Annotated in this window: 50 protein-coding genes and 3 pseudogenes (1 of these 53 only partly in view); 28 read left to right on the forward strand and 25 right to left on the reverse strand. The window is 57.5% G+C overall.

Translation table 11 applies throughout. The features are described 5' to 3' along the window. From ACP7E4_RS17000 to betT, 7 genes and pseudogenes are all read left to right on the forward strand, one after another. Positions 1-437 (forward strand): annotated as a pseudogene (locus tag ACP7E4_RS17000) (type VI secretion system tip protein VgrG); the annotation flags it as partial. Then, on the forward strand, positions 434-1,309 hold the full coding sequence (locus ACP7E4_RS17005; RefSeq protein ID WP_426119973.1) for a DUF4123 domain-containing protein: 876 nt from the start codon (positions 434-436) through the stop codon (positions 1,307-1,309). The pseudogene ACP7E4_RS17000 and the gene ACP7E4_RS17005, both read left to right, overlap by 4 nt. After that, the gene (locus tag ACP7E4_RS17010) at positions 1,302-4,667 is read left to right on the forward strand and encodes a toxin VasX (protein ID WP_426224896.1); all 3,366 of its coding nucleotides are present in this window, start codon (positions 1,302-1,304) and stop codon (positions 4,665-4,667) included. Before ACP7E4_RS17005 ends, ACP7E4_RS17010 begins: the two co-directional genes overlap by 8 nt. 2 nt (positions 4,668-4,669) lie before the next feature. Beyond that, positions 4,670-5,410 carry a hypothetical protein gene (locus tag ACP7E4_RS17015; RefSeq protein ID WP_426116750.1) on the forward strand — a complete coding sequence of 247 codons (741 nt, stop codon included), beginning with the start codon at positions 4,670-4,672 and terminating at the stop codon, positions 5,408-5,410. Further along, positions 5,403-5,849, forward strand: a complete 447-nt coding sequence (locus tag ACP7E4_RS17020) for a hypothetical protein (protein ID WP_426116748.1) — start codon at positions 5,403-5,405, stop codon at positions 5,847-5,849. The genes ACP7E4_RS17015 and ACP7E4_RS17020 overlap by 8 nt, the downstream gene beginning before the upstream one ends. Next, on the forward strand, positions 5,850-6,119 hold the full coding sequence (locus ACP7E4_RS17025) for a hypothetical protein (protein ID WP_426116746.1): 270 nt from the start codon (positions 5,850-5,852) through the stop codon (positions 6,117-6,119). A 280-nt stretch (positions 6,120-6,399) separates the two neighbouring features. Continuing rightward, positions 6,400-8,355, forward strand: a complete 1,956-nt coding sequence (gene betT / locus ACP7E4_RS17030) for a choline transporter BetT (RefSeq protein ID WP_426116768.1) — start codon at positions 6,400-6,402, stop codon at positions 8,353-8,355. Positions 8,356-8,377: 22 nt separating this feature from the next. Here betT and ACP7E4_RS17035 read toward each other — a convergent pair whose 3' ends face one another. After that, positions 8,378-8,596: a hypothetical protein gene (locus ACP7E4_RS17035; protein ID WP_426116744.1), complete on the reverse strand. Its 219-nt coding sequence runs from the start codon at positions 8,594-8,596 to the stop codon at positions 8,378-8,380. Continuing rightward, a complete protein-coding gene (locus tag ACP7E4_RS17040; RefSeq protein WP_426116742.1) occupies positions 8,593-10,392 on the reverse strand; it encodes an amidase in 1,800 nt (599 codons plus the stop codon). Before ACP7E4_RS17040 ends, ACP7E4_RS17035 begins: the two co-directional genes overlap by 4 nt. Positions 10,393-10,515: 123 nt before the next feature. On the opposite strand from ACP7E4_RS17040, the pseudogene ACP7E4_RS17045 reads away from it, so the two are divergent. Beyond that, positions 10,516-10,620 (forward strand): annotated as a pseudogene (locus tag ACP7E4_RS17045) (hypothetical protein); the annotation flags it as partial. A gap of 166 nt (positions 10,621-10,786) precedes the next feature. On the opposite strand, the gene ntrC reads toward ACP7E4_RS17045, so the two are convergent. The 7 genes from ntrC to glnA all read right to left on the reverse strand — a co-directional run bounded on the left by ntrC (position 10,787) and on the right by glnA (position 17,654). Further along, the gene (ntrC, locus tag ACP7E4_RS17050; RefSeq protein ID WP_032630131.1) at positions 10,787-12,223 is read right to left on the reverse strand and encodes a nitrogen regulation protein NR(I); all 1,437 of its coding nucleotides are present in this window, start codon (positions 12,221-12,223) and stop codon (positions 10,787-10,789) included. Continuing rightward, positions 12,220-13,305, reverse strand: coding sequence for a nitrogen regulation protein NR(II) (gene glnL, locus ACP7E4_RS17055; RefSeq protein ID WP_065832851.1), 1,086 nt, complete (start codon positions 13,303-13,305; stop codon positions 12,220-12,222). Before glnL ends, ntrC begins: the two co-directional genes overlap by 4 nt. Positions 13,306-13,627: 322 nt before the next feature. Next, the gene (locus ACP7E4_RS17060; protein WP_426116766.1) at positions 13,628-14,245 is read right to left on the reverse strand and encodes a DUF4124 domain-containing protein; all 618 of its coding nucleotides are present in this window, start codon (positions 14,243-14,245) and stop codon (positions 13,628-13,630) included. A 10-nt stretch (positions 14,246-14,255) separates the two neighbouring features. Beyond that, positions 14,256-14,786, reverse strand: a complete 531-nt coding sequence (locus ACP7E4_RS17065; protein WP_426116737.1) for a DUF4124 domain-containing protein — start codon at positions 14,784-14,786, stop codon at positions 14,256-14,258. Between the two features lie 52 nt (positions 14,787-14,838). Continuing rightward, entirely contained in the window at positions 14,839-15,246 is a 408-nt protein-coding gene (locus ACP7E4_RS17070; protein ID WP_426116735.1) for a cupin domain-containing protein, read from the reverse strand. A gap of 248 nt (positions 15,247-15,494) precedes the next feature. Next, positions 15,495-16,073, reverse strand: coding sequence for a chorismate mutase (locus ACP7E4_RS17075; protein WP_426116733.1), 579 nt, complete (start codon positions 16,071-16,073; stop codon positions 15,495-15,497). 174 nt (positions 16,074-16,247) lie between these two features. Then, a complete protein-coding gene (gene glnA, locus ACP7E4_RS17080) occupies positions 16,248-17,654 on the reverse strand; it encodes a glutamate--ammonia ligase (protein WP_020291936.1) in 1,407 nt (468 codons plus the stop codon). A gap of 333 nt (positions 17,655-17,987) precedes the next feature. Between glnA and thiI the strand changes: the two genes are divergently transcribed. Together thiI and typA are read left to right on the forward strand one after the other, a co-directional pair. Beyond that, the gene (thiI, locus tag ACP7E4_RS17085) at positions 17,988-19,442 is read left to right on the forward strand and encodes a tRNA uracil 4-sulfurtransferase ThiI (protein ID WP_426116730.1); all 1,455 of its coding nucleotides are present in this window, start codon (positions 17,988-17,990) and stop codon (positions 19,440-19,442) included. A 145-nt stretch (positions 19,443-19,587) separates the two neighbouring features. Then, positions 19,588-21,408, forward strand: a complete 1,821-nt coding sequence (gene typA / locus ACP7E4_RS17090; RefSeq protein ID WP_426116728.1) for a translational GTPase TypA — start codon at positions 19,588-19,590, stop codon at positions 21,406-21,408. Between the two features lie 171 nt (positions 21,409-21,579). Here the strand turns inward: typA and ACP7E4_RS17095 are convergent, their stop codons facing one another. The 3 genes from ACP7E4_RS17095 to ACP7E4_RS17105 all read right to left on the reverse strand — a co-directional run bounded on the left by ACP7E4_RS17095 (position 21,580) and on the right by ACP7E4_RS17105 (position 25,015). Further along, on the reverse strand, positions 21,580-22,035 hold the full coding sequence (locus ACP7E4_RS17095; RefSeq protein ID WP_065832845.1) for a YkgJ family cysteine cluster protein: 456 nt from the start codon (positions 22,033-22,035) through the stop codon (positions 21,580-21,582). A gap of 219 nt (positions 22,036-22,254) precedes the next feature. Further along, a complete protein-coding gene (locus ACP7E4_RS17100; RefSeq protein ID WP_426116726.1) occupies positions 22,255-23,643 on the reverse strand; it encodes a GTPase/DUF3482 domain-containing protein in 1,389 nt (462 codons plus the stop codon). Continuing rightward, positions 23,636-25,015 (reverse strand): DUF2868 domain-containing protein, encoded by a 1,380-nt coding sequence (locus ACP7E4_RS17105; protein WP_426116724.1) that lies wholly within the window; start codon positions 25,013-25,015, stop codon positions 23,636-23,638. Before ACP7E4_RS17105 ends, ACP7E4_RS17100 begins: the two co-directional genes overlap by 8 nt. Before the next feature lie 106 nt (positions 25,016-25,121). Here ACP7E4_RS17105 and ACP7E4_RS17110 point away from each other — a divergent pair, with 106 nt between their 5' ends. The 4 genes and pseudogenes from ACP7E4_RS17110 (at position 25,122) to ACP7E4_RS17125 (ending at position 27,506) form a co-directional block, all read left to right on the forward strand. After that, positions 25,122-25,634 carry a dihydrofolate reductase gene (locus tag ACP7E4_RS17110; protein ID WP_426116722.1) on the forward strand — a complete coding sequence of 171 codons (513 nt, stop codon included), beginning with the start codon at positions 25,122-25,124 and terminating at the stop codon, positions 25,632-25,634. Between the two features lie 258 nt (positions 25,635-25,892). Further along, on the forward strand, positions 25,893-26,948 hold the full coding sequence (locus tag ACP7E4_RS17115) for a haloacid dehalogenase-like hydrolase (protein ID WP_426116720.1): 1,056 nt from the start codon (positions 25,893-25,895) through the stop codon (positions 26,946-26,948). 34 nt (positions 26,949-26,982) lie between these two features. After that, positions 26,983-27,225, forward strand: a pseudogene (locus ACP7E4_RS17120) (hypothetical protein); the annotation flags it as partial. A gap of 14 nt (positions 27,226-27,239) precedes the next feature. After that, on the forward strand, positions 27,240-27,506 hold the full coding sequence (locus ACP7E4_RS17125) for a DUF3613 domain-containing protein (RefSeq protein WP_331149839.1): 267 nt from the start codon (positions 27,240-27,242) through the stop codon (positions 27,504-27,506). Between the two features lie 100 nt (positions 27,507-27,606). Here the strand turns inward: ACP7E4_RS17125 and ACP7E4_RS17130 are convergent, their stop codons facing one another. From ACP7E4_RS17130 to ACP7E4_RS17170, 9 genes are all read right to left on the reverse strand, one after another. Then, positions 27,607-28,515, reverse strand: a complete 909-nt coding sequence (locus ACP7E4_RS17130; RefSeq protein WP_426116718.1) for a hypothetical protein — start codon at positions 28,513-28,515, stop codon at positions 27,607-27,609. Between the two features lie 84 nt (positions 28,516-28,599). Next, positions 28,600-28,875 (reverse strand): bacteriocin immunity protein, encoded by a 276-nt coding sequence (locus ACP7E4_RS17135; protein WP_426116764.1) that lies wholly within the window; start codon positions 28,873-28,875, stop codon positions 28,600-28,602. Between the two features lie 2 nt (positions 28,876-28,877). Beyond that, positions 28,878-30,818 carry an S-type pyocin domain-containing protein gene (locus ACP7E4_RS17140; protein ID WP_426116716.1) on the reverse strand — a complete coding sequence of 647 codons (1,941 nt, stop codon included), beginning with the start codon at positions 30,816-30,818 and terminating at the stop codon, positions 28,878-28,880. A gap of 557 nt (positions 30,819-31,375) precedes the next feature. Continuing rightward, positions 31,376-33,223 carry a dihydroxy-acid dehydratase gene (gene ilvD / locus ACP7E4_RS17145; RefSeq protein ID WP_020291944.1) on the reverse strand — a complete coding sequence of 616 codons (1,848 nt, stop codon included), beginning with the start codon at positions 33,221-33,223 and terminating at the stop codon, positions 31,376-31,378. A gap of 367 nt (positions 33,224-33,590) precedes the next feature. After that, entirely contained in the window at positions 33,591-34,874 is a 1,284-nt protein-coding gene (locus ACP7E4_RS17150) for a hypothetical protein (protein ID WP_426116713.1), read from the reverse strand. 561 nt (positions 34,875-35,435) lie between these two features. After that, the gene (locus tag ACP7E4_RS17155) at positions 35,436-35,582 is read right to left on the reverse strand and encodes a hypothetical protein (protein ID WP_426116712.1); all 147 of its coding nucleotides are present in this window, start codon (positions 35,580-35,582) and stop codon (positions 35,436-35,438) included. Positions 35,583-35,922: 340 nt separating this feature from the next. Next, positions 35,923-38,769: a class I adenylate cyclase gene (locus ACP7E4_RS17160; RefSeq protein ID WP_426116710.1), complete on the reverse strand. Its 2,847-nt coding sequence runs from the start codon at positions 38,767-38,769 to the stop codon at positions 35,923-35,925. A 188-nt stretch (positions 38,770-38,957) separates the two neighbouring features. Beyond that, complete coding sequence (locus tag ACP7E4_RS17165) at positions 38,958-39,206, reverse strand: TIGR02647 family protein (RefSeq protein WP_020291946.1); 249 nt, start codon at positions 39,204-39,206, stop codon at positions 38,958-38,960. A 212-nt stretch (positions 39,207-39,418) separates the two neighbouring features. Next, positions 39,419-39,694 carry a hypothetical protein gene (locus ACP7E4_RS17170; RefSeq protein WP_065832838.1) on the reverse strand — a complete coding sequence of 92 codons (276 nt, stop codon included), beginning with the start codon at positions 39,692-39,694 and terminating at the stop codon, positions 39,419-39,421. Positions 39,695-39,896: 202 nt separating this feature from the next. On the opposite strand from ACP7E4_RS17170, the gene ACP7E4_RS17175 reads away from it, so the two are divergent. Further along, positions 39,897-40,559 carry a glutathione S-transferase family protein gene (locus ACP7E4_RS17175; protein WP_426116708.1) on the forward strand — a complete coding sequence of 221 codons (663 nt, stop codon included), beginning with the start codon at positions 39,897-39,899 and terminating at the stop codon, positions 40,557-40,559. 117 nt (positions 40,560-40,676) lie between these two features. Here ACP7E4_RS17175 and argH read toward each other — a convergent pair whose 3' ends face one another. Beyond that, the gene (gene argH, locus ACP7E4_RS17180; protein WP_426116706.1) at positions 40,677-42,071 is read right to left on the reverse strand and encodes an argininosuccinate lyase; all 1,395 of its coding nucleotides are present in this window, start codon (positions 42,069-42,071) and stop codon (positions 40,677-40,679) included. 111 nt (positions 42,072-42,182) lie between these two features. Between argH and ACP7E4_RS17185 the strand changes: the two genes are divergently transcribed. From ACP7E4_RS17185 to rsd, 8 genes are all read left to right on the forward strand, one after another. After that, positions 42,183-43,265 (forward strand): sensor histidine kinase, encoded by a 1,083-nt coding sequence (locus ACP7E4_RS17185; protein ID WP_426116704.1) that lies wholly within the window; start codon positions 42,183-42,185, stop codon positions 43,263-43,265. After that, a complete protein-coding gene (locus ACP7E4_RS17190) occupies positions 43,262-44,008 on the forward strand; it encodes a LytR/AlgR family response regulator transcription factor (RefSeq protein ID WP_020291951.1) in 747 nt (248 codons plus the stop codon). Before ACP7E4_RS17185 ends, ACP7E4_RS17190 begins: the two co-directional genes overlap by 4 nt. Before the next feature lie 221 nt (positions 44,009-44,229). Further along, positions 44,230-45,171, forward strand: a complete 942-nt coding sequence (gene hemC, locus ACP7E4_RS17195; protein WP_426116701.1) for a hydroxymethylbilane synthase — start codon at positions 44,230-44,232, stop codon at positions 45,169-45,171. Further along, positions 45,168-45,941 (forward strand): uroporphyrinogen-III synthase, encoded by a 774-nt coding sequence (locus ACP7E4_RS17200; protein ID WP_426116699.1) that lies wholly within the window; start codon positions 45,168-45,170, stop codon positions 45,939-45,941. The genes hemC and ACP7E4_RS17200 overlap by 4 nt, the downstream gene beginning before the upstream one ends. A 67-nt stretch (positions 45,942-46,008) precedes the next feature. Next, positions 46,009-47,157: a uroporphyrinogen-III C-methyltransferase gene (locus tag ACP7E4_RS17205; protein ID WP_426116697.1), complete on the forward strand. Its 1,149-nt coding sequence runs from the start codon at positions 46,009-46,011 to the stop codon at positions 47,155-47,157. After that, positions 47,154-48,398, forward strand: coding sequence for a heme biosynthesis protein HemY (locus ACP7E4_RS17210; protein ID WP_426116695.1), 1,245 nt, complete (start codon positions 47,154-47,156; stop codon positions 48,396-48,398). Before ACP7E4_RS17205 ends, ACP7E4_RS17210 begins: the two co-directional genes overlap by 4 nt. Positions 48,399-48,628: 230 nt before the next feature. Continuing rightward, entirely contained in the window at positions 48,629-49,156 is a 528-nt protein-coding gene (locus ACP7E4_RS17215) for a disulfide bond formation protein B (protein ID WP_426116693.1), read from the forward strand. A gap of 176 nt (positions 49,157-49,332) precedes the next feature. Then, positions 49,333-49,806 carry a sigma D regulator gene (rsd, locus tag ACP7E4_RS17220; protein ID WP_426116691.1) on the forward strand — a complete coding sequence of 158 codons (474 nt, stop codon included), beginning with the start codon at positions 49,333-49,335 and terminating at the stop codon, positions 49,804-49,806. Between the two features lie 91 nt (positions 49,807-49,897). Here the strand turns inward: rsd and ACP7E4_RS17225 are convergent, their stop codons facing one another. Then, complete coding sequence (locus ACP7E4_RS17225; RefSeq protein WP_426116689.1) at positions 49,898-50,575, reverse strand: FKBP-type peptidyl-prolyl cis-trans isomerase; 678 nt, start codon at positions 50,573-50,575, stop codon at positions 49,898-49,900. A 217-nt stretch (positions 50,576-50,792) separates the two neighbouring features. On the opposite strand from ACP7E4_RS17225, the gene ACP7E4_RS17230 reads away from it, so the two are divergent. After that, positions 50,793-51,731 carry an AlgP family protein gene (locus tag ACP7E4_RS17230; protein WP_426116687.1) on the forward strand — a complete coding sequence of 313 codons (939 nt, stop codon included), beginning with the start codon at positions 50,793-50,795 and terminating at the stop codon, positions 51,729-51,731. Here ACP7E4_RS17230 and ACP7E4_RS17235 read toward each other — a convergent pair. Continuing rightward, entirely contained in the window at positions 51,728-52,192 is a 465-nt protein-coding gene (locus tag ACP7E4_RS17235; RefSeq protein WP_426116685.1) for a TIGR02444 family protein, read from the reverse strand. The two genes, ACP7E4_RS17230 and ACP7E4_RS17235, sit on opposite strands and share 4 nt — an antisense overlap. Before the next feature lie 46 nt (positions 52,193-52,238). Here ACP7E4_RS17235 and ACP7E4_RS17240 point away from each other — a divergent pair, with 46 nt between their 5' ends. The 3 genes from ACP7E4_RS17240 (at position 52,239) to ACP7E4_RS17250 (ending at position 55,480) form a co-directional block, all read left to right on the forward strand. Next, positions 52,239-54,149, forward strand: coding sequence for an ATP-binding cassette domain-containing protein (locus ACP7E4_RS17240; RefSeq protein ID WP_426116683.1), 1,911 nt, complete (start codon positions 52,239-52,241; stop codon positions 54,147-54,149). 16 nt (positions 54,150-54,165) lie between these two features. Further along, entirely contained in the window at positions 54,166-54,756 is a 591-nt protein-coding gene (locus ACP7E4_RS17245; RefSeq protein WP_426116681.1) for a mechanosensitive ion channel domain-containing protein, read from the forward strand. Between the two features lie 97 nt (positions 54,757-54,853). After that, positions 54,854-55,480: a LysE family transporter gene (locus tag ACP7E4_RS17250; protein ID WP_426116679.1), complete on the forward strand. Its 627-nt coding sequence runs from the start codon at positions 54,854-54,856 to the stop codon at positions 55,478-55,480. Positions 55,481-55,650: 170 nt separating this feature from the next. On the opposite strand, the gene ACP7E4_RS17255 is transcribed toward ACP7E4_RS17250, so the two are convergent. Then, positions 55,651-56,430 (reverse strand): exodeoxyribonuclease III, encoded by a 780-nt coding sequence (locus ACP7E4_RS17255; RefSeq protein WP_020291964.1) that lies wholly within the window; start codon positions 56,428-56,430, stop codon positions 55,651-55,653. A gap of 82 nt (positions 56,431-56,512) precedes the next feature. Here ACP7E4_RS17255 and pyrE point away from each other — a divergent pair, with 82 nt between their 5' ends. After that, positions 56,513-57,057, forward strand: the 5' portion of a protein-coding gene (gene pyrE, locus ACP7E4_RS17260) for an orotate phosphoribosyltransferase (protein WP_426116677.1). It continues 97 nt past the right edge of the window; only the first 545 of its 642 coding nucleotides appear in the window; its start codon is at positions 56,513-56,515; its stop codon lies off the right edge, out of view.

Consider the following 57,057-nt stretch of genomic DNA (forward strand, 5'->3'; position numbering starts at 1 on the left):
AAGGCGAAGAACATCACCTGACCCTCGGCGCGCGCAAGACGCAGGTGCTCGAGGACGATTCCCTGACGGTGGTGGGCAATCAGCACATCAGCGCGGCGAATCATCTGGTCAGTGCGGCACTGGAAGTCCACTTGGCTGCCGGGAACCACATGATCGTCGATGCGACGCTGAGCACCACGATCAAGGCGGGTGGGCACTGGATTTCGATTACGCCTGCGGGGATTTTCACCAGCGTGCCAATCCTGCTGGGCGGTGTACCGATGCCGGGGATGCCAGCCATGCCGCTTCCACCAATGCCGCTCGAAAAACGCATCGCGGCGCCCGGTGCTCCGTCCATGCCGGTGTCCGAGGTGGCCGTCGAGGCGCTTCGCGATGAATTCAAACTACTACCGTCTCGCTGCGAAGCCTGCGAAGCGCTGGCGGAGTCGGATCAATGAATCATCCTGCCCAAGCGAACTACCTGCTCATAGACGGGGCACTGCGACCGAACGCTCTTGTGGGGCTCTATCAACGCCACGAACTGTTCGAGATTGACGCGCTATATCTGGGAACCCGCTGGAAGGATCTTCATGATCTTGGGCCGATCCTGATCAAGCCCGATTCACGCAGCCCGTTATTGTCGGAATGGATTGACCACGAGTCGCTGCGAACAGACTCAACACTCATCTACAGCCGCGCTGATATCGAGCAAGTCGCCGCTCATCTACGCCGTTTCATTTCGCCACCGGATCATCTGGGCGGCGGCGGTCTGCTGCGCTTTGCCGATCCGCTGGTGACGCATTTCTGGTTGTCGAGTTATCCCAATGGCTCGAACCAGCACCTCGGCCCGATTGAGCACTGGTGGGTTGGCGCGCCAAGACAGAGCCGGGAATCACTAAAGCAAGTGCAATGGCAGACGTTCGGCGGTCCCGGCCCTGAATCCGCGTGGGACGAGCGACATGCCGTGCTGGGCGAAGATCAGCTTGCCGCGCTGGATCTGGCTCAGCGCTGGCGATTTACCGGCCGTATCTACAACTGGCTTGGCGAGCGCTCACCGGACTTATTTTCTGGTTTGGCCGGTTCGCAGATCAGCGACTGGCTGAACTCCAGCCTGCAAGCGGGTCTGGAGTGGGGGCTTGTCACTGAACGGGCGCTCGCCATGTGGATCGAGGCTTGCGTCGACTACGGCCAAGACTTCGCTACCCGACCGCAAAGCCCTTATCAGCAATGGATAAACCTGGACGCGGCGAACGCCGGGCTGGCACCAGAGCTGCGCATCCGTGCTTTCGAACTCCATAGCCGCGCGCACAAGGAAGTCGCTCATGACTGACAAAAACGGTCAACCGGCCCAATGTCGTGATTCCGTGTTCTCCAACACGGTTCTTTCCGGAACGGGCACCTGCCCGTTCAAAGGCCCAGACATCGCCATCGTGCCCATGCGCTACGCCCTGGACCGCTCACGCTACGACGTCGAGCCCACCAAGCTCACACCCTTGGCCGCCACCGGCAAATGGGCGCGTTATCCCAAACTGGATACCCGCAGCCACACTCTGCGCCAACTGCGTGATGGCTTTGTGTACGTCTATGACGAAATGGCCGAAGTCCTGCACGAATATGCATTCGCTGCTCAAGACGCGAGTTTGACGCGGATCGTCTGGAGCGATGCCGATCTGGGTCTGGACATTCGTGGCAGAAAAGGCAAAAGCCAGACGCATTTGCTCTATCCGCGAACCAGCAAATTGCGCATCGCATTTTCGCCCTGGCAATGGACCTGGCGCATGTGTGAACAGATGCGCTCCAGCACGGTAAATCGCACGTCATGGATGCAGCTGCTGGACCTGCGCGATTACTGCCGCAACATGTCGGTCACGCATGCGCTGCCGTTAACCCGGCTGAGTGACAGGGTAGTCGCTGACGTCGATCCTTATCCGGTCAATCATGACGGACGCTTCGCCGATTCAGCCCATCCGCCTACCGTACCTGAAGGCGCCGAGTACACACCGCTGCCACTGGCTGCTGACGTGCTATGGACCGGCAGCGTCGAAGACAAATCCAGCGCCGTACTGTTCGCTCTCGATGATTCGATTGGCATGCTGGAAGACCTGGGCATGCAGCTCATTGCTGATCAGGCCGCGCTGTTCGCTTTTCAGGCCGAGCACGAGCACGCGATGAATATCGCCGGCATTGTCGAGCGCCTCTGCGGTGTCGGCGGCGATCAAAGCCTGTTGCCTGCCTCGGTAAAAGGCGATGAGGCGAAAACCCGGCAATACATTCGCGACCTCGAGGCGTATTTCGAGGAACTGGACGTTGAGGATCGCGCGAGTGCGAGCGGGCCGGAAGGGATTATTCTGGGATTGGTCGAGTTGCCTTCGACCACATTGGGCTACGAGCTAAAAAGCCGATACGGCAGCTTGCCCGACCCGGCATTGCGCAGCAGTTGGCAGGATAGCCGCAAATGGCGTCGCGAAGTCGACCTCGATGCCGCTCGGGATTTCACCGAAGCCCGACAGCCACAACTCAAGGGCTTGAAGCAGCACATCACGGACACCCAGGACGATATCAAGGCCATTGGCGAACATATCGGCACTGATCCGATGCGTCTGTTCATCGACACCACTAACGCAACATCGCTGCACTGTCTGTTGGACCTTACCGCCGAGTTGCTGTGCAGCCTCAGCCAGGACGTTGGCTTCTCGCAATGGCTGCAAAAAGAAGAAGCCAAAAGCAGAACACTGTTCGGCCTGATCCGCTTTGGCTTCTCCGCCCCCATCAAAGAGGCGATGACCAACGAGGCCAATCGTCTGATGTCAGGCATCTCCGACTTCACTGCCTTGTCGGGGCGAGCGGGAGAAATCAACGGCTTCCTCAATCATGATGCGATAGCGGCACATCCCTGGATGAAGGCGTTGAGCGAGCCCGTGCAACTGACGCTCCGAGCACTGACCGAGTTAGCGAAGGACGCAGGTAAACAGACTTTTGAAAGGATTCAGCTGGCGTTCATAGCGGTTGATAGTCGCATGAGCGATCAGGCCATTGCCCTGCGCAATCTGACCATTGGTCACGTGCTGTTCAACCATCAGGAGCGGTTAAAAATTGACCAGCAATTCAACGAGCGCATTGTCGCCTGGAGCAAGGAAGGAGAGCGGCTGCGTAAGGAAAAAATGGTCGTTGAGCACCGCTGGTCAAACCCGGGCGGTCGTTATGACCGCAAGACCGTGGCAGAAATACTGGTTGAGCTGAACGAGCACATCGACCAGCACAATTTGCAGCGGCCGCATTTAGTGGACTACTCCCAAAACCGCTACCTGCGCCAACTCCAAATGGAAATCGCCCACTTCCACAAAAACAGCGCCCAGCTGGCTGGCAACTGGCAAAGCCACGCCAGAGCCTTTACTGAACAACACGGGCTGAACGCAGGCGCAATTACCTGGGGGCTGGTTGTCGTCAACTTCTTCAATACGATGGCTACTTATCAGCTCGCCAGTAAAGACGGCGATTTGAATGCCAAGGATTGGGCAAAGATCGGCTCCGCAGCGGCTTACACCGGGAATGCGCTGATGGCGGTTTTTGTGGAGACGGCTTGGGCGGGGATGAAGGGGTTGACTGTTAAAACGAGTAAAACTGAAGTCATAACAATTACTCAACGCTCTGCGGCTCACTGGGGAAGTACTGGGAGGTCGGAGTGGGGGGCGCTGATAAAGGGGTTTGGTGCAAGACTAGTAGGTTTGGGTGGTTTTTTGATCTTAGCGGCGTCATTAGAGTTATGGGAAATCGCGGATGATCAAGCACAGACTGGAGTTGCGCTGGAGAGAGATTTTCTATCCATAAAAAACTATGCTGTTTGGGGCATGCTGACAATCGGGGGGATACAAGCAGCAGCGGGTGTATTCGCACTTTTCGGCCATGGCTTTCTAATACCTTTCGTTATGAATTCTTGGTTCGTGGCTGGAACTGCAATTGTAGGACTGATTTATCTATTTGTAACGTATGCTCTTAACTACTTAAAAAGTGATGCCATTGGACGTTGGCTACATAAATGTCGATGGTCCCGGGCCCTTGACGAGCGCTTTATAGATGAAACCGAGGAGAACCAATTATTTCTAGAAATCCAGCTGAGTCCATCGCTTTTCGTAAAGCCAACCTTCGAAGTGAAACAGATTTATAGCGGTCGTGCCGGCTATCTGCCTCGTAAGGTGTCTAACGGTGCTTGGATTCAGCTTCGCATCCCCACGCCCCTCCGTGGTGAAATCATTCATGTAAATCTAACAACTAGTGACCGTCCTGGGTATGTCATGCCAGTGGAGGCGTCAGGCGGTAGTCTTCAAGGGCATTTCATTGGCTATGGAACAATTGAAACTACCGACGAATGGAGCAAAACTTCCGACCAGAAAACGCAGATCCGCTACAACGACCCACCGTATAGAATTGCCCCACCTCGAGGTGAGGACGTTATCTGGCAAACTTGGATTCCGATTACCAACAATGCTGAGTATCTCGAGTTCCAGGTTTGGTATCCCACTGCTATTCTCCCGGTCAAAGACAATGATAAGGGTTATCGTTATCAGATAGAACTGAAAGCAGAGGGTTTCTCAGAAAGCAATAGCCACACCCCTAGTGATGGCGGCGTGCTTTCCGTTGAAGGTCTTGGTGGTCGTACAGAAGCAGCTATTCTGCCGATAGTAGGCTAGATATGAAAGCAATAACGAAGGTCAAGACTCGGCTGAGTCAACCAGAAAAATCTTTGCGTGAGTTGCCTATTTCGCAGCCTCTGCTGAAAGAAGAGGTTATGAAGTGGACGATCAAAGCTCACCCACACCTCATATTTCCTGTTGATGCTATGTTCGGTACATTTGGAGTTATGGTAGGTATGCTTTATCTATATGGACAGTTTCATGAAAGCGAAACTTTCCGAGAGAACACAACTGGATCGTGTGTTTTTGTTTCGTTGCTTTTAATATACTTTTATATAGGCGCAAGAAAAAAAACAGTTTTCAATTATTGTATTACCAAAAACGGTGGCGATGTTGTGTATTGGTTAGATCACTCAAAATATACAGGTCATGCTTTCAAGGGTATTGCCGTCTTGTCCTTTGTTGTCATCCTGACATTGATCGCTCTGGACCCCTTTTTCATTTGGGCTCTAGCAGGACCCGCAGGAATGGCCGTCGCCGCATCAAGGAAGTTGCTGAATTGGGAAAACGAAATCAGCCATAGCAGTTTTAAGTGGGATAGGCCGCACCTGATATTCGTCGATAGAAAGAGAGGCCTTGTTGTTCTTCAGCGCCGCTATGATCCAGATATTTCTTTTGAAGAAAACTATCTTTATTTCCAGACTTTTCTGCCAGCAGACCGACTTGATGAATTTCTTGCGCTTGTGAAAATTTATGCACCGTCGAATGTAGATTATGAAGAGGGGCGTTGCTATGAGTGACAGTAATAACTCTGATGAAGTTATTATCGACGCAGCTGATAGCATGTCGAAAGTGCTGACTCGCGAAGCCCTTGAAGGCGCAGAAGTTGCAAGCTGGAAAATTAAAGCACATCCGCATCCGATAGCGATAATTGATAAAACCTTCATCGCTTTGATGCTAATACCTTTTGCGTTTTATGGGTTTAGTGCGGATTCGACAGATCAAAACGATGGAGGATTTATCCAAGATATGAGCTTGTGTGGCGCCGGCTGGATAATTTTTTTCTGGTTTATAGCAAGAAAGAAAACGGTTTTTAATTATACGTTTACTGAAGACGGAGGCCATGTTGAATATTGGCAACACTATGCGAGAATTATGCCCTACTTCTTCAAAGGCGTCGCCATCACAGCTTTCGTCGCTATCCTGACAATGATCGCGATCCAACCCAGCGCCATATGAATGCTCACGGGTCCTGGGCTGATGGTTATTGCGGCCTCGTCAAAGCTGATGACGTTTGAAAACCCGGTCGCCCAGCACACCACAAAATGGTCCTCTCGCGATCTTGTGTTGGTCGATCGAAAAAGAAAAATGCTTATTGCAAGCAGTCAGAGAAATCCTACAGTCGGCTTCGAAATCCACATCGAAAAACGCAAAATCGACGAAGTCGTAGGCCTTTTGAAAACGCTCATACCCAACGCCGAATTCCGCGAGGAGGAATGGAAGTGGTGAAGCAGAAACGTTTCAGTCATCGTTCTGGCATGCACGGAACGAACCCCCTAAACCCAACGTCATAACCTCCCTTGAGCTAGTCTCCATCGGCCTGCAATTAGTCCCTGCGGGTGCTTTCGTGTTTTAATTGAACGCTCGTTCAATATAAATCGGTGGTTCGCTGCCCGCTTGCAACAGGAGGCTTACCCTTGCTGAACCCGTTTTTTGCTGCTGTTTTCCTTCATCTGGAGGTGCAGTTTTTATGAGCACATCTGCTTCGCACCCTAGCGGTTCGGTCCGCATGAATCCGCCGGTGTTTTATTTCGCGGCGTCTTTTATTCTGATTTTCGGCGTGATCGTCATTGCGTTTCCCGAGGCTTCTGGCCAATGGTTGCTGGCGGCGCAGAACTGGGCGGCCAACACGGTCGGCTGGTACTACATGCTGGCGATGACTTTGTATCTGGTCTTCGTGGTGTTCACTGCCCTGTCTGGCTACGGCAAGATCAAACTCGGTGCCGACCACGACGAGCCCGAGTTCAGTTATCTGTCCTGGGCCGGGATGTTGTTCGCCGCCGGGATCAGCATCACGCTGTTCTTCTTCTGTGTTTCTGAACCGCTGACGCACATGCTGCAGCCGCCGCAAGGCGAGGCCGGGACGACTGAGTCGGCGCGGCAAGCGATGCAGTTGCTGTTTCTGCATTGGGGTCTGCATGGCTGGGGTGTATTCGCCTTCGTCGGCATGGCGCTGGCCTATTTCGCGTATCGGCATAATTTGCCGCTGGCCCTGCGTTCGGCGCTGTATCCACTGATCGGCAAGCGCATCAATGGCCCTATCGGCTACGCGGTGGATGGCTTCGGCATCATTGCGACCATCTTCGGCCTCGGCGCCGACATGGGTTTTGGCGTGTTGCACTTGAACTCGGGACTGGATTACCTGTTCGATGTGCCGCACACCCAGTGGATCCAGGTCGGGTTGATCACGCTGATGATGGGCGCGGCGATTCTGGTGGCGATTGCCGGTGTCGATAAAGGCGTGCGCGTCATGTCCGACATCAACATGCTGCTGGCCTGCGCGCTGCTGCTGTTCGTGCTCTTTGCCGGGCCGACGCAGCATTTGCTCAATACCCTGGTGCAGAACATCGGGGATTATCTGGGCGCGCTGCCGACCAAGAGTTTCGATGTCTACGCCTATGACAAACCTAGTGACTGGCTGGGCGGCTGGACAGTGTTCTACTGGGCCTGGTGGATTGCCTGGTCGCCGTTTGTGGGCCTGTTCATCGCGCGTATTTCCCGTGGTCGGACCATTCGTGAATTCGTCTTTGGCGTGCTGCTGATTCCGCTGGGCTTTACGCTGGCGTGGATGTCGATTTTCGGCAACAGCGCCATCGACCAAGTGATCAATCACGGCATGGTTGCCCTGGGGCAATCGGCTATTGATGATCCCTCGATGACCCTGTATCTGCTGCTGGAAACCTACCCGTGGAGCAAAACCGTCATCGCGGTGACCGTGTTCATCAGTTTCGTGTTCTTCGTGACGTCGGCAGATTCGGGCACGGTGGTGCTCTCGACCTTGTCGGCCAAAGGCGGCAATCCTGATGAAGACGGCCCGAAATGGCTGCGGGTTTTCTGGGGCGTCGCGACGGCGCTGATCACCAGCGGCCTGTTGTTCTCAGGCAGTATCGATGCGCTGAAATCTGCGGTCGTGCTGACTTCGCTGCCGTTCTCGCTGATTCTGTTGCTGATGATGTGGGGGCTGCACAAAGCGTTCTTCATGGAATCCCAGCGGCAGATCGCGCAGCTGTATTCGTTGGCCCCGGCATCCGGTGCGCGACGCGGCGGCTGGCGTCAGCGCTTGAGTCAGGCGGTGCATTACCCGTCACGGGACGAGGTGTATCGCTTCCTTGAGCAGACGGTGCGTCCAGCCATCGAGGACGTGACCAATGTGTTTGTCGAGAAAGGCCTGAATGTGGTCGCTCAGCCTGATCCGGCCAACGACAGTGTGAGTCTGGAAATCGGCCATGGCGAAGAACGACCGTTCATTTATCAGGTGATGATGAAAGGCTTCTTCACCCCGTCATTCGCTCGGGGCGGCATGGGTTCCAAACAGCTGAACAATCGGCGCTACTATCGCGCCGAGGTTCACTTGAGTGAAGGCAGCCAGGATTACGATCTGGTGGGTTACACCAAGGAGCAGGTCATCAACGACATTCTTGACCAATACGAACGTCATATGCAGTTTTTGCATTTGGTGCGTTGAGGCAATAAAAAACGCCGGAGTGTTAATCGCTCCGGCGTTTTTTTTCGTCTTCAGCTGTAACAAAGTTCTCATCGGTGCGCAGGGTTGGGTCCAGTGCCGTATAGGGGTAGTGCATCCAACCAAGCGTTGGCTGCCACGCAATGCTAAAGAACGGATCAGTAACCGCGCCAGCGAGCGCTGGCAGTAACTGAGGGTTATTCAGGGCTTTCCATGAAATGGGGAAAAACGGCACTGGGTTCATGGGTGTAGCCTGCCTTGGAGAATCCCCACCGGATCATTCGAGCACTCGGGTGGAATGTCCCAAAATCTGAGGATCGGAGCCTTTGACGCAATGCCCGTGAATACTGGGTCTGTGGGCGCTCTAGTGTGATACTTCGCAAACCGGTCCTGAAAGTCGATAGCCGCTTGCACCAGCATCGGCTCACTGAAACGACGCCCCCAAAACGCTGCGGTGATGGGCAGCGGTCGAGGCAAGTCGGTTTGTCCATGATTGATGGGGAAGGTCACCATAGGCCACGCCAACGCATTGGGTGCTTCGACATAAATACGCCTTCTGCGAATTCGCTCCATGTAAGGGTCGGACAATAGGCCGAGGTGAGCCCCGATTGGCATAACCACCATGAAATCGATGCTGTCACGATCCAGAGCCTTTTCGAACAGCACCTGCTGCTGGCGCCGGCGGTTTTCCGCTTCGACCCGAATGCCTACCGGGATGATGCCAGCGACATAGTGGCTTTCATCGGGGTGATAGACCTGCAGGAGTTCGTCGCGGTGCTCTTCGCTACTTAATGAAAGAGCGAAATCCCGTATGGCAAGCCAGTGCAGCGTCTCGAACTGATTGGGATAAGTTGTTCCAACCGGCCCGTTGACTCGCATAAGTAATTGGCCGTCTTCACCTTCGACATCATAAAAAGGGTAGGGGCTGAGGTAGGGCGCGTTGATCTCGATATTCAAGTCCAAGCCCGGAAACTCGACGAGGTTAGCGCCCAGGCTTGCAAGGTCGGCCTTGAATTGCTTGAAGGCGTTCGAGTAGTCGGTGTCGTAGGATTCACTGGGCGGCACGTTCAGCTCAAGCCAGTCAGTCTGGGGAATTCCAATATTCAAGCCTTGGAGTGGCTGTGGACCGGAGCGCGCACTGATGGGCAATCGGTTCGCCAACTCGGGTGTGGACAAGGTTTGCGGATCGTTCTGCGCGTCACTGCCAGCAATAAGTGAAAGCACTAACGAAGCGTCACGTACCGAACGTGCCATTGGACCGACCACGTCCCACCCTGTTCGCAATGGCATGACTCCGGCGCCAGACACCACACCGAGTGAAGGCTTGATCGCGCTGACACCATTAGCTGATGCAGGAATGATCATAGAACCAGCGGTTTCTTCGCCCAGCGCCGCGGCGATTAGCCGGGCGGCGGGAGCGACTGCCGAGCCTTGGCTTGAGCCGCCTGGCGCACGCGCCGGGTCCCAGGCGTTCACTGCGAATTGGCCAATCACATCGCCCGAATACTCAGAGCAAATGGTATGACCTACCACTACTGCGCCTTGTGCGCGAAGCCTGGCGACGCAGGTCGCGTCTCGCACCGCTATATTGGCGCTAAACGTCTGCGTACCGTTTTTGCTTGCGAGCCCTTTGATACCAATGGAGTCCTTGACGCCCAAGGGAATACCACATAGCGGGGGCGCGGGGCCGCGCTCATCATTCGGGTTTTGTAGCCATAGATCGGCTTGCCGCGCTTGAGCCAGTAGATCGGAAATACCTGCAATCCTGACGAAAGCGTTGTAATAACCGTTATTCGCATACGTCTCGAATGGGCCGTTTAGCGAACTGATGCGGTTTAAATAAGCTGTGAGCACTTCTTCAGACGTCAATTTATCCGGATTGCCTTCGCGAAAAAGAGCCGCCATCTCGACGACTTCATAATCGACGATGCGGTCTCGTATCGGAACGTCTGATCCACGAGGCAAGGCGGCGAGAAGACGGGCGTTGTTGGCCTGTTCTTCTGGAGTGAATTGATGGGGGGTTGAAGGTTGGTTGTCCATGACCGGTCTGCTCCTTGAGAACCTCAATCCAGAGGTTCCAAGAAGCTAATCAACGTGAGGCGCGTTTGTAAACTGTCAGAAGTTACAGTAGCTGCGAGGGATCATGTCCACCAAGGCGGCTGGGGCAGCCAGGATTACGATCTGGTGGGTTACACCAAGGAGCAGGTCATCAACGACATTCTCGACCAGTACGAACGTCATATGCAGTTTTTGCATTTGGTGCGATAGGCAGCGGATTACGGGCAAGCACGAACCGAAGGATAGATATCCGTTGGAGCGCGCCTTGCCCGCGAATCGCCCGTAGGAGCGGCCGTAGGAGCGACTTTAGTCGCGAGACCGTCAATCGCCTTCCCGGCTAAAGCCGGTCCTACAGCAAGCCTTCATCGGCTTATGATCAGCCCTCATCACCCTCGTCGTCATCCCCGCCATCGATCTTCATGCCCAGCTCCTTGATCTTGCGAGTCAAGGTGTTGCGGCCCCAGCCCAACAGCACAGCAGCATCGCGGCGGCGGCCGGCGGTGTGTTTGAGGGCGGTTTCGATCATGATGCGTTCGAAGGTCGGCACGGCGCTGTCGAGCAGGCTGGACTGGCCACGAGCCAGTGCCTGGTCGGCCCACTGACGCAGCGCTTGTTCCCAGTTGGTCACGGGCGCGGCGTCTTGCGGCAGGCTCAGCAGTTCAGGCGGCAAGTCGCTGATGTGCACTTCACGACCGGATGCCATGACGGTAATCCAGCGGCAGGTGTTTTCCAGCTGGCGGACGTTACCCGGCCATGGCAGATGCTTGAGGTATTCCTCGGTTTCCGGCTTGAGCAGTTTTGGCTCGACTGCCAATTCCTGTGCTGCACGACTCAGGAAGTGCTTGGCCAGCGTCGGAATGTCTTCGCGACGGTCGGACATGCGCGGAATGTGGATGCGGATTACGTTCAGACGGTGAAACAAGTCCTCACGGAATTTGCCCGCTTGCACCAGGGTTTCCAGATTCTGGTGAGTCGCGGCGATGATTCGTACGTCGACCTTGACTGGCGTATGACCGCCAACACGATAGAACTCGCCATCCGCGAGAACCCGCAGCAAACGCGTTTGGGTGTCGGCTGGCATATCGCCAATTTCATCAAGGAACAGCGTACCGCCATCGGCTTGCTCAAAACGACCGCGACGCAGGTTGGCCGCGCCGGTAAACGCGCCTTTCTCGTGGCCGAACAGCTCGGATTCCATAAGATCTTTCGGAATCGCCGCCATGTTCAAGGCAATGAAAGGCGAGGCCGAACGTGGGCTGTGGCGATGCAAGGCGTGGGCAACCAGCTCTTTACCGGTGCCCGACTCGCCGTTGATCAGCACGGTGATGTTGGAATGGCTCAAGCGGCCAATGGCGCGAAACACTTCCTGCATCGCTGGCGCTTCGCCGATGATTTCCGGAGTGCGCGTCAGGGTCGGCGCGACATCCATGCCTTGCTGTTCCTGGGCATGCTGGTTGGCACGCTTGACCAGGGACACCGCTTCATCGACGTCGAACGGCTTGGGCAGGTATTCGAACGCACCACCTTGGTAGGACGCCACGGCGCTATCGAGGTCGGAATGGGCGGTCATGATGATGACCGGCAAGCGCGGGTGCTGTTCGCGAATCCGCGCCAGCAGATCCAGACCACTGGCGCCGGGCATGCGGATATCGGAAATGATGACGTCCGGTTGCTGACGGGCCAGGCGGCTCATCACGCCATCGGCGCTGTCGAAGCTTTGCGTGGTCATGCCTTCCTGTTGCAAGGCCTTTTCCAATACCCAACGGATGGAACGATCGTCATCGACGATCCAGACAGTTTCACTACGGCTCATGTCGAAGCTGCTCCTTGTTCCAGCGGCAGGAAGATCGAAAACGTGGTGTGGCCAGGATGGCTGTCACACTCGATCAGTCCTTGGTGCTGACTAATTATGTTCTGGGTAATGGCAAGTCCGAGCCCGGTGCCGTCGGGACGGCCGCTGACCATCGGGTAAAAAATGGTTTCCTGAAGCTCGGCCGGAATACCGGGGCCGTTGTCGATGATTTCAATCTTGGCCACCAGCCGATGACGAACATGACCGATGGTGAATTGACGCATGGCCCGGGTGCGCAGACTGATGCGGCCCAGGCGCAGCTCGTTCTGCCCGCTGATGGCCTGCATCGCATTGCGCACGATATTGAGCACGGCCTGAATCATCTGTTCGCGGTCAATCAATACGTCGGGAATACTTGGATCATAGTCGCGCACCAAAGTGATGCAACCCTGGCTTTCCGCATCGACCAGACTGCAGACGCGCTCCAGCACTTCATGCACGTTGGTCATCGCCAGCGAAGGCAGTTTGTTCGAGCCCAGCATGCGATCCACGAGGTTGCGCAGGCGGTCGGCCTCTTCAATGATGACGTTGGTGTAATCCTTGAGGCTTTCTTCGGGCAGCTCGCGAGCCAGCAACTGGGCCGCGCCACGAATCCCGCCCAGTGGATTCTTGATCTCATGAGCCAGGCCACGCACCAGCATCTTGGTGGTTTCCTGTTTGGACAGCTGGGCCTCTTCCTTGGTGATGCGCAGCAGGCGATCACGGGGATGGACTTCCAGCAGCAGCATGGTTTCGCCCTGGCTGAGGATCGGCGTAACCGCGTAATCAACCGTCAATGTCTGACCCGTCAGGGCAGTCAGCATCGCCTCGCGCTTGGTGAACGGGTGCGCTTGTTCCACGGCCTGACGCAGCGAGCTCAGGGCTTCTGCCGACTCGGTAAACAGTTCACTGATGAATTGCCCATGGCTGCGTTGACCGCTGATGGCCAGCAGCATTTCCGCTGCGGGGTTCATGTACTCAAGGCGCAGGTCGGCATTGAGCAGAATGGTGGCAGTGGTCAGGTTATCGAGTAACAAACGGTGCAGCGCGTCGCTGATAGTCATGAAAGTCTTTGACCTCTTTTGGCACATTGCAACCCAGGCAAGCCCGGTATCGCAGGCACTGGTTGGTCTTCTCCAGCGTTGGCAAAACCACTGATACGCTCGCGTACAGTGCAGATAAGGATGCTGTTATGGGGAAGTTGCAAAAACCAAACCAAGGCTCCGAAAAGAAGCGTTTAATCTGCAAATCCGGGCTTTTTTTGGACAGAGGTCTGCTTTTGGTCACGGGTGCGGGCTTTTTTCGAACCAAAATGGGCTCCAGCTATCACGCGCTGACAATTTATCGCACCAAAATGGAGCTTAGCTGCCAAGGCGCGCGTCGTGACTAGAAGAAAGGAAAGAAACTGCTTTTTTCTTCGGGCTTGCTGCTCAGCGGACATTCAGGACGCACGCCGTAGTCATCAGTCTTGCAGGGCCGCGCCAGACGCTTCTGGGCCAGAGAGATGCGCTGCATGTGGAACGGTTGGTTAGGCGTCCGCTCCAGAACCCGGCCAGCTTCGTCGACTATTTCTACCGATAGCTGATGTGTGCCTCGATCGATATTGCTCAGGGGAAACACCGGGCTGCGTCCGGCATCGGCGTAAGGTTTGCCATCCACCAGCAATCGATAACCATGACCCGGCTGCAGCGCCGGTTCGCTGGTGACGCTGACGATCAATTCGCCTTGAGTGCTGCGCACCGTAGCGTCGGGTTCAGGTACCAGAATCCGCAGCAATTCGTAACGAAACATCGCCTTTGCCTTGGGTTTGGCGGGGCTGGTTTGCACTGCACGCCTGGGTGGCGCGCCAGTGGTGCTGTTGCTGGGCAGGATCTCCACCCGTTTGGCGTTCTTGCGGGGCTGGTCGGTGAATACGCGATTCCCCTCGGCGTCGACATAGGTATAGACATCCGCCATTGCCGGCAAGCCGATCAGCAGCAACAGCCAGAACACTGTGCAGCGCATCAGGCGCGACTCAAGGCTTGCCGACATGGACTCGCTGCACTGTAAGGGTCACGGTCGGACTTTGTTGAACGATGCCTTGCTGATCCCGCACGATCACCGCGAAGCTGTGTTCGCCCCGGTCGAGATTGACGACCTGCAGCCGCGGAACATTGCCCGGCTGGCCATACGGATTGCCATCGACCAGCAGTTGCAGTTGATGGCCCGGCGCCAGACGTGGCTGGATCATCACGCCAACGGTGAAGGTGCCATTGTTGGCGCGCAACGCTTCGCCAGCAGGCAGATCGGTCAGTTCCAGCACCTGATAGGCGGCCTCGGGCTGAGAAGAGGCCGGGGGGGACTCGCTTGGTTGTTTCTGCACCGGGCTCGACGGTTTCGGCGTGTCGACGCTGTTCAGCGGCGGCAACTCGATGACCTCAGCCTTGATGCCATCCGGAGGCTGATTGGTAAACGCAGTGTTGCCGTTGGCATCGGTATATTTGTAGATCTGCGCCGCCGCAGGCAAGGCGATCAACAGCAGCAGACAGATAAGACTTCGACGCATGAACACTCCGATGACAATGGCTTGCGCAGTACTCTGGTAGTTACTGCAGCAGCTACTCCGACAGCGCAACGCCCGGAGTGCCAGCATAGAACACAATGAGTTCCACCGGGCTATCGCCGGTCTTGCCGCGATGCATGATATCCACCAATTCTGCCAGGGTGTCACCCTGTTTCAGGTGGATTGATTGGCTGCCGTCCTGTGTTTCGACGTCCAGCTCGCCCGAGGCCACATAAGCGGCGTTGGGAATCGGGTGTTTGTGCCAGTTCAGCGTAGTGTTTGCAGGGATGTTGATTTTCAGCAGGGTCAGTTCCGGCTGTCCGGCAGGGTATGCCTTGTAGGCCGTGCCGTCCCAGGAAGTGGTCGATTTGAGCAGTACGGTTGAATCCAGCTCGCCTGGCTGTGCGTTACAGGCGGTGGTGGTTATCAGTACGCCAAGGACAACGAGTGTTTTTTTGAACATGTCTGGAGCATCCCTTTCTTCGTTGAAGCCTGCCCGAAGGCGGCTCATTGCACCCCTCGGTATCGAGCAGGTGCGCGAAGCGCGAAGGATGTCAAAAAGGCCGGAGGTGAGTGCGGTAGCCCGATACCACATTGGAATGCTGATTTAAGCGAAGATAAAAAAAGCCTCCCGAAGGAGGCCGCTTTGCTATGTCAACATTGCTGACGCTTCGACGCTGTTCAGACGAGGCTGATTGGTGAACGCCGTGTTCATTGTGTCTTGATACACAATTCCCCGGTCGCCCGCACCAGCGCCAGATCATGAATCGCGTCCCTGGCCTGCCGTGCGCGCTGCTGGCCCAACCAGTTCGGGCAATCAGGGTCGCGCCGGTAAGGGGCAAACGCCGCGTAATTTTGCAGCAGCTGGATTTGCAGCTGATCAAGCCTGGGGCGGATCTGTTTGGTCAGGTCGGGCCGTGGGGTGTCGGGCGCCTTGCCGGCCGCGTGCCAGGTGGCAAGCAGCGCGTATTGCACCAGTTTGTTCGCTTCGATCTGGGCCGCCAGGAACTGGCTGACTTCATCGCCATCGAGCTTGTAGCTCGGCGCAAGTCTGGCTGCGGCGGCAATGACTTGCTGCTCGCGCGGGCTGTCCTGAATCGGTTTGCCGCTGTCCCATTTGGTCAGCGCAACCTGATCGGCGATGGTCAGCCGCTCGCTGATGCTGCCGAGCAGGAGCGCCAGTGCTGCGGGGGGCGGCGGCGCAGCCGGGGGATTCGAGGTACACGCGCCAATACTGACGATACATGCGGGGAGAAGAAAGCGTCGGGCCATTTTGCTAACGTTGGGCATCGGTTGATCTCTACGTTGTTTTTGTGGGATCGAAGCTTGGCGCTGCAAGAACGCGCACGAGCGTTGCGCGCGCAGGGTCGGGTAGTCAACCAGAAAACCGACCCATAAAAAAGGCCTCCCGAAGGAGGCCTCTTATTGCATCAACGTTACGTCAAAACCGCTGACGTGACTGGATCAGCAGCTGTAGTACAGCTCGTATTCCAGTGGGTGTACGAAGGTGCGTACTTTGATTTCTTCTTCGCTTTTCAGAGCGATGTAAGCGTCGATGAAATCGTCGCTGAAAACGCCGCCTTTGGTCAGGAACGCACGACCTTTGTCCAGCTCTTCCAGGGCTTCTTTCAGGCTACCGCAAACTTGTGGGATCTCTTTGGCCTCTTCAGGCGGCAGGTCATACAGGTTTTTGTCAGCTGCGTCGCCAGGGTGGATCTTGTTCTGGATGCCATCCAGGCCAGCCATCAACAGTGCAGCGAAGCCCAGGTACGGGTTGGCTGCTGGATCCGGGAAGCGCGCTTCGATACGGCGGGCTTTAGGGCTCGACACGTAAGGAATACGGATGGAAGCGGAACGGTTGCGCGCCGAGTAGGCCAGCATTACCGGAGCTTCGAAACCTGGGACCAGACGCTTGTAGGAGTTGGTCGACGGGTTGGTGAAGCCGTTCAGTGCCTTACCGTGCTTGATGATGCCGCCGATGAAGAACAGGGCGGTGTCGGACAGACCGGCATAACCTTCGCCAGCGAAGGTGTTCTTGCCATCTTTGGAGATGGACATGTGAACGTGCATACCCGAACCGTTATCGCCGTACAGAGGCTTAGGCATGAAGGTAGCGGTGCGGCCGTAAGCGTCGGCAACGTTGTGTACGCAATACTTGAGGGTCTGAACTTCGTCAGCCTTCTTGACCAGCGTGTTGAACTTGACGCCAATTTCGTTCTGACCGGCAGTCGCCACTTCGTGGTGGTGAACTTCGATAACCAGACCCATTTCTTCCATGGCATTACACATGGAGGTACGGATTTCGTGGTCGTGGTCGAACGGCGGAACAGGGAAGTAGCCGCCTTTCACGCCCGGACGGTGGCCTTTGTTGCCGCCTTCCACGTCCTGGTCAGACATCCACGAACCTTGTTCGGAGAAGATCTTGAACATGGAACCGGAGATGTCGGACTTGAACTTCACTTCGTCGAAGATGAAGAATTCTGGCTCCGGACCAACGAATACGGTGTCGCCGATACCGGTGGACTTCAGGTATTCCTCGGCACGGTGAGCAATGGCGCGTGGGTCGCGGTCATAGCCTTGCATGGTCGAAGGTTCGATGATGTCGCAAACCAGGATGATAGTTGGTTCTTCGGTGAACGGGTCGAGCACGGCAGTGCTGTCGTCCGGCATCAGGATCATGTCGGAAGCTTCGATGCCTTTCCAGCCAGCAATGGAGGAGCCGTCGAACATTTTGCCGATTTCAAAGAAATCTTCATCCAGCGCGTCGCGAGCCGGCATGGTCACGTGATGCTGAGTGCCTTTGGTGTCCGTGAAGCGCAGATCAATCCACTTAACGTCATGATCTTTGATGAGTTGAACCGACTTCGACATGGTGTCCTCCGGGTGGCTTCGGGCCGTTTTATGGTTTAGGCCCTTAGAATTTGGGTGATGCCGGCGCGAATACTCGGCTAAGGCAACCTGCCTCACAAGGGAGCAAATTGCATGCCAGTGCCCCGTGTTGGGTTTTTTGCGTCAAACACGCTCTTTATAGGGGGGAAAATCGATTTTAACTAATTCGCGCGCACCTTAATGATGCGATCAACTGGCCTACAGGTCCGTTTTGGTGCGTCGATGATTGGTTGCACGATAACTGGTTAAACCTTGAGCAATTTCCGCTATAATCCCGCCCCCTCTTTTTCGGCTGGCACCTCGCGCGCTGTTTTCATGAAACTAATCGTAAAAGTCTTCCCCGAAATCACTATTAAAAGCCGGCCGGTGCGTAAGCAGTTCATCCGCCAGCTGGCCAAAAACATCCGTACCGTGCTCCGCGACCTGGACCCGGCACTGGTGGTGGGAGGCGTGTGGGACAATCTTGAGGTTCAGACGCGTATCACTGAGCCCAAGACCCTGCACGAGATGACTGAGCGTCTCAGTTGCATGCCCGGCATCGCCAACTTCCTGCAAGTGGCTGAATACCCGCTGGGCGACATGGATGACATCCTCGCCAAGTGCAAACTGCACTACGCCGACCTGCTGCCAGGGAAGATTTTTTCCGTGCGCTGCAAGCGTGCGGGCAAGCATTCGTTCAGCTCAATGGACGTCGAAAAATACGTCGGCAGCAAGCTGCGTATCGAGTGCGGCGCTGCCGGAATCGACCTGAAAAAGCCGGAAATCGAAGTGCGGATGGAAATTCGCGACCAACGGTTGTTTGTGATTCACAGCCAGCACAACAGCATCGGCGGCTATCCACTGGGCGCGCTCGAACAGACCCTGGTGTTGATGTCCGGCGGTTTCGATTCGACGGTCGCGGCCTATCAGGTCATGCGGCGCGGGCTTATGGCGCACTTCTGCTTCTTCAACCTGGGCGGTCGTGCCCATGAACTGGGCGTGATGGAAGTTGCGCATTTCATCTGGAAGAAGTACGGCAGCTCGCAAAGAGTGCTGTTTGTCAGCGTTCCTTTCGAGGAAGTTCTCGGAGAAATCCTGCAGAAAGTCGATAACAGTCATATGGGTGTAGTTTTGAAGCGTATGATGTTGCGCGCTGCATCCTCTATTGCTGATCGCCTGGAAATCGACGTGCTGGTAACCGGCGAAGCGATTTCCCAAGTGGCCAGCCAGACGTTGCCGAACCTGTCGCTGATCGATGCGGCTACTGACAAGCTGGTCTTGCGCCCGCTGATCACCAGCCACAAGCAGGACATCGTCGATCAGGCGGTTGAAATTGGCACTGCCGATTTCGCCAAACACATGCCTGAGTATTGCGGGGTGATTTCGATCAACCCCAAGACCAACGCCAAGCGCAACCGCGTTGAGTACGAAGAACAACAGTTCGACATGGCGATTCTCGAGCGAGCGCTGGAGAATGCCAAGCTGGTCTCGATCGATCGGGTTATTGACGATTTGAGCCGCAGCATCGAGATAGAGGAAGTCAGTCAAGCGCTGGCAGGCCAGGTCATCATCGACATCCGTCATCCGGATGCCCAGGAAGACCAGCCGCTGCAATTGCCTGGCATTGAAATACAGGCGCTGCCGTTCTATGCATTGAACAGCCGCTTCAAGGAACTGGATGACACGCGCCAGTACCTGTTGTATTGCGACAAAGGCGTCATGAGTCGCCTGCATGCTCATCATTTGCTCAGTGAGGGGCATGCCAATGTGCGCGTTTATCGACCGAGCTAAGTGCCCGGGGCTGTTTGCCTGTGGCTTGCGTCACCGGCCCCCCGACGCCAGTCGTCTAGCCGTAACGGCTTTTGGCCGACTCTAACGTTATAAATAGCTGTCTAGATTTATTCAGCTGACCGAATCCTCTGATCGAGATACACAAGTGATCGAAAATCTACGCAACATCGCCATCATTGCTCACGTTGACCATGGTAAAACCACCCTGGTAGACAAACTCTTGCGTCAATCCGGCACCCTGGAACGCGGCGAGCTCAACGACGAACGCGTGATGGACTCCAACGACCAGGAGAAAGAACGCGGTATTACCATTCTGGCGAAAAACACCGCCATCAACTGGAACGGCTACCACATCAACATCGTGGATACCCCGGGCCACGCCGACTTCGGCGGTGAAGTAGAGCGCGTGATGTCGATGGTTGACTCCGTTCTGCTGCTGGTTGACGCTCAAGACGGCCCTATGCCGCAAACCCGTTTCGTGACCAAGAAGGCTTTCGAAGCCGGCCTGCGTCCAATCGTGGTCATCAACAAGGTTGACCGTCCAGGCGCGCGTCCGGACTGGGTTCTGGATCAGATCTTCGACCTGTTCGACAACCTGGGCGCTACCGAAGAACAGCTGGACTTCCAGGTCGTTTACGCTTCCGCGCTGAACGGTATTGCCGGTCTGGAACACACCGCCATGGCGGAAGACATGACCCCGCTGTACCAGGCGATTGTCGACCACGTTCCTGCTCCACAGGTTGACCGTGAAGGTCCGTTCCAGATGCAAATCTCGGCACTGGACTACAACAGCTTCCTGGGCGTCATCGGCGTTGGCCGTATCGCTCGCGGCAAGGTCAAGCCAAACACCCAGGTTGTAGCGATCGACGCTGACGGCAAACGCCGCAACGGCCGTATCCTGAAACTGATGGGTCACCACGGTCTGCACCGCATCGACGTTGAAGAAGCAGCTGCCGGCGACATCGTCTGCATCAGCGGCTTCGACCAGCTGTTCATCTCCGACACTCTGTGCGACCCACTGAACGTCGAAGCGATGAAGCCGCTGACCGTTGACGAACCAACCGTTTCCATGACGTTCCAGGTAAACGACTCGCCTTTCTGCGGTAAAGAAGGCAAGTTCGTCACCAGCCGTAACATCAAGGAACGTCTGGACAAAGAGCTGCTGTTCAACGTTGCCCTGCGCGTTGAAGAAGGCGACACCGCTGACAAGTTCAAGGTCTCCGGCCGTGGCGAGTTGCACCTCTCGGTACTGATCGAAACCATGCGTCGCGAAGGCTTCGAAATGGGTGTTGGTCGTCCGGAAGTGATCATTCGCCTGGTTGACGGCGTCAAGCACGAACCGTACGAAAACGTCACCATCGACCTGCCGGAAGAATCCCAGGGCGCGATCATGGAACAGATCGGTATCCGTAAAGGCGACCTGACCAACATGGTTCCGGATGGCAAAGGGCGTGTTCGCCTTGAGTACAACATCCCGGCTCGTGGCTTGATCGGTTTCCGTAACGAGTTCCTGACCCTGACTTCCGGTGCCGGCATCCTGACCAGCATCTTCGACCGTTACGACGTGATGAAGTCCGGCGACATGTCCGGCCGTCAGAACGGCGTTCTGGTTTCGGTTGCTACCGGTAAGGCTCTGACTTACTCGCTGGAAACCCTGCAGGCACGTGGCAAGCTGTTCCTGGGCCACGGCGAAGACGTGTACGAAGGTCAAATCGTCGGCATCAACAGCCGCGACAACGACCTGGGTGTAAACCCAACCAAAGGCAAGAAGCTCGACAACATGCGTGCTTCCGGTAAAGACGAAACCATCGCTCTGGTTCCGCCTATCCGTTTCACTCTGGAACAAGCGCTGGAATTCGTTCAAGAAGACGAACTCTGCGAAGTGACTCCAAAGTCGATCCGCCTGCGTAAGAAAATTCTTGGCGAAAGCGAGCGTACCCGCGCTGCCAAGAAAAGCGGCAACTGATTGATCAGTTAGTCGGCTAAAAAAAACGCCCCCGACCGCAAGGTCGGGGGCGTTTTTGTTTGTGTGGAAGTCGTAACTCTGTGGGACCGGCTTTAGCCGGGAAGGCGGCATATCTGCAGGAAGACTTGCAATGGATGTACCGGTCTCTTCCCGGCTAAAGCCGGTCCCACATCAAAACTTCGGAAACGGCGTGCTGGTGTTGTTCTTCAGCGTGCCGGTGTCCTGACGGACCAGATCCTTGGGCTTGTAGGCGCAATAGCCGGGGCGCGGGCCAACCTTGGGGTGGTTGCGGCAAGTGTCCGGGCGTTTCTCGTAGATCGTGCACAGGCGGCTTTTGCGATCCAGGTACAGGCAGTCGTTGTTGCTCATGCGCTGCAACGTGAAGATCTCGGACTTCTGGTTGTAGCGCTCGACGATGCCTTCCTTCTGCAAACGCTTGGCGATGTTCTTCGCCGGCTCCCCGCGCTCGAACTCATCGACGATGCCGATGCGGATCAAATCCTTGATCTTCACTTCAACAGGCAGTGTGCAGCAGCTGGAAATACAGCCCCCGCACATGTGGCTGGAGTATTTTGCCCAGGTATCGATACGGTCGAGTTCTGCGGCGGCGATCAAGGTGGGTTTCATTTGAATCCAGTTCCGGGTGTATCGGGCGCGGGATGATACCGGTCTGGAAGGGATTCGCGTAGGCAAAAATGCGCGAAGCGACTGCCGGGCACTTGATGTCGATTCAACTTGTGGGCCGGCTTTAGCCGGGAACGCGGCATTCCTGACGACATGGATGCAGCGAATGTCCGGGCCTCTTCCCGGCTAAAGCCGGTCCCACACAGTCTGCACAGGGCCAATCTAGGTTTCAGCCAGCACACGTGCCAGCCCCTCGATCTGCTCCTGCCGTTCAGCCTGCGCCAGCTTCGCCCCCGGATTGAGCGACGACCATTGCGGGTGCGCGCGGGCCTTGTGCAGGGCTTCGGGAAGTTTGCCTTCGCGCCAGGTCATATCCTGGGGCGTGGTCAGCTTGATGCTTTCCATCGCCGCGTGACCGCGTGCGCCAAGGGCTTGCAGCAGGTGACGCTGACGCAACGCCAGCAGACGCAACACCGCGTCATCGACGGTCAGCTCGCGCTGGCCCTTGAGCTTGCCCAGCAAACGGCCGCCGTAACTGCGGGCGGTTTGCAATGCGCCGCCGGCAATCGCGCCGACCAACGCCGCCGCGCCCAGAGTGATGCCGCCCACCAGCAGATCAACGCCCGCTCCGGCCGCTGCACCCGCCGCAATACCGCCACCGACCCGCACGCCCAGTTGCTTGAGGGTTTCCGGGTTGAACAGATCATCGCCCCAACGCCCGTCCAGCAACGGCAGATCACTGGCCGCCGCGTCCTGCGTGCGAAACGCATACAGCTTGAGCAGCGCCTCGACGCAACGCTGTTCCCGCTGCCTGACCGCCTTGCGCAACTCATCAATGGCCAACTGCTCCTGGCCGGATTCGGTGGATACGCTGCGTCGGCAAGCCGCGCAGTCAATCAGCAGTTCGGCAATCAACCGCGCCGCACTCTGGCGGCGGGTTTCGCGCTGGGCTTCCTGATCCAGGATCAGGCGCTCCAACTGGCCTCGGGAAGTCTCCAGCAACAGCGCAAGGCTTTCATACAAGCGCCGCTCGCCATCTTCCGGCGGCGCGACGCTGTCGAAACGCACCAGCGCATGCAGGCCAAGCCGCGCCAACGCTTCACGCCAGGCCGGTTCGCGATGCTCGGCGCTGCTGACGAAGTTCAACACCGGCAACAGTGGCTTGCCGCAACTGGCCAGCACCGACAGTTCGTCGCGGTATTTCGCCAGCACCGGCTCGCGAGCATCGATCACATACAAGCCGGCATCCGACGCCAGCAGTTGGCGCAAAACTTTGGCTTCCTGCTCGAAACGCTGCCGCGCCTCGCTGCCCTCCAGAAACCGCGCCAGTCGCGCCGGGCCATCCAGCCGCTCGCCGGGGCGATCCAGGCGTTCCAGGTAATCGAGCAGCGCGATGGCGTCTTCCAGGCCCGGCGTGTCGTACAGCTCCAGCAAGGCTTCGCCATCCACCGACAGCCTTGCGCCCTCCACGTGGCGGGTGGTGCTGGGCCGATGGGAGACTTCACCGAAGCCGACGTCACGGGTCAAGGTGCGCAACAGCGAGGTCTTGCCGACATTGGTGTGGCCGACGACAGCGAGTTTCAGTGGGCGAATCGTCTCGGTCTTACTCATCACCCGTCTCCAGCCAGTTCAACGACGCTGTTTCGGTCCACGTCAGCTCCAGTTGTTGCAGCCCGGCGTGCCAGTCGCTGACGCGTTCGGCATCCAGAGTCTGACCCGGTGGCGCGGCCAGCAGCCAGACTCTGGTGCTCCCGGCACAGCGTGCCAGTTCGGCGATCAGCGCCAGACTGCCACGGTCCGGCGAGCGGCGCGGGTCGCAGGCAATGAGCAATCGCGCCGGAGGGAAACGCGTCAGTTGATCGAGCAGTTTTTGCCGGGACTCGCGACTGTCGAGAATGCCTGCATTGGCAATGGATTCGGGCAGTACGGGTGGCCATGGCTGATCTTCATCCAGCTCGATGGCAACCAGCAATGCGCCTTCACTGTTACGGCTGCCGTGCTGCGGGGCAATTTGCGGCAACAACTCGGGCGCAGCATCGCTGACGCCGAGCCGCTCGCTGCTGGGCATCAGGCGTTCGCGCAGTTCGCTGTAACCGGGCAGGCTCAGGTCCAGACTCAACACCGCACGGCCGCGCTTCCACAGCGACAGGCAAACCAGCGCCAATAGCAAACGCGGCACGATGCCGTAGACCAGCAACACGCCCACCAACCATGCGGCCCAGGCCTGTCGCGCGGATTCCACCACGAGGGCGCTGTCGCCGCTGGCGCGGATCATGGCTTCGCTTGGCACGCTGAAGCCGAGGAGCGCGGGAAGCGTGCCGAGGGCCTGGGTCAGGCCGACGAAAGTGTCGCTGCCCAGGATCGTGGTTTCCCAGACAAATCCGTAACGCCGCGTTGCCATCAGCATCAATAGCAAAACCATTGCGCTGATTAAGGCCAGCAGCCATAAGCCATGAACCAGCGCACCCAAGGCCCAGCGATTCAGGCGTCGGCGTTGCAGCAGCAGAATCAGGGCCGGTGCCAGTTGCGCGGCCTGGGCATCGCGGGCGAGCTTTTCACTCAACCACAGCCACAAGCGCCCGAGGCTGGCTGTGCTTCCCCCGGCGAAGGCCAGGCCCAAGGCCCAGCTGATCAGCAGAATCAGGTTCAGCCCGAGCAAACTGCCCAGCGCCCAGAACACATTGACCGGGGTTTGCCCGTCGCCCATCGCCGCGAAGGCCAGTCCGGCACCGCTGATGACCGCGACAATCGCCAGGGCAATCAACGCCAGACGCGCGCCTTGTTTCCAGCGGCGCAGTGCTTCGAGCATGCCATCGCGTTCGGCCAGCCACAGGGCGCGATGCTGAATCCGGCTCGGCAGGTCGCCCGCTTGAGCGCGGGCGCGGCGGTTGGCTTCAAGGTCGTCGAGTTGACCGGCCTGTTGTTCGCGCAGACGCACGGCTTCGGTCAGCCAGAGGTTATCGAGTGGGGTCAGAGCAGTCACACGGCGTCTCGTTGGTAAAGTCAGGGATGAGCATAACCTCTGCGTCGTGCATTCGAGCGAAAAGCACGGTACGAATTCACTGCCGTGCTCTGCTATTCTCGCCGCCATGAAAACTCAACTGCCCCTCAGCCTGATTGCCGCTCTTGGTGAAAACCAAGTGATTGGCGTCGACAATTCCATGCCCTGGCATTTGCCGGGGGACTTCAAATATTTCAAGGCGACCACCCTCGGCAAGCCGATCATCATGGGCCGCAAGACCTGGGATTCGTTGGGTCGACCGCTGCCCGGTCGCTTGAATCTGGTGGTGACTCGCCAGACGGATTTGCAACTGGAAGGTGCCGAAGTCTTCACCTCGCTGGAGTCCGCCGTTACTCGTGCCCAAGCATGGGCGCGGGAGCAGGGCGTCGATGAAGTCATGCTGATTGGCGGCGCGCAGCTGTATGCGCAAGGCTTGCCGCAAGCTGATCGGCTGTACCTGACCCGCGTGGCGCTGAGCCCTGAGGGCGATGCGTGGTTTCCAGAGGTTGATCCGGCGCAGTGGGTTCTGGTGTCTGAGGTGTTGAATCCAGCGCTGGAAGACAAACCGGCGTATACGTTTGAAGTCTGGGAACGCCGATAAACGGCATCACGCAAAAACGTGGGACCGGCTTTAGCCGGGAAGAGGTCGGTACAGGCGCTGAATGTATTTCTGAGAGATGCCGACTTCCCGGCTAAAGCCGGTCCCACCGAGATGTCACAAAAATGTCGCAATCGGCAAATCACGTCGCGAATCGTTCTCGACATGACGCCTTCGGAACGCACACGGTCGCTGGCGCACTCAAACAGTAACGGCAATTTGCTACGGTCGAACCTCTAAATATCCGGGGGGGAAACCATTATGAAATTCGCGCCAAAACTACTCGCTGTCGCGCTGTGCCTGGGCCTTGCCGGGCAGGCGCTGGCTACCGAATTGACGCATTGGCCCGAGCCTGCCGCCAAGGCGCTCAATGCCATGATTACCGCCAATGCCAACAAGGGCAATTACGCGGTGTTCGACATGGACAACACCAGCTACCGCTTCGACCTCGAAGAATCGCTGCTGCCGTTCATGGAAAACAAAGGCCTGATCACCCGCGAAAGCCTGGACCCCTCGCTCAAGCTGATGCCGTTCAAGGACACCGCCGACCACAAGGAAAGCCTGTTCAGTTATTACTATCGCCTCTGCGAAGTGGACGACATGGTCTGCTATCCGTGGGTCGCGCAAGTGTTTTCCGGCTTCACCCTCAAGGAACTCAAAGGCTACGTCGACGAGCTGATGGCTTCGGGCAAACCGGTGCCGGCGACCTATTACGACGGCGATGTGGTCAAGAAACTCGACGTCGAACCGCCCCGCATCTTCACCGGCCAGAAAGAGCTGTACAACAAGCTGATGGAAAACGGCATTGAGGTCTATGTGATGACCGCCGCTTCCGAAGAGCTGGTGCGCATGGTCGCGGCCGATCCGAAGTATGGCTACAACGTCAAACCGCAAAACGTCATTGGCGTAACCACCCTGCTCAAGGATCGCAAGACTGGCGAACTGACCACTGCGCGCAAGCAGATCACCGCCGGCAAATATGACGAGAAAGCCAACCTCGGCCTGGAACTCACCCCTTATCTGTGGACGCCAGCGACCTGGATGGCCGGCAAACATGCGGCAATCCTGACCTACATCGACGAATGGAAGAAACCGGTTCTGGTCGGCGGCGATACGCCAACCAGCGATGGCTACATGCTGTTCCACGACGTGGACGTGGCCAAGGGCGGCGTGCATCTGTGGATCAACCGCAAAGACAAGTACATGACCCAAATCAACGGCATGATGGCCAAGCACGCAGCGGCTCAGGCCAAAGAAGGCCTGGCGGTGACAGCGGACAAGAACTGGGTGATCGTCAAGCCGGATGAGATTCAGTAAGCGTGAACGGTCGCGAGACGGTATTTCAGATTTCGAGCAGGCGCGCTTTCAGTTTCTGACCGCCATGGAACTCAAGCAGTCGGACTCCCTGGCCGCAGAGAATCTGCTGACCATGTTGTTGTATCAGGATAACTGGAACCGGGCAGCCGACTGGGTCACCCGCAACGGCTTGACCCCGGAGCAGTTCAATGAGGCCAGGGCTCGGGCCGAAGCATTGAAGAAACCGTTGGCAGTTCGCCCGGTAGCGGCCCTGGCCGGGCAGAGTGCGCTCAATTGAGTAGGGAGGAGGGTATGAAAGGTGGCGTGATTGGCATCGTCTGCCTATTGGGCATGGCGTCGGCGGCCGTGGCGGCCGAAAAGGGCGACTCGCCCTGGCAGGAACAGACGCAGAGCTGGCTGAAATTGCAGACAGAGGGCAATCATGCCTCACCCACCCCGCAGGCCGTCACCCCGGCCGAACGCGAGCGCAGCATGCAGCGCTGGCTCGACAGCTATAAGCATGAAATTCCGGATTTCTTCGAACAGAAAAAGGGCGGGACTACTCAGGCCGGGAGTTGAGGAAAACAGCTGTCCTGTAGGAGCTGCCGAAGGCTGCGAAAGCGGTGGATCAGGTGACCTCGTTCGCAGCCATCGCCAGCAAGCCGCGTCAAACTGTTTATCAAGTACCGGTATAACGCAGTTCGCTCAGCGCCCCGCTGGCCGCCGAAGTACTTTGGGCAGCCAAAACGCGAGCAAAAGTAACCACGGCACGTTCAATGTCCTTTTGCAGTTCAAGCACCGCCTTTTCGACCTCCCCGGTCACCCTGGGGCCCGAAATCTCTCTAACGCCGCTATGCCCGTTAGAAGAAGCCTCTGCGGGTTGCAATTGACCTGCGCCAGCTTCTTCAACAACCGCTGCTTCGGTCCTTGACTGCTCCAGAATCTCGCGAGCTACCTGCAATGCCTGCTCCTCGGCTTTGCGCTGAGCCAACGCTCGTGCCGCCTCCTCTATCTGTCGCTGTGCCAGTTGCAAAGCTGCCTCCTTCGCGCGCTGGCGAGCAGCTTCAGCCTCTTCGGCCTGACGTTGCGCCAATTGCCGAGCGGCCTCTTCTGCCTGCCGCTGGGCCAGTAGTCGCGCGGCTTCTTCCGCCTGGCGCTGGGCAAGCCGTCGCGCCTCCTCCTCAGCCCGAAGTCGAGCCTGCTGACGTTCCTGCTCCTCCAGTCGAGGCTGAAGCCCGGCCATGGCATCACGGAAATGGGTCAGGAAGCGGATGCACTGCAAGAAGAAGTTCGCGTTGACCGTCATCGAATAGAAATCGGTAGCGCCATGCCCCGGCATACTACGCAGCTGCATCATATTCTCGACATCGGCTTTGCTCGACTGCACATTGCCCCACATAAAGCTGACATTCGCGACATGCACCGGATCCAGCCCGCCACGCTTGGTGGCAATCAGGTGATCAGCCATTGCCCGGTAGCGCGCAACGATCTGAACCGGAGACACTCCATAAGTTGAACCCACATGGGCGTGCAGTTCGCTTTGTAAGAAGTTCGGCAGTTGGTGCAGGTGATGATTAAATTCTTCCATGATGGATAACTCTCTTTAAAAGTTACTAATTTGATTCGTAAGGCCCGAATGCATCACGCGCTCGGGGGCTTTATTTAATTCAGATCAGGAAGCCTTAAATCCAGGCTTGCCATTTTGCGCTCGCCATTCTTTTACTTCTTTCAGAATGCCTTCCGGGCTGTCTTCCTGGCCTTCGCTAGGGTAGAAAATGACATCGGACCTACGAGGGTGCTCGGTAATTCTCACAAAATAATTGACAAAATTCACCGTAGATCTCTCGTGCTCTTTTCCTTCAAGATGATCCCTGCCGTAGAATAAGTAGTGAAGCAGCTCCAAAAATTCAAGCTCAGTGTAATCGGTTAGTTTCTTGCTATAGTCAATATTCATTTTTTAACTTCCTTCTTATGGGTATTTATATGGTACTTGGGCGCCAATATAACCAAATTATCCATATCATAGACAGCTCCACCATTCTTTAACCAGTGTTTGTGATGGATTTCGAACTTTTCTCGACGCCCCGCCTGACTAATATCAGGTGCAAAAGGTGCGTTCCCTTTCTTCATTTCAATTAAATTAACTGCTGTGAACTGCTTACTCAACTCTGGATCTCTAGCAACGGCAATCCAAATAGCCTCCCGCTGTCGATCAAAAGTGCTAAATCTTTGCCCTCGCAGTTGATCGGCGATATGAGAAGGAATAGGGGCACCCTCACTCGACGGATTGTTACCCAGCCAAGTGCCCGTAACCGGTTTGCCATAGCCGCTGGCAATACCCGGTGTCTTACGGGGAGTATTGAACAACAGATAGCTATCCGGCAATCCAGAACCGGATGGCGATATGAGAATGTAGTCATCAAAACCACGAACAACTTCTGGATAAATCTCTATGTCCAGCACGATGGGCGATAAGGGAACACCCGGATCAGTCGGAAGTGACGGCCCATGAGTCGGAGTACTGGTCGAACTGTCCTGTGGCCTGACAATCGGCGTCCAGACCAGTGCAGGCTCGGTTTCGCCATCACGAATAAATTCGTAAGTATTGTTTTCGGCATTCCAGCTGAAGGACCTGACGCGGACCTTTGTACCGACTTCGACTCCGTCAGCGGCCACCCACGCTATTGCGCCGTCATCCTGCACGAGCAAGCGATGTGGAACGTCAACCGAGCCGTTGCGGCTGGCGACGAACTCAAGATCCACGCCATCCGGAATACCGAGCTGGGACAGCGGAATGCCCAGCACCTGCGCGGCCAGTTCGGCGTTACCCAGCATGGGCGAGTATGTCGACAGCAGCAGAAGCGGGTTTCGGCTCAATGCCCTTGCTGCGGAACGCACGAACTCTCGCCTGGCAATCTGCGTGGCCTGGCGCCACACACCTGCCACCCCCGTCGCTGTCGGAGCGGCAGCTGGAGGAGCCACTGCTGACCACAGGCGCGATGCACTCGATACCCGTTGAACATCACCCTCTTCGGCCGCCTGAACGGCCAATGTCGCGTGCTGTGCGGACAATTGCGCAGACTGGCTTTCCAGCAGAGCTATTGATTCGGCGAGCAGTTTCGCCTCATGGGCATGAGTCGCAGACTTCAGCCATGATTGATGCATCTGCTGAGCGCTGTCCGAATCAAGATGACTGTTTGTACCCAAGTGATGCTTATATTGCTCAGCCGACTGCTTGAGCGGATCCGCGCCGTTAAAAGCCCGGACAATATTATTGCTCGCCTCAAGCTCGCCTCTCTTGGAGGAAATCAAATAATTGATATGCGCTTTTTGCTGCACAACATGGTCAAGGTACTGCCGACCATCGAACTGTGCAGGCAGGGGGTCAATGCCACTCTTTATTTCCGACTGAGTAGCTTGTAGCAGGTCTCTGGATTTCGTTATATAGCGCTGCTCCAGTTCATTCTTTTGCGACTGGAAACTATGGGTCAGACTTTCAATCAATTGCCCATGTCTGATAATTGCCTGCTGGTACTCTGCTTGAGCGCGAGCAACTGCCTCCGCATGCGCCCGGGCTTCCGCCTCTGCACGGGCTTGAGCCTCGGCGTGCGTCCGAGCTTCTGCGTCGGCTCTTGCCTTTGCTTCAGCCTGTTCACGTGCAGCCTGCTCCGCTTGTTCTCTACGTTTAGCTTCCTCGCGTTTACGCTTCTTTCTGCGCTTTTTCTTCGATGATCCTCCTGAACCAAAACCGCCGCTGAAACCAGTGCCTATCGACCAACTTGATCCACTTCCACCCCCTCCAGGACGTCCGGAGGGAGAGGGTTTGTCGGGTCCCGGCGTAATAACAATCGGACCAATTTCAACAGGTCCTTTATTTCCATTGCTGCTCATACATACCTCCATTTCGTATGTGAGACAGCAATGTATCCAACTGCTTTAAATAGACTGATATATATAATTACAGCATCATAAAAAATAACTCAATCGCCATTTCTTCGATAAAATCTAAATATATTTTTCCGTGGCTTACGAGCGTTCAGGAGTGAGTAGGAGATAGGAAGTAGGAAGTAGGAAGTAGGAAGTAGGAAGTAGGAAGTAGGAAGTAGGAAGTAGGAAGTAGGAAGTAGGAAGTAGGAAGTAAAGAATCACTTAATAAGCGCGCCGCATGTCAATACTTCGACAAAACCCCGCAGCATGCAGCGCTGGCTCGACAGCTATAAACATGAAATTCCGGATTTCTTCGAGCAGAAGAAAACAGCTGTCCTACAGGGAAATTATTTGCTCGGTTCACCGTCACCCGCTGCCGCGTCGATGCATTACCCGGCGACAGGGCCAGGGCCAAAAGCAGGAGTCGCCTCGCCAACAAGTTGGCTCCTACAGAGGATTGCGTTATCTGAAAACAAAAAACCCGGCATCTCTGCCGGGTTTCTTGTTCTAGCCGATCAAGCTTACGGCACCAGTCGGTCCAGCAGTTCCTTGTCGCGTACGGCACCTTTATCGGCGCTGGTGGCCAGCAAAGCGTACGCCTTCAGCGCGGTGGTCACTTTACGTGGGCGCGATTCGACTGGCTTCCAGCCTTTCTTGTCTTGCTCGGCACGGCGCTCGGCCATTTCCGCGTCGTCGATCAACAGGTTGATCGAGCGGTTCGGAATGTCGATCAGCACTTTGTCGCCATCACGCACCAGACCAATCGCGCCGCCAGCGGCAGCTTCCGGGGACGCGTGACCGATGGACAAGCCCGACGTACCGCCCGAGAAGCGGCCATCAGTCAGCAACGCGCAATCCTTGCCCAGACCTTTGGATTTCAAGTACGAGGTCGGATAAAGCATTTCCTGCATGCCCGGACCGCCTTTCGGGCCTTCGTAACGGATGATCACGATGTCGCCGGCTTTGACTTCGTCTGCAAGGATGCCGCGCACGGCGCTGTCCTGGCTCTCGAAGATCTTCGCGTTGCCTTCGAACACATGGATCGATTCATCCACGCCTGCGGTTTTCACCACGCAGCCATTCAGCGCGATGTTGCCGTACAGCACGGCGAGGCCGCCTTGTTGCGAGTACGCGTGCTCGACGCTGCGGATGCAGCCGTTCTCGCGGTCGTCGTCCAGGGTTTCCCAGCGGGTCGACTGGCTGAAGGCCGTCTGCGTCGGGATCCCGGCCGGGCCAGCCTTGAAGAAAGTGTGAACCGCTTCGTCGTCAGTCTGGGTGATGTCCCATTTGGCGATGCCTTCGGCCAGGGTCTTGCTGTGCACGGTCGGCAGATCGGTGTGCAGCAGGCCGCCACGGGCCAGTTCGCCGAGGATGCTGAAAATCCCGCCAGCGCGGTGCACGTCTTCCATGTGGTACTTCTGGATGTTCGGCGCGACTTTGCACAGCTGCGGCACTTCGCGGGACAGACGGTCGATGTCGCGCAGATCGAAATCGATCTCCGCTTCCTGGGCCGCAGCCAGCAGATGCAGGATGGTGTTGGTCGAGCCGCCCATGGCGATGTCCAGCGTCATGGCGTTTTCAAAGGCCTTGAAGTTGGCGATGTTGCGCGGCAAGACGGCGTCGTTGTTCTCGATGTAGTACTGGCGGCACAGGTCGACGATGGTGCGGCCGGCCTGCAGGAACAGCTGCTCGCGGTCGCTGTGGGTCGCCAGTTGCGAACCGTTGCCCGGCAAGGCCAGGCCCAGCGCTTCGGTCAGGCAGTTCATCGAGTTGGCGGTGAACATGCCGGAACACGAACCGCAGGTCGGGCACGCGCTGCGCTCATATTCGGCGACTTTTTCGTCACTTGCCGTGTCGTCAGCGGCGATAACCATGGCGTCGACCAGATCCAGACCGTGGGCGGCCAGCTTGGTCTTGCCCGCTTCCATCGGACCGCCGGAAACGAAGATCACCGGGATGTTCAGGCGCAAGGCAGCCATCAACATGCCAGGGGTGATCTTGTCGCAGTTGGAGATGCACACGATGGCGTCGGCGCAGTGGGCGTTGACCATGTATTCCACGGAGTCGGCGATGATCTCGCGACTCGGCAGCGAATACAGCATGCCGTCGTGCCCCATGGCGATGCCGTCATCGACCGCGATGGTGTTGAATTCTTTCGCCACGCCACCGGCGCGTTCGATTTCACGGGCAACCAGCTGACCCATGTCCTTCAGATGCACGTGGCCCGGTACGAACTGGGTGAACGAGTTGGCAACGGCGATGATCGGTTTCTTGAAATCCGCATCCTTCATCCCGGTGGCGCGCCACAAGGCACGAGCGCCGGCCATATTGCGGCCGTGGGTGGACGTTTTCGAGCGGTAATCAGGCATGGAGCACTCCTGGCGGCTAATCAGGTAAATAGGTAGGGGAGTAAGCTTCTAGTGTCGTCACACACAAACGGCAGTGACCGGATGCTGCGAAGGAAACCGAAAACGCTACGGGATCGCCGTACGCTCGGCCTGAGCTCATAAACCCGCCGGGGATGACTGGCGATGGATAAGAGCGATTCTACACTTGTAAAGGCCCAGTGGAATGGCAGGAAGTCGGAGAGGCGGGATTTAGCATGGGTGATGGCGGGATTGAGGTGTCCAGATACGCAATCTGATTCGAGCCCCAAAACCAATGACGGAGCCAGCAAGCCCCCGTTCTTCGATGAAAGTAGCTACCGAGCGGGCGCGAGCCCGCAAAGTGTCGGTGCTAATGGGCATGTGATCTGGTTATCTTGTCACCCCTATGTATTTTGAGCACTCGCCGATGCAAGATTAAAAACCCCATTAACATGGCCGCGCCCTGTAGATTGATTAATGTCGTAACGCTCTGATCTTGCCAGGATATCCCATACACAAGCGGTATGACCCCTCCGAGCATAAGCATGTTGATAATAAATTGAGGCGTTGAGGTATCGTTTCTGGCGCGCAGATGCGCGAGCGCCAACCCTGAAAAAGCACTGGTCGCGAGAAAAAAAACCGCCGCCGAATAAAAGCCAGGAGTGTAGTTAATGACCGCCCCGCTGATAAATGTGAAAAGAGCTCGCCCTGTAAAAAAAAGCAAAAAACTGATGCCCATAACAAGTCCTGCCAGCCATGACAAACCAAACCTGTAATTTTCGGCAGAGCCTGCGGCATGTTGGCTCGTGTGAAGGCTGTGGATCTGACTGAGTGCCAACGCAGGTATAGTTACAATGCCAATGATACTCATGAAAAGTGAAAACTGTGCAACGAGTGTGGTATTGGTTGTTGCCAGGCGCTCAATGGTCAGATAGAAATAGAGCTTCTGACCGCCCAGACCGATTGCAATGGGTATGCCTTGCGCTAGCAGCGAGCTTGCAGTGTTCTTCGCTTCCCTGAACGAAAAGTGTTTATAGGGTCGAGAGAGCTTAAGCAGGCAGATCAATACTGCAAGTTCAGTTACTAAAAAATAAGCCATTGCGCCATAGGTAAACAGTTCGCTTGTGCTGCACTCGTACATTATCAGTAAACCCAGGGTTCCCACCAACGTCACGAAGGTCTTTATCCTTGAACACTCCGAGGATTTTCCACTTGCCTCATGGAAAAGCTGAAGAAACAAATTAAGTGACAACAGTGGTACTGCTGGAATATAGATGAGCGACAGAATCTTTAAGGATTGCATGTCAATATTGCGCATGCTTGATAAATTCAAAGCGCACAGGAAAACGCCCAAACATAACAGCCCGCTAATCACCGCTATAAATAGTGCAATAGTAAAACCGGCCGTGAAGAAATCACATCTCGCTGTCTCGTTATGGGAGAGCGACGACGTGACGTTACCCGAGGTCGCCAGCAACATGGGTAAAAGTGCTGACACAACCGAAAACAACGCAAGGACATAAGAAAATACGGCAAGGTCACTTGGACTCCTGTGTGCGATCAACGACAATGCAAGCGAAACCCCGAACCAGGGAATGATGCGACTGATGGTAAATGCCGGTAATGAGGCTTTCATGAACGCGTGGTAGGTCATTGGGCATCTTCCCAAATAGGCAACATTCGACTTCCAAACTCTTTTTCATACAGACTTTGAAGTACCTCAAAAGCTATATCCAGATTCTTCAAGTCTTTCTTACTTCGCGCCCCGAAGTAAGGGTAGTGATGAAAATAGAGTCCAAAAATTCGATCACAGTCCTTAATGTATCTTCTGGTATCCAAAATGTGATGATGCCAAACTTCGTCTACCTCAAGTATGGGCGGGAGAATCGGGAACGCATGTAGATATTTCTTATTTAGGTATAAAAAATTCTTATAATACTGAATGGCGATCTCGGCCTCCGTTGCTGTCCTTTCCGGCATAGAAGCTCATCGTCAGAACATAGTTTTCTCTGGATCTCCGAGAAATCCATAGCATTTATGTATCTCACCGCATCATCGAGTGAAGGCCATAAGGCTTTGGTATTTTCCATTTTCATGCAATGAGGCAGCGTCTGAATGATATTTTTATATTCCTGATCCACTTTAGTTCCCCCGCGCTACGCTGCCAGCAATCGCTGCTGACAGCGTAGGGTTGCGACTTAGCTAATTACACGTTTTAGTTCCAGCCACCGCCACCTTGGCAATGGCCAGCCTTGGCGCGACTGTACTTACGAGTGCGCAAGGTCATTACTGCTTCGGGAGACAGGAGTTGTTGTGGCTTTTCGTTTGAGCAGGCACTGGTGCAACGATTGAGGGTTTTCATTGTTATTTTCCTTCCTTATCAAATTTATGAAACTAAGGTGTTGCACTTCCAATGCTAGATATTTTTTTAGTGCGCTGTACGTCATGGAAATATTGTTGAAGCAGGACAAATCTGATGCCGAAGTAAGCTTATTCCTGCTTACACGTTTATAGCCGCAGCATGTCCCGTCATACCGGCGCTCGCAAACCCGCTGGAGACGTCTAGCGATAGAATTCCGATAGTCAGCTGTTTATTTAAATAAAAGCTTTAATAACAAAAGGGCCGACTTGAGCCATGTATCAGAACAATGGAACGCGGCCTGACGCCTGGTGCTGAATTGCGCACAGCCCAATCAACGGCCTCAAGCCCGGTCCATCGCCTCATTCAGCGATTTTTCCAGATCGGCCTTGTAGCGCAGGTAAAGGATGCTTTGGCCGTGGTCGTCACCCAGCAGGCCGGATAGATCGAGGTCGGTGATGTAGCAGCGGTAGCGTTGTGGTTCGTGGCGCTGGGCGAGAATTTGCCGCGCAACGGCGCTGTACAGCTGATCGCCATACTCCAGCTCGGAAAACTCGTTGTTGTTGCAGTACAGCGTGACGCTGACTTGCCCCGGCGAGGCTTCTTCGACGATGGCCTGTACGTCATAGAACGGCTTGTCCACGGCCGTCGGCGCGGCGCGGGATTCGATGCGGCGGGCGCGTCCCGGACCGGAGGGCAATACCTGGTAATACAGGGTTTCCAGGGATACCGGCCCCAGAGGATTATCCAGCGGCAGCATTGCGCCCCGGCGATAGACCAGCGAATGGAAAAACCGCTGCAACGGCAACAGCAGGCTCGACTCATCGTGATAAGGCAGGCGCTGGTGCCAGAGCGCGTTATGTTCGTCGAGCACATAAACGTCGGCGTCCGGCTCGTTCAGGCGGTAAAACACCTGAATACACTCGGGCTGGCCGTGGGGCAGGATCAGCGAAAGATCGTGCTCGTCCAGCGCATGCGGGTCCAGATGCAGCGGGCTGTAGCGCGGCAGCTCCTCGCCCAGGTATTCGAACAGGCCAGACAGGCTGTTGATTACTACATGAGTGACTCGGCCAGGCACCATTTCCAGCACGTGATACTGCTGCTGCACCTGAATCAGATAGCGATGGTTCAGGCGCCGGGCCAGCAGCAGTTGCGCGGTGGCCACCAGTTCTTCGACACGCTGCGCGATGGCCGGCGCGCGGTTGTGGCAGAAGCAGCGCACGCGCACTCTCGGTTGCGTCGGGCCTTGCGGCATGTTGCTCAGCAGTTCGCTGAGGCAGTCGAGCAATGCATTGGGGCCGTCAAAACGGCTGACGAGGATTTCGTTCCAGCTGTTGACGGTGATCTGATCGAGCGTCAGCACCAGGTTTTCCCGGACGCCCGCATAACTCAGGGAATCGGTGCGTTCGGTGGTCATCAGGATATTCAAATCCCGATGATGCTTGAGCGGATCGACCCCGACGTTGACCAGCAGGAGGATTTCGCCGGGGATACTGGCGTTCAGTAGCCGCTCTTCGCTGACCACTTCCAGCGGCACCGGAATCGTCTGTTGCAGCGCGCCCAGCAGGTTGAACAGCTCGAATTCGGTCAGGTCGCTGGTGCCCGGATGCAGGGCGAGTCGGGTCGTGGTGTCGATGACATTGTTGCGATGACACCAGGCCAGCAGGTCGAGCAGTTCCCGGCTGCGCTTGATCGGCGAAAAATTCTGCCAGTCATGAGCGGCCAGATTACCGTTGTACAACGCCCACTGGTTTTTCCCCGGCTCACGCTTGTTAGGTGACTGCACCAGCGTCAGGGTGTCTTCGGCCAGGTCCGGGGCAATGCCGGGATTGATGAATTCGACCTTGCCGGCCTTGCGCTCGAATGCGGCATAAAGGCGCCGACCGAGAACGTTGAGATCCCGGGCATTGATCGAGTTGGCGACCTTATGCGTGCGGGCGAATTGGGTCAGGAAGCGATAGCTGAAATTCAGCTCGTTGACCAGTGCGCGGCGCTCCTGGGCGACCTGCCGCACTTTCCATTGGCTGCGACTGTCGAGCAGCGCCAGCTGACGCTCATCCCAACCCCATTCCTGGGTCAGGCGCTCCAGCAACACACGCTGCCAGCCGGGATTGCGCAGGCGCGCGGCACCGGTCAGCTTTTTGTTCACTTTCAGGTACAGGCTACGTCGCACCAGCTCCAGCCGCTCAAGCTCGCCGCGTTCGGTGAGGTATTCCTCGATCCGGCGATACACCACCATGTACGGGTCCAGTTCATCCAGATCCAGCTGATTGGCGAATACCGCGTGTTTGAAGCGCATGCTCAGGCATTGCACGCGCGGATGTTCGCTGGCGTAGACCTCGGTCAGCAGCAGCTTGAGTACGGATTTGTAAGGCGATTCGATGCCCTTGAACAGCTGCCACAGCCCGGCACCGATGAATTCGCCCGGTGGAATCCGCGCCATATTGCCCAGGTCGAGGATTTCTTCGGCGCGAATGAAACGCTTGGACAGCAAGGTGTGGGTGTATTCGGCGTAGCGCTGCTCTTCGTAAGTCGGGACCAGCCACCACAATGGCGTACGCCCGGCGAGCCAGATGGCAGTGCGATAGAACTCATCGAGCAACAAATAATGCTGGGTGGTGCCGCAGTCTTCAGAGCTGAGCTGCGCATCGCGTTCGCCCAGCACAAAGCGTTGCGGATCAATCAGGAAAAAATGCGCTTCGGCGCCCTGGCTGTCGGCCCAGGCTTCCAGTGCCTGACACTTCTTGCGCAGCTCTTCGATGGCTTCGCCGGGCAGGTCCGGTTCGTGGCAGACCCAGACATCCATATCGCTTTGTTCCGCCTGAGCCAACGTGCCCAGGCTACCCATCAAAAACAGCCCGTGAATCGGCTCGGGCGCATTGGCGCGGCGGGTCTTGTAGGAAAAGGAGCGGGTCAACCGTTGCGCTTCGGCCAGCGCCAGCGAATTGGGTTCGTACTGCGAGACGCCAGCGGGCGTGCTGCTGGATACGTAGCCGGGCAACAACGGATGATTGACGTGGAAAAACAGCGGCAAAAGCGTCAACACCGATTGTTGCCGGGTCGACAGCCCCTCCATGGCGCGGGAGAACCGTCCACTGTTCAACGTCAGAAAGCGGGCGCGCAGCTGCGTCAGCACCTTGCGGTCGATGCCTTCATCCAGGTCGGGACGAATTTCAAAATTACGCGTCATCGCAATTCAAACCGGCTGCCGGAGCTCGTAAGGGTGATCATTCAAAATGAACATGACGGCGGGCAGTTACAGTCTGAAAGTGAACACTTTCAGCGATATTTTTGTTCTGGCGCCGATTTTCTATCGGCCGCAGATTGGGTAAATGAAGGGTCCGTCAGAGCTTTTTTGCCGGCGGACCCTCTTTGCGCTCAAGCGGCTTCTTTGGCTACGTTCAGTATGGTCAGCAACGACTGGGCGTGTTGAGCGGCTTCAAGCCCCAGGCTTGTCAGATAGCCTCCATCGACCTGCGTGGTCAGTCCTTTTTCGAAGAGTCTTTGGGCAGCGGCAATGGCGGTCGGGGCAGCAACGTGGTGGACTTTCAGCCCTTCAAGGGTATTGCCCAGATTGAACAGTGCGAGGATTTCCAGTTCGGCAACCAACTCAGGGGTATACGACATAGGTGCTCCAGACTTTTCTAGTGATACGCCGCGCTGGCTGGCGGGCTCTCTGGAATCGACAGGTCTGTGCTGCGCTTGTCGGTTCTGGATGACCGTTAAAGCCGGCTTGGCGTGACAGCCCCGGGTTGTTTCATGGCAGCGGGGCATTTGCAGTGTAGCCACAGTCTGAAATTTTTGCAGGGCTTATCTTGAGGGCCGTCAATCGAGCCGGATCAAGCCTCTGGCGGCAGCTCGGGCAGCTTGCGCAGCGCCTGTTCATACCACTCGGTATCAAACGGGCGGTCTGCTTCCAGCAACGCGTCGATCTCTACGGCCAGGACATGGGCCATCAGTTGCAGGATCTCTTCTCGCTCGTAGCCCACCAGGGTCAACTTGTTGAACGTGGCTTTGGCGGCGGGCGGATTGTCGCTTTCGATCTGGTTCTCGATAGCCTGGATCAGGGTCGATTCAGCGAATTCTTCTTCGTCGTTGTCAATGGCGTCGGTCATGGCGTGCTCCTCGGAAAAGGCCGCCAGTTTACCCGGATTGGGCACTGGAGTGATTCATAAGCCTGGGAAACGTTGCAGGAGCGTTCTGACAGCCGATTCTGAATTTGCCGGCGCCTCGCATAGCTACCTCCCGGCACCTGAAAAAGTCTTTAAAATCCATACCGTTCAAGGACTTGAGTCTTAACCGGTCAGGAGGCCAGCAATGCTGAAGCTGTATGGATTTGCCGCGAGCAATTATTTCAACATGGTCAAGCTGGCGTTGCTGGAGAAGCAACTGCCCTTCGAAATGATCCCGCTGCATGGCTGCCAGAACCCAGCTGTCCTGGCCATCAGCGCCCGTGGCAAGGTACCGATCCTGCAAACCGAGCAGGGTTTTATCAGTGAGACGGATGTCATCCTGAGTTATCTGGAGGAAGTCTATCCGGCCCATGGGCTGCTGCCCGCCGCCCCGTTTGAACGCGCTCAGGTCTGGACGCTGGCCAAAGAAATCGAGCTGTATATCGAGCTGCCTGCGCGGATTTGTTACGTCGAGGTTTTTTTTGGCGGCAGGCCGACGCCCCAGGCGTTGAAGGACAAGGCTCAGCGGGATCTGCTAAAGGGTTTTGCGGCGCTGAAGCAACGCGCGCGCTTCGCACCTTATGTCGCGGGAGAGGTGTTTACCGTGGCGGATCTTTACTTTCTGTACAGCGTCGATCTGGCCCGGTCAGTGGGCAAACAGTTGTTCGATACGGATTATCTGCTGGACATGCCCTGCGCACGGGCGCTGCTTGCGCGTCTGGCGCAAAATCCCCATGTGCAACGCATCGCTATCGACAAGGACGCCGAGCTTCCGGGGTTTCTGGAGCGGGTGAGGCCTGTGGAATAGGCCGAACCTGGAATTTGTGGGAGCGAGCTTGCTCGCGAAGAGGCCCCGGCGCTCAAAGCATCTCTGACTGCCTGAACATAGCCTTCGCAAGCAAGCTTGCTCCCACAGGCCGAACTGTTAACGCGCTGCCAACAACGCCTGACCGCGCACCACGGCGGCCTTGACCTGCGCCGGTGCGGTACCGCCAATGTGGTTACGCGCGTTGACCGAACCCTCCAGCGTCAGCACGGCAAATACATCCTGCTCAATCTGAACGCTGAATTTGCGCAACTCTTCCAGGCTCATTTCCGCCAGGTCCTTGCCACTTTCCACGCCGTATTTCACGGCGTGACCGACGATTTCGTGGCAATCACGGAATGGCAGGCCGCGACGCACCAGATAATCGGCCAGATCAGTCGCGGTGGAGAACCCACGCAACGCCGCTTCACGCATGATGGCGTGCTTGGGTTTGATCGCCGGGATCATGTCGGCAAACGCCCGCAACGAATCGCGCAAGGTGTCGGCGGCATCGAACAACGGCTCTTTGTCTTCCTGGTTATCCTTGTTGTAGGCCAGCGGTTGGCCCTTCATCAAGGTCAGCAGGCCCATCAAGGCGCCGAACACGCGGCCGCTCTTGCCGCGTACCAGCTCCGGTACGTCGGGGTTTTTCTTCTGCGGCATGATCGAGCTGCCGGTGCAGAAACGATCCGGCAAATCGATGAACTGGAACTGCGCGCTGGTCCACAACACCAACTCTTCGGAGAAGCGCGACAAGTGCATCATCGCGATGCTCGCAGCGGAGCAGAATTCGATGGCGAAGTCGCGATCCGACACACTGTCCAGGGAGTTGCCGCCCACGACGTCGAAACCCAGCAGCTTGCAGGTCAGTTCGCGATCAATCGGGTATGTCGTGCCGGCCAGTGCCGCGCTGCCCAGGGGCATGCGGTTCAAGCGCTTGCGACAGTCCACGAGACGCTCGTAATCACGGCCGAGCATTTCGAACCAGGCCAGCATGTGGTGACCGAACGTCACCGGCTGCGCGGTCTGCAGGTGAGTGAAGCCCGGCATGATGGTCTCGGCTTCACGCTCGGCCTGACCCAGCAGGCCTTGTTGCAGGCGGGTGATTTCGCTGAGGATCAGGTCGATCTCGTCGCGCAGCCACAGGCGGATATCGGTAGCAACCTGATCGTTGCGGCTGCGACCGGTGTGCAGCTTTTTACCGGTGACGCCGATGCGGTCGGTCAGACGCGCCTCGATGTTCATGTGCACATCTTCCAGATCGACGCGCCAGTCGAAACTGCCCGCTTCGATCTCAGCCTGAATGCTGTTCAGGCCGTCGACAATGGTGTCGCGCTCGGCATCGGTGAGAACGCCGACCTTGGCCAGCATCGTGGCGTGGGCAATCGAGCCCATGATGTCATGGCGATAAAGGCGTTGGTCGAAAGTGACGGAGGCGGTGAAGCGCGCGACGAAGGCGTCGACGGGTTCACTGAAGCGGCCGCCCCAGGACTGGTTGGTCTTGTCGGTGCTCATGGATTCGCTCGTTGATCTGCTGAAATTGGCGTGCCCGCGATAATAACAGGTTGCAGTTTTTTTATTGCGCGGCGGCTTGCCGCTGACCACCGCAACGTTGAGACTGAGCCGATGCGAAATGATCCCCTGAAGCGCCGCCAGCCTGACGAACAAGGCAAGGAATTCTTCCTGCCTGAACTGTGCCTGCCCCAGGCGCTATTGGTACTTGTGCTGCTCGCGGAGCTGCTGGTGATCGTGCTGGTGCTGGTCGAACCGATGCGCACCGGTTTTGACTGGGTGCGACTGGCCCTGATGTCGCTGTTCGTGCAATGGATCGTCCTGCTGTCGGCAGCCTTGTTGTGCGGCCTGCGCCCCTGGCTCGCACGCTTGCCCGCTGGCATGGCGGGGTTGATTGGCTGCCTGCTGGTGGTGGCGCTGACGCTGATCTGTACGGCGGTGACCGATATCTGCCAGCTGACCGGACGACTCAATCCGGGCGGCATGGTCGAACGCTATCTGCGCTACGCCCTGATAGCGCTGATCATGTCGGCATTGATGCTGCGTTATTTTTATCTGCAAAGTCAGTGGCGCAAACAGCAACAGGGCGAGCTGCGCGCGCGTATTGAATCGCTTCAGGCGCGCATTCGTCCGCACTTCCTCTTCAATACGCTCAACAGCATTGCCAGCCTGGTAGTGACCCAACCTGCCAAGGCCGAGCAAGCGGTGCTGGATCTGTCGGACCTGTTTCGGGCAAGTCTGGCCAAGCCGGGCAGTCTCGTCACCTGGCGTGATGAACTCGAATTGGCAAAACGATATTTATCAATTGAGCAATATCGTCTTGGCGAGCGTCTACAGTTGGACTGGGCGGTGAGTGCAATTCCAGACGACTTGCCAATTCCCCAGCTAACCTTGCAGCCATTACTGGAAAACGCTTTGCTTTATGGAATCGCACCTCGCGTGGAAGGTGGTGTCATAAAGGTGGAAGCGGACTATAAAAAGGGAGTGTTCATATTGTGTGTCAGCAATCCCTATGACGAAGTTGCCACCCGGCAGACGTCCAACGGTACTCAACAGGCCCTGGTAAATATCGGTGCACGCATTACGGCACTTTTTGGCCCGCACGCCAGTCTGAGCGTGGAGCGCCGTGACGGTCGTCACTTCACCTGTCTACGCTATCCTTGTGCGAGACTCACGCAGGAAGCCAGAGCAATATGAATGTCCTGATCGTTGATGACGAACCCCTGGCCCGCGAACGCCTGAGCCGATTGGTCAGCGAAATCGAGGGTTACCGGGTATTGGAACCTAGCGCCGCGAATGGCGAGGAAGCCTTGACGCTGATCGACAGCCTCAAGCCGGATATCGTGCTCCTCGATATTCGTATGCCGGGCGTTGATGGCCTGCAAGTCGCTGCAAAATTGTGCGAGCGCGAAAACCCGCCCGCGGTGGTCTTTTGTACTGCACACGACGAGTTTGCCCTTGATGCCTTCCAGGTCAGCGCGGTTGGCTACCTGGTAAAACCTGTGCGCCCCGAGCATTTGGTCGAAGCGCTCAGGAAGGCCGAACGCCCCAATCGCGTGCAACTGGCGGCAATGACCCGCCCTGCCGCCGAAAGCGGCAACGGCCCGCGCAGCCATATCAGCGCGCGCACCCGCAAAGGCATTGAGCTGATCCCGCTGGATCAGGTGATCTTTTTCATCGCGGATCACAAATACGTCACCTTGCGTCACGAGGGAGGTGAAGTGCTGCTGGACGAGCCATTGAAGGCGCTTGAAGACGAGTTCGGCGACCGCTTCGTGCGTATTCACCGAAACGCGCTGGTGGCCCGCGAGCGAATCGAACGCTTGCAGAGAACACCTTTGGGACATTTTCAGTTGTTTCTCAAAGGTCTCAATGGCGATGCATTGATCGTCAGCCGTCGGCATGTGGCCGGGGTGCGCAAGATGATGCAGCAACTCTAGATCTAACTTTTGTGGGAGCAAGCTTGCTTGCGAAGGCGATATTCAGGTCGCATCCGTGCTGGATAGACCAACGCCTTCGCGAGCAAGCACGCTCCCACAAAGCTTTGTGCCCGCTGAATCCTTGACCAGGATCAACCTCCTCAACAGTCTGTTCACACAGCGCTGAGCCGTTTTGCCTGAGCTGTTATTATCCGTGGCAACCATCAAGTACGGATTGATTCATGTCCTCTCGCGAAATTCGCATTGCCACTCGCAAAAGTGCGCTCGCCCTCTGGCAGGCCGAATACGTCAAAGCCCGGCTGGAACAGGCTCATCCCGGCTTGATCGTGACGCTGGTACCCATGGTCAGCCGTGGCGACAAACTGCTCGATTCCCCGCTGTCGAAAATCGGCGGCAAAGGCCTGTTCGTCAAAGAGCTGGAGACAGCCTTGCTGGAAGATACGGCCGATATCGCCGTGCACTCCATGAAAGACGTGCCGATGGACTTTCCGCCTGGCCTGGGTCTGTTCTGCATCTGCGAGCGTGAAGACCCGCGCGACGCGTTCGTCTCCAATAACTTCGCCAGTCTTGAGCAATTGCCTGCCGGCAGCATCGTCGGCACGTCGAGCCTGCGTCGTCAGGCGCAGCTGTTGGCGCGGCGTCCGGACCTGAGCATTCATTTCCTGCGCGGCAACGTCAACACCCGGCTGGCCAAGCTCGATGCCGGCGAATATGACGCGATCATTCTTGCCGCCGCTGGCCTGATTCGCCTGGGTTTCGAAGACCGGATCACTGCCAGCATCAGCGTCGACGACAGCCTGCCAGCCGGTGGCCAGGGCGCGGTTGGCATCGAGTGCCGCAGCGCCGATGCGCAGATTCACGCCTTGCTCGCGCCACTGCATCACGCGGACACCGCCGTGCGGGTCATTGCCGAGCGCTCCCTGAACAAACACCTCAATGGCGGTTGCCAGGTGCCCATCGCCTGTTATGCCGTGCTCGAAGGCGATCAGATCTGGTTGCGCGGCCTGGTCGGCGATCCTTCCGGTGCGTTGCTGCTGCACGCCGAAGCCCGAGCGCCACAGGCCCAGGCCCAGGCGCTGGGCGTGCAGGTCGCTGACGCATTGCTGGCCCAGGGCGCCGCGAAAATCCTCAAAGCCGTCTACGGCGAGGCGGACCCTGAATGACCGGCTGGCGACTGCTGCTGACCCGGCCTGCCGAGGAATCGGCAGCGCTGGCGCAGACGCTCGCCGAGCTCGGCATCTTCAGCAGCAGCCTGCCATTGCTTGAAATCGAGCCTGTACCGATCACTCCGGTACAGCGTTCGATACTCGATGACCTCGATCACTACAGCGCCGTCATTGTGGTCAGCAAACCCGCCGCACGCCTGGGCCTGGCGTTGCTGGACGAGCTGTGGCCGGTGCCGCCGATTCAGCCGTGGTTCACGGTTGGCGAAGGCACCGCGCAGCTGTTGCAGGAACACAATCTCGACGTGAGCTGGCCCGAACAGGGCGATGACAGCGAAGCCTTGCTTGACCTGCCAAGGTTGCAACAAGCCGTCGCGTTACCCGGAAGTCGCGTGTTAATCATGCGTGGCGAAGACGGCCGCGAGCTTTTGGCCGAGCGTTTGCGGCAACTGGGTGCTAGTGTCGTCTATCTGCCGCTGTACCGCCGCAACTTGCCGCTGTATCCGCCGTCCACGCTCATGCAGCGTGTGCAGGCGGAACGCTTGAACGCGCTGGTGGTCAGCAGTGGACAGGGTTTTGAACACTTGCGTCAGCTGGCGGGCGATGCCTGGCCTGAACTGGCGCAATTGGCGTTATTTGTACCGAGCCCTCGCGTCGCTGAACTGGCGACGCAAGCCGGGGCTCGAACAGTTGTGAATTGCCGGGGCGCGAATGCCGCGGCCTTGCTGGCGGCGTTGCGGGAACAACCCGGACCCGTGCAGATTTTGTGAAATTCAGCCGCATTGATCGACCTGCTTGTCGTTCAGTCGATTACGCCCAAATGCAAAGGATGGATACGTGAGCGAAACAGTCTTGCCCAAAGATGATTCCGAACCGGTGCTGGTGAACTCCGCGCCGACACCCGACCCGATTGGCCCGAAGCGTTCCGGCAGCCGCAGCAATGGTCTGGTGATCCTGGCTTTACTGTTTGGCGTGGCTGGCATTGGCGTAGCCGGTTGGGGCGTCTGGCAGTTGCGCGCGGTTCAGGCCAGTCATCAGGTGCAACGCACGCAAATGCTCGACCTCGCGGCCCAGACCCAGACTTTGCAACAGCATGAACAGCAGCTTTCGACGCAGCTGGCGCAACTGCCAGCCGCTGGCGAACTCGAAGAACGCCGTCGTCTTGTCTCGCAATTGCAGGGTGACCAGCAGCGTTTGAGTCAACGCCTGGAAACCGTGCTGGGCGCCAGCCGTAAAGACTGGCGACTGGCCGAAGCCGAACACTTGCTGCGTCTGGCCAGTCTGCGTTTGTCCGCCCTGCAGGACATCAACAGCGCTCAGGCGCTGGTGCAAGGTGCTGACGAAATCCTTCGCGAGCAAGACGATCCGGGCTCTTTCGCGGCTCGCGATCAATTGGCGAAAAGCCTGGCAGCGCTGCGCAGTATCGATCAGCCGGACCGTACCGGCCTGTTCCTGCAACTGGCCGCGCTGCGCGATCAGGCTGCACAGCTCAACGAGCTGGCACCGGAATACAAAGACAAGGGCGAATCGCTGCTGGGCCTGACTGCCGGCGACAATCAAGACAGCCGCTGGGCGCAGTGGTGGGATGAAATCTCGCATTACATCCGCATCGACTTCAATGCCGACAAGAATGTTCGTCCGCTGCTGGCCGGGCAGAGCCTGACCCAGGTTCGTCTGGCGTTGAGCCTGGCCATCGAGCAGGCGCAATGGGCCGCGCTGAATGGCGAACCACAGGTGTACACCCGAGCGCTGGTTGAAGCGCGGGACGTGCTGCTGAGCAATTTCAATCAGGATAACTCGCAGGTCAAATCGCTCAGCGAGCGCCTTGAGGCATTGCGCGGCCAGCCTGTCGCGGTGAAGACGCCTGATCTGGCCCAGAGCCTGAGCGCCGTCCAGGCTTACATTGGGCGCCGACACATGGCGACCGATGCGCCTGCGGACTCAAGCAGCCAACCTGCCGAAGCCAAGCAGGGGATCAGCCCATGAAGCGTGCCTACATCCTGCTGTTCGTTGCGATTGCCATCGCGGCATTGATCGGTGTGGCGGTCGCCGAACATTCCGGCTACGTGCTCATCGCATACCAGAACTTCCGCTATGAATCGAGTCTGTGGGCCACGTTGGGCCTGCTGATCGCTATCTGGCTGGTGGTTTATATCGTGCGGCTGCTGCTCGGCCTGGTGATGACGTCCAGCGGCGTGGTCAATCCATGGTCGCGACGCAATCGCAGCCGCCGGGTGCAAGTGGCCATCGAGCAGGGCCAGATGGACCTCGCGGAAGGTCGCTGGGCCAGCGCCCAGCGTCATTTGCATCGAGCTGCCGAAGCCGAGCCTCAGCCGCTGCTGTTTTACCTCGGCGCAGCCCGGGCTGCCAACGAGCAGGGTAAATATGAAGAATGCGACGGCCTCCTTGAGCGGGCGCTGGAGCGCCAACCACAAGCGGAGCTGGCGATTGCCTTGAGCCATGCCCAGTTGCAGCAGGATCGCGGCGATACCGACGGTGCCTTGAACACCTTGCAGGCGATGCAGCAACGCCATCCGCATAACGTGCAGATCCTGCGTCAACTGCAGCGTTTGTACCGGCAGCGCGGTGAATGGTCGGCACTGATCAAGCTCATGCCTGAACTGCGCAAGGATAAAGTCCTGCCGCCTCAGGAGCTGGCCGAGCTGGAACGTCGCGCCTGGGGTGAAAACCTCACACTGGCTGCCTATCGGGAGCAGGAAGGCGATGCGGCCCCAGCGGGCCTGCCAGCGCTGGACAAGGCGTGGGACGGGTTGTCCTCGGCGCAGCGTCAGGAACCGCAACTGGTTCTGGCGTATGCCGAGCAACTACGCCGTCTTGGCGCCGATGCCAAGGCCGAAGAAGCCTTGCGCACAGCACTCAAGCGCAATTACAACAGCCACCTCGCACGCCTTTACGGGTTGGTGCGCGGCAGCGATCCGGGACGGCAGTTGCAGACCGCCGAAGGTTGGCTCAAGGAACATTCCACCGACCCTAGCCTGTTGCTGACACTCGGCCGGCTGTGCCTGCAAAGCAGTTTGTGGGGCAAGGCCCGGGATTATCTGGAAAGCAGTCTGCGTTTGCAGCGCAATCCTGAAACCTGTGCAGAGTTGGCGCGTCTGCTGGGCCAGTTAGGGGAAACCGAGCGCAGCAATCAGCTGTTTCAGGAAGGTCTGGGTCTGCTTGACGAGCGCCTGCTGGCACGTCCACTGCCGGCATTGGCAGGCTGACTCAAGCCAGCAATCGCGCAACGGTGTTGAGCACTTCGATGGCGAAATGTAGGAAAATTCTTCCGAAATTCGCCATTGCAGGATTTTTCTTTCGATGGGCTGTATAGAAGCGCTGTTCTTCTGTCAGGAACTCCCGCCCCAATCACGGAAGTATCCTCACGGCGGCTCCTTGAAAGGGCTGTGCGCTTTCCTCTACCGTAACCATCTTCGTTTCTTGTTACGGACTCGCCATGCCTCTGGCTCGCACGCGCTCCCTGTTTTTCCTGGCGTTCATCGTATGTGCATTGATCATCGGCACCGTCGTATATCTACAACGGGTGTTCGGACTGTCCCCCTGCGTGTTGTGTATATGGCAACGCTGGGTTTTCCTGCTGTGCGCGGTCATGTCACTCTCTGCGGCCTTGCACGCTCCGGGCACGAGGGGTTCTCGACGCTACGGCGTATTGATTCTGCTGCTAGCCTTGTCCGGTGCAACCCTTGCCGGCGCGCAGGTCTGGCTGCAAACGGCGACTGCGGACGAGCTTGTCCCGGTGATAGCCACGATTGAACGAGGCCTGGACTTCTTCTCTCTAGGTAATCTTGTTGACCGGTTGCGCCTGGACGCGGGCCTGTGCGCCGAAATCAACTGGTCGCTGTTCGGCATCAGCCTGCCGGAGTGGAGTCTGCTGGCCTTCGTCGGCCTCGCGTTATTGGCGCTATACCCACTGCGCAGGGCGTCGGCGAGGCTTTCAGGCGCCGAAAGTCGGGTCGAGGATTAAACACTTGTATGAACTTTGTCTCCTGCGTACCTTGATGGCCTAGTCATGCGGGCATAATCTGGGCCGCAAGCGTTATTGGAATTATGCAAACCTTGCGCACATAGCCTGTCTCCTTCGCTGGGACAATCCAAAGGCCGAAGCAAGTCTGCATGCCCCTGAAGGGAAGAGAGAACATCATGTTGGAAAGTTGTCAGAATGCTCAGGAACGCTGGGGTGGGGTCAATAAACTCATCGACCGCTGGCTACAGGACCGCCTGGAACTGATTCGCGTCTATGACGCACTCGGCGATACCCCCGAGGCGCTGGCTGCGGATCGCGACGGCCTGCAGAAATTTTGTGAAGTGCTGGTGGATTACGTCTCCGCCGGGCATTTCGAAATCTACGAACAACTGACCAGCGAAGCCAAGGCGTTCAACGACGAGCGCGGACTTGAGCTGGCGGACACCATTTACCCGCGCCTGGACGTCATCACCAAGTTTGCGCTGGCATTCAATGATCGCTGCGACAAGGGCGATTGCTCTGACTGCACCGTTGTCGCCGGTGAATTCAACACGCTGGGTGGTTTGCTGCATGAGCGCTTCGAGCTGGAAGATTGCCTGATCGAAGTGCTGCACAATTCCCACAAGGAAGAAATCGCTGCTCAGGCTTAAAGCCTGCTTCTTGCGATGGACATGTGCGATAAAAGTTGTTGTAGCCAAGGGGTGCGTTCTGCACCCCTTCGCGCATCTGGCGCGCGGCGAATTACTGGCCGACCGCGACCAACTCGATCTCGAACACCAGTGGCGTGTACGGATCGATCAGATCGCCCGCACCTTCGGCGCCGTAGGCCTGGTCAGACGGAATCACCAGACGCCATTTGGCACCCACCGGCATGCCTTGCAGCGCGGTGGTCCAGCCGCTGATCACGCTATCCAGACGAAACCATTGTGGCTGGGCGCTCTGGTCGAAAACCGTGCCGTCCGGCAAGCGTCCGACATAACGGACCTGAACGCGCCCATCAATATTCGGCTTGGCGCCAGTACCTGGAGTCAGCTCGGTCATCAAGATGCCGTCTGCCAGCTCCTTCACACCGGGCTTGGCTTTTTCGCTGTCCATGAAGCGTTTTTCGGCGCTCAGGGCTGCTTCACTTTGCGGCTCCGACACGCCAGAAGCTTCGGCTTGCGCGACTGCGGCGTCATGCTCGCTGAGAAGCGCATCGATGCGTTCTTTCTTCAGCGCGAGCGGTTTGCCTTTGTAGGCTTGCTGCAAACCTTCGATCAAAGCGGGCAATTCCAGGTCGGGAACTTCCTGATGCAAACGCTCACCCAGGCTCGCCCCGAGACTGTACGCGAGATCGTGGGCATCGCTGGACGCACCGGTTTCCGCGGCCTGAGCCAGGGGTAGCAAGAACAACAACGACGTTAACAGGTAGCGCGACATGAATGCTCTCCGGCCTGGGAAGTGAGCGATTATGCCAGTGCAATCGCCTGCATGTGATGACACTTGCCAAGTGTTTTTTGCGGGGCCTTTGGCAAAGACGCTGCAAGCATTTTCCTGCTGATGCAACAGGTTGCTTTCTACACTGTCAACATGCGCTAGCGGCGGTGCAGGCAGAGGTCTAGTATGAGCCGCAATTCAGCCAGCCAGAGGGTAGATCATGTCGGCCAAAAAGAAGCCAGTAAACACCCCGTTGCATTTGCTCCAACAGCTTTCGAGCAGCTTGCTCGAACACCTCGAAGACGCCTGTTCGCAAGCTATGGCTGACGCGGAGAAACTGCTCGCCAAGCTTGAAAAACAACGCGGCAAGGCACAAGAAAAACTGCATAAGTCGCGCACCAAATTGCAGGACGCGGCTACTGCCGGTAAAGCCAAGGCGCAAGCCAAGGCCAAGAGCGGCGTCGCCGAGCTGGAAGAATTGCTCGACGCTCTCAAGTCTCGCCAGACTGAAACGCGCACCTACATCCTGCAACTCAAGCGTGACGCTCAGGAAAGCTTGAAGCTGGCTCAAGGCGTTGGTCGAGTCAAGGAAGCCGTCAGCAAAGCCCTGGACAGCCGCGCCGCCAAGCCAGCGCCAGCCAAGGCCGTTGCGACCAAAGTCGTTGCCGCCAAGCCGGCCGCCAAAGCTGTTGCAGCCAAAACACCGGCAAAAACCGCTGCCAAGCCAGCCGCCAAAGCAGCCCCTGCCAAGCCTGCTGCGAAGGCTCCGGTTAAAGCTGCGGCCAGTGCATCCGCTGCCAAGCCTGCGGCAAAACCAACGGCCGCTAAAGCTGCTGCTACCAAGCCTGCTGCCAAACCGGCTCCAGCGAAAGCCGCTGCCAAGCCGGCGCCAGCCAAGCCAGCCGCCGCTAAAGCTCCAGCTGCCAGCGCTGCTGCGAAGCCTGCGGTAAAAGCGCCTGCCAAAGCAGCCGCCAAGCCAGCAGTGAAAGCTCCGGTCAAGGCTGCTGCCACCAAACCTGCTGCCAAGCCGGCTGCTGCCAAGCCAGCCGTAGCCAAACCAGCCGCAAAACCGGCCGCTGCCGCAACTCCAGCGACAGCACCTGCAGCAACGCCAGCAGCACCGGCAACCAGCGGCACAACACCAACCAGCGCTTCCTAAGTCTGGTTTGCCGCGACGCGCAGCACATGCAGCGCGTCGCGGTTTCTGTTGGCTGCGTCACCCGCCAACAGCGCCAACCAGTCTTTCTGATCCCTCGTTCCTGTCGCCGACCAACCCTGTGTCAGCGCTTCCAGCCTCGTCAATAGTTCACGCTCAGCCTCAAGTTCCAGCACTTTGACGCGCTCGCGAAACGAGCTCAGCGCCGGATCATCCTGTGCTGCATTGCGCCAATGCATGCGCAACTCCCGAAGCGGGCGCACCACATCGTCATGCCAGGGCGTCGCCAACTGTCCGATTTCCAGCACCCGTTGCGCGTTGCAGGCCACATCACGGCGCATCAGCCAGACGCCGCATAACAGCATGCAAACGTTGGCTCCGCTGGCTTGCAGCCTCAGGCACGCGGCCTCGATCCCCGGTTTGGCATAGAAATCGAGGGTGAAACGCCAAAGGTCAGCATGCATAGTGATCTACCTGTTTGAGACGAAGCTGGTAGACTCCGCCGCCATTATGATTCGACTTCAAAGCCTTACCTTACAGCGTGGCCCGCAACGTCTGCTAGAAGACGCCGAGCTGACCCTGCACGCCGGTCAGAAAGCCGGCTTGATCGGTGCCAATGGCGCCGGTAAATCCAGCCTGTTCGCATTGCTTCTGGGTGAGTTGACCCCGGACTCCGGCGACTGTCTGCTACCCGCCGACTGGCGCATTGCTCACATGCGTCAGGAGATCGACACGCTCGACCGCATTGCGGTGGACTACGTGCTCGATGGCGACCTGCGCCTGCGTGAGGTGCAGCGTCTGCTGGCGCAAGCCGAAACGGCGCAGGACGGTGCCGCTCAGGCGCGTATGCACTCGGAGCTGGACAGCGCCGATGGCTACACCGCCGATGCCCGCGCGCGCAAACTGCTCGCCGGTCTGGGCTTCACCAACGAGCAAATGGACAAGCCGGTATCCGACTTCTCCGGCGGCTGGCGGATGCGTCTGAACCTGGCGCAAGCCTTGATGTGCCCCTCAGACCTGTTGCTGCTCGACGAGCCAACCAACCACTTGGACCTCGACGCCATTCTGTGGCTTGAGGATTGGCTCAAAAGCTATCCCGGTACCTTGCTGCTGATTTCCCACGACCGGGACTTTCTCGATGCCGTGGTCGATCACGTGGCTCATGTCGAGCAGCGCAAGATCACGCTGTATCGCGGCGGTTACAGCGCTTTCGAGCGCGCCCGTGCGGAACGTCTGGCCCAGCAGCAACAGGCTTACGACAAGCAGCAGGCGCAGCGCGCGCACATGGAGAAATTCATCGCGCGCTTCAAAGCCCAGGCCACCAAGGCCAAGCAGGCCCAGAGCCGGATCAAGGCCCTGGAGCGGATGGAAGAACTGTCAGCGGCGCATGTTGATTCGCCCTTTGACTTCACTTTCCGCGAGTCGAACAAAATCTCCAGCCCGCTGCTGGATTTGTCCGATGCCCGTTTGGGTTACGGCGACCGGGCGGTGCTTGAGAAGGTCAAGCTGCAACTGACGCCGGGCGCACGCATCGGCTTGCTCGGGCCGAACGGCGCGGGTAAATCGACGCTGATCAAAAACCTTGCCGGTGAACTTGAGCCGTTGAGCGGTCGACTGGTGCGCGGCGAAAACACTGTCGTGGGTTATTTTGCCCAGCATCAGCTGGACTCGCTGGATTCCAAGGCCAGCCCGCTGCTGCACTTGCAGCGCATTGCGCCCACCGAACGCGAACAAACCCTGCGCGACTTCCTCGGTGGCTTCGACTTCCGTGGCGCGCGTCTCGACGAGCCGGTGCTGAATTTCTCCGGTGGCGAAAAAGCTCGTCTGGCCCTGGCGCTGATTGCCTGGGAAAAACCCAACTTGCTGCTGCTCGACGAACCGACCAACCACCTGGATCTGGAGATGCGCCTGGCCTTGACCATGGCCCTGCAGGAATTCAGTGGCGCGGTATTGGTGGTTTCTCACGATCGGCATTTGCTGAAAAGCACCACCGACGACTTCCTGCTGGTGGCTGACGGCCGCGTGCAGGAGTTCGACGGGGATCTGGAAGACTACGCGCGCTGGCTGGTGGAATACCGCCTGCGCAACGCACCGGTCAGCAACACGCCGATCAACGTCGACAGGACCGACAAGAAGGCCCAGCGCCAACAGGCTGCGGCCTTGCGTCAGCAATTGGCACCGCACAAGAAACAGTCCGACAAGCTGGAACGCGACCTGGGACTGCTGCACGAGAAGCTCGCCAAGGTCGAAGCGGCATTGGCCGACAGCGCCAACTACGAGGCAGCCAACAAAGACAAGTTGCGCGATCTGCTGGCCGAACAAGCCAGTCTGAAGGTTCGCGAAGCCGAACTGGAAGAGTCATGGATGGAGTCGCTGGAACTGCTGGAGTCCATGCAGGCCGAACTGGAAGCCTTGTCGTGATGCGGATTCAAGCCTGATGGGCAGCTTCAACTTGCCGGTGCCGCCATACTGGGTCGAACCGATCTGGCTCGGCGTGCAGATCCTGCTGATTCTGTTGGCTGGTTATCTGCTGCAACGCCTGGTGGGCCGCTTCCTGACTCGCCTGGGCGAGCGCTATCCTCTGCCACCGGAACTGCTGATGCCACTGCGCGGCGGTCTGCGTTGGCTGATCATGGGCAGCGCGTTCGTCTTTGTGCTGGGTCGACTGGGTGTTTCCGCTACCGTCCTGTGGACGGCGCTGTCGGGCTTTGTCGCGGTCGCCGCCGTGGCGTTCTTCGCCATGTGGAGCGTGCTCTCCAACCTGCTGTGCGCAATCCTGATCTATACGATTGGCCCGTTCCGCATCGGCGATGTGGTCGAACTGGTCGATACCCTCGACAAGCCCGGCGTCAAAGGTCGAGTCACGGCGATCAATCTGATGTTCACGACGCTGATCGAACTGCCTGAAGTGGGCGGCGCACTGGTGCAAGTGCCCAACAGCCAGTTTTTCCAGAAGTCGGTGCGACGCTGGCGCGGCAGTGATGTTCTGCCGTTGGCTTCGATTGAAAAGCATCTGGGCGATCAGTAGTTTTTTCCTGAAACTGCACGCAATCGCAATAAACCGATAGTCAAATGCCCGCGCAAACACTAGCTTATCCGGTAATTCCGGAGGATCGAGGTGTGTGATGGCGTTGGAAACATGGCTGGGGTTTTTTGCTGCTTGCTGGGTAATCAGTTTGTCACCAGGTGCCGGCGCGATTGCGTCGATGTCCTGTGGCTTGCAATACGGTTTCTGGCGCGGTTACTGGAACGCGCTGGGCTTGCAGATCGCGCTGGCTGCGCAGATTGCGATTGTCGCGGCGGGCGTTGGCGCGGTGCTGGCAACGTCGGCGCTGGCCTTTACCCTGATCAAATGGTTTGGCGTCGCGTACCTGATTTATCTGGGCGTTAAGCAATGGCGCGCGCTGCCGGCCGACATGTCCGACGATCCGGCCATTCGTCCCATCGGCAAACCGCTGAGCCTGGTATTGCGCGGCTTCCTGGTCAACATCAGCAACCCCAAGGCGCTGGTGTTCATGCTGGCGATCCTGCCGCAGTTCATCGATCCAGCCGCACCGCTGCTCGCGCAATACCTGACGATTGGCGCGACCATGGTCTGCGTCGACATGATCGTCATGGCCGGTTATACCGGCCTCGCGTCGCGGGTGCTGCGCCTGTTGAAAACCCCGAAACAGCAACGCCGGATGAACCGCACATTTGCCGGATTGTTCGTGGGTGCAGCGGGTTTTCTGGCGACGTTGCATCGGGCTTGAGTACGATCCGACGCTAAACGCTGGAGCGAGGTTTACCCGCGAAGAACGATGACGTGGTGTATCTGCGCCACCGAGGCGCATGGTTCGCGGGCAAGCCTCGCTGCAACGGAATCGGCGTTCATCCACTAAAAAGCCGACACGAAGTCGGCTTTTTAGTGGGCGATTGAGCGCTAGATGGTCAGCGTCCAGTCGTAGTCCACGATCAACGGCGCGTGCTGCGAGAAGCGCGGCTGGCGCGGCAAGCGGGCGCTGCGTACGAAGCGACGCAGGCCTGGAGTCAGCAGCTGATAGTCGAAACGCCAGCCGAGATTGAGCATTTCGGCCTGTTCGTTATCCGGCCACCAGCTGTACTGATCACCTTCGCGACTGACTTCACGCAGGGCATCGACATAACCCATGGTGCCGACAATCTCGTCCATCCAGGCACGCTCTGGTGCCAGGAAGCCCGGGGATTGCTGGCTGTCGCGCCAGTTCTTGATGTCCAGCTTCTGTTGCGCCACGTACAGCGAGCCGCAATAAATGTACTCGCGACGCTTGCGACGCTGCTTGTCCAGATACTTGCCGAAATCGTCCATGAGCTTGAATTTCTGATTCAAGTCTTCGTCGCCGTTCATTCCCGAAGGAAGCAGCAAGGTAGCAATACTGACTTTGTCGAAATCTGCTTGCAGGTAGCGCCCGTAACGGTCGGCTGTTTCGAAGCCCAGACCGCTGATTACCGCTTTCGGTTGCAACCGCGAATACAGCGCAACACCACCCTGGGCCGGCACTTCAGCTTCGCAGGCATAAAGGAAATAGCCATCCAGTTGGTAGGCTGGGTCGTCCAGTTCGAAGGCGGAGGCGCGGGTATCCTGAAGGCAGATGACGTCGGCATTCTGAGCCTGCAGCCAACTGAGCAAACCACGCTCGACTGCGGCCTGAATGCCATTTACGTTCACACTGATGATCCGCATAAATGGCCCCAAAAATCACGTGCGTGTATGATACCCGAGCTCTACCTAATTAGCTAAATCCGTGGTATTCGGGGCTTTTTTCATGCAAGCGTATCAGCGCGATTTCATTCGTTTTGCCATCGATCGCGGAGTTTTGCGCTTCGGTGAGTTCACTCTCAAGTCCGGACGCACCAGTCCGTACTTCTTCAATGCCGGTCTGTTCAATAGCGGTTCCGCTTTGGCGCAGCTGGGTCGTTTCTATGCGGCGGCCGTGGTCGAAAGCGGTATTTCCTTCGACGTGCTGTTTGGTCCGGCTTACAAGGGCATTCCCCTGGCGGCCGCCACGGCCGTGGCATTGGCGGAACATCACGGGATGGATTTGCCGTGGTGTTTCAACCGTAAAGAGGCCAAGGCCCATGGCGAAGGCGGCAGTCTGGTTGGCGCGCCGTTGACCGGCAATGTGCTGATCATCGATGACGTCATCACCGCTGGCACGGCGATTCGCGAGGTTATGCAGATCATCAAGGGCCAGGACGCGACGGCGGCTGGAGTCTTGATCGCACTCAATCGGCAGGAGCGCGGCAATGGCGAGCTTTCCGCGATTCAAGAGGTCGAGCGCGATTTCGACATTCCGGTAGTGAGCATCGT

Origin of the sequence: Pseudomonas sp. DSP3-2-3 (assembly GCF_049898225.1) — a bacterium.
Taxonomy (GTDB): domain Bacteria; phylum Pseudomonadota; class Gammaproteobacteria; order Pseudomonadales; family Pseudomonadaceae; genus Aquipseudomonas.

What these genes read in the sequence shown, in the direction of transcription:
- ACP7E4_RS17200 (WP_426116699.1), top strand. Translation starts at nt 45,168, where the DNA reads ATGACCGGCTGGCGACTGCTGCTGACCCGGCCTGCCGAGGAATCGGCA.
- ACP7E4_RS17040 (WP_426116742.1), bottom strand. Translation starts at nt 10,392, where the DNA reads ATGGACAACCAACCTTCAACCCCCCATCAATTCACTCCAGAAGAACAG.
- ACP7E4_RS17095 (WP_065832845.1), bottom strand. Translation starts at nt 22,035, where the DNA reads ATGAAACCCACCTTGATCGCCGCCGCAGAACTCGACCGTATCGATACC.
- ACP7E4_RS17075 (WP_426116733.1), bottom strand. Translation starts at nt 16,073, where the DNA reads ATGCCCAACGTTAGCAAAATGGCCCGACGCTTTCTTCTCCCCGCATGT.
- hemC (WP_426116701.1), top strand. Translation starts at nt 44,230, where the DNA reads ATGTCCTCTCGCGAAATTCGCATTGCCACTCGCAAAAGTGCGCTCGCC.
- ACP7E4_RS17185 (WP_426116704.1), top strand. Translation starts at nt 42,183, where the DNA reads ATGCGAAATGATCCCCTGAAGCGCCGCCAGCCTGACGAACAAGGCAAG.
- ACP7E4_RS17150 (WP_426116713.1), bottom strand. Translation starts at nt 34,874, where the DNA reads ATGACCTACCACGCGTTCATGAAAGCCTCATTACCGGCATTTACCATC.
- ACP7E4_RS17235 (WP_426116685.1), bottom strand. Translation starts at nt 52,192, where the DNA reads ATGCATGCTGACCTTTGGCGTTTCACCCTCGATTTCTATGCCAAACCG.
- ntrC (WP_032630131.1), bottom strand. Translation starts at nt 12,223, where the DNA reads ATGAGCCGTAGTGAAACTGTCTGGATCGTCGATGACGATCGTTCCATC.
- ACP7E4_RS17240 (WP_426116683.1), top strand. Translation starts at nt 52,239, where the DNA reads ATGATTCGACTTCAAAGCCTTACCTTACAGCGTGGCCCGCAACGTCTG.
- ACP7E4_RS17060 (WP_426116766.1), bottom strand. Translation starts at nt 14,245, where the DNA reads ATGCGCTGCACAGTGTTCTGGCTGTTGCTGCTGATCGGCTTGCCGGCA.
- ACP7E4_RS17160 (WP_426116710.1), bottom strand. Translation starts at nt 38,769, where the DNA reads ATGACGCGTAATTTTGAAATTCGTCCCGACCTGGATGAAGGCATCGAC.
- ACP7E4_RS17230 (WP_426116687.1), top strand. Translation starts at nt 50,793, where the DNA reads ATGTCGGCCAAAAAGAAGCCAGTAAACACCCCGTTGCATTTGCTCCAA.
- ACP7E4_RS17130 (WP_426116718.1), bottom strand. Translation starts at nt 28,515, where the DNA reads ATGGAAGAATTTAATCATCACCTGCACCAACTGCCGAACTTCTTACAA.
- ACP7E4_RS17215 (WP_426116693.1), top strand. Translation starts at nt 48,629, where the DNA reads ATGCCTCTGGCTCGCACGCGCTCCCTGTTTTTCCTGGCGTTCATCGTA.
- ACP7E4_RS17190 (WP_020291951.1), top strand. Translation starts at nt 43,262, where the DNA reads ATGAATGTCCTGATCGTTGATGACGAACCCCTGGCCCGCGAACGCCTG.
- ACP7E4_RS17070 (WP_426116735.1), bottom strand. Translation starts at nt 15,246, where the DNA reads ATGTTCAAAAAAACACTCGTTGTCCTTGGCGTACTGATAACCACCACC.
- ACP7E4_RS17065 (WP_426116737.1), bottom strand. Translation starts at nt 14,786, where the DNA reads ATGCGTCGAAGTCTTATCTGTCTGCTGCTGTTGATCGCCTTGCCTGCG.
- betT (WP_426116768.1), top strand. Translation starts at nt 6,400, where the DNA reads ATGAATCCGCCGGTGTTTTATTTCGCGGCGTCTTTTATTCTGATTTTC.
- ACP7E4_RS17010 (WP_426224896.1), top strand. Translation starts at nt 1,302, where the DNA reads ATGACTGACAAAAACGGTCAACCGGCCCAATGTCGTGATTCCGTGTTC.
- ACP7E4_RS17115 (WP_426116720.1), top strand. Translation starts at nt 25,893, where the DNA reads ATGAAATTCGCGCCAAAACTACTCGCTGTCGCGCTGTGCCTGGGCCTT.
- rsd (WP_426116691.1), top strand. Translation starts at nt 49,333, where the DNA reads ATGTTGGAAAGTTGTCAGAATGCTCAGGAACGCTGGGGTGGGGTCAAT.
- ACP7E4_RS17225 (WP_426116689.1), bottom strand. Translation starts at nt 50,575, where the DNA reads ATGTCGCGCTACCTGTTAACGTCGTTGTTGTTCTTGCTACCCCTGGCT.
- thiI (WP_426116730.1), top strand. Translation starts at nt 17,988, where the DNA reads ATGAAACTAATCGTAAAAGTCTTCCCCGAAATCACTATTAAAAGCCGG.
- ACP7E4_RS17250 (WP_426116679.1), top strand. Translation starts at nt 54,854, where the DNA reads ATGGCGTTGGAAACATGGCTGGGGTTTTTTGCTGCTTGCTGGGTAATC.
- ACP7E4_RS17005 (WP_426119973.1), top strand. Translation starts at nt 434, where the DNA reads ATGAATCATCCTGCCCAAGCGAACTACCTGCTCATAGACGGGGCACTG.
- ACP7E4_RS17245 (WP_426116681.1), top strand. Translation starts at nt 54,166, where the DNA reads ATGGGCAGCTTCAACTTGCCGGTGCCGCCATACTGGGTCGAACCGATC.
- ACP7E4_RS17175 (WP_426116708.1), top strand. Translation starts at nt 39,897, where the DNA reads ATGCTGAAGCTGTATGGATTTGCCGCGAGCAATTATTTCAACATGGTC.
- ACP7E4_RS17125 (WP_331149839.1), top strand. Translation starts at nt 27,240, where the DNA reads ATGAAAGGTGGCGTGATTGGCATCGTCTGCCTATTGGGCATGGCGTCG.
- ACP7E4_RS17140 (WP_426116716.1), bottom strand. Translation starts at nt 30,818, where the DNA reads ATGAGCAGCAATGGAAATAAAGGACCTGTTGAAATTGGTCCGATTGTT.
- ACP7E4_RS17165 (WP_020291946.1), bottom strand. Translation starts at nt 39,206, where the DNA reads ATGTCGTATACCCCTGAGTTGGTTGCCGAACTGGAAATCCTCGCACTG.
- ACP7E4_RS17210 (WP_426116695.1), top strand. Translation starts at nt 47,154, where the DNA reads ATGAAGCGTGCCTACATCCTGCTGTTCGTTGCGATTGCCATCGCGGCA.
- ACP7E4_RS17110 (WP_426116722.1), top strand. Translation starts at nt 25,122, where the DNA reads ATGAAAACTCAACTGCCCCTCAGCCTGATTGCCGCTCTTGGTGAAAAC.
- ACP7E4_RS17170 (WP_065832838.1), bottom strand. Translation starts at nt 39,694, where the DNA reads ATGACCGACGCCATTGACAACGACGAAGAAGAATTCGCTGAATCGACC.
- ACP7E4_RS17015 (WP_426116750.1), top strand. Translation starts at nt 4,670, where the DNA reads ATGAAAGCAATAACGAAGGTCAAGACTCGGCTGAGTCAACCAGAAAAA.
- ACP7E4_RS17255 (WP_020291964.1), bottom strand. Translation starts at nt 56,430, where the DNA reads ATGCGGATCATCAGTGTGAACGTAAATGGCATTCAGGCCGCAGTCGAG.
- glnL (WP_065832851.1), bottom strand. Translation starts at nt 13,305, where the DNA reads ATGACTATCAGCGACGCGCTGCACCGTTTGTTACTCGATAACCTGACC.
- ACP7E4_RS17100 (WP_426116726.1), bottom strand. Translation starts at nt 23,643, where the DNA reads ATGAGTAAGACCGAGACGATTCGCCCACTGAAACTCGCTGTCGTCGGC.
- ACP7E4_RS17020 (WP_426116748.1), top strand. Translation starts at nt 5,403, where the DNA reads ATGAGTGACAGTAATAACTCTGATGAAGTTATTATCGACGCAGCTGAT.
- ACP7E4_RS17155 (WP_426116712.1), bottom strand. Translation starts at nt 35,582, where the DNA reads ATGAAAACCCTCAATCGTTGCACCAGTGCCTGCTCAAACGAAAAGCCA.
- ACP7E4_RS17035 (WP_426116744.1), bottom strand. Translation starts at nt 8,596, where the DNA reads ATGAACCCAGTGCCGTTTTTCCCCATTTCATGGAAAGCCCTGAATAAC.
- ACP7E4_RS17025 (WP_426116746.1), top strand. Translation starts at nt 5,850, where the DNA reads ATGCTCACGGGTCCTGGGCTGATGGTTATTGCGGCCTCGTCAAAGCTG.
- ilvD (WP_020291944.1), bottom strand. Translation starts at nt 33,223, where the DNA reads ATGCCTGATTACCGCTCGAAAACGTCCACCCACGGCCGCAATATGGCC.
- argH (WP_426116706.1), bottom strand. Translation starts at nt 42,071, where the DNA reads ATGAGCACCGACAAGACCAACCAGTCCTGGGGCGGCCGCTTCAGTGAA.
- glnA (WP_020291936.1), bottom strand. Translation starts at nt 17,654, where the DNA reads ATGTCGAAGTCGGTTCAACTCATCAAAGATCATGACGTTAAGTGGATT.